A 57,671-nucleotide genomic window follows, 5' to 3' on the forward strand; every position below is an offset into this window, starting at 1 on the left:
TTAGCCCCGGCCATTTAGATGATGCCATTCTAACGTTGCCGGGGGCTCAGTCTGGTCACCCTTTATCGCCCTTTTTTAAAGCAGGATTTAGCGACTACGCCACACAAGCGGCTACTCCATTACTGCCAGGTAAAATTATACACCTACGCCAATGGTATCCGAAGGACGAAGGATAAACCGATGACGCCTGCTATTACCCTATTAAAGAAAAAGCGTATTGCCCATACTATTTTAAAATACCATCACGATAGCAATGCGCCCTCTTATGGATTAGAAGCAGCCGATAAACTAAACCTTAACCCTAGTTCGGTTTTTAAAACGCTAGTGGTAAGTGATGAAACCAATAAATTGGCGGTAGCGTTAGTGCCAGTAAACACCACGCTAAGCGAAAAAAAGCTGGCAAAGGTATTGGGCGTTAAAAAAATTACCATGGCACCTAGCGATACTGTGGTTGCTAGTACTGGCTATTTATTGGGAGGGGTAAGCCCATTAGGGCAGAAAAAGCGCCTAGCAACCGTGTTGCATGAAAGCGCGTTAGCACACGAGGTTATTTACGTAAGTGCAGGTAAACGGGGTTTAGAGCTAGAAATAACACCACAACACATTCTTAACTTAACGCAAGCTAAGGCAGCAGAGATTGCGGCCAGCTAACAAAGTCAGGCTTTAGCTTTCTTATAGCGCTTTTTTGGTTTCCGCTATGCCTTTTTTTTTGCTTATTTAGGCTGGTCGATACTTAGCGACAGCGAATCACCTTCAGCACGTGCTAACCAGCGTTGCTTCGCTTCATTCAATGCCGCTTCACTTGGGGGTGTTGTACCTGATAGGGCTGACGCCATTTGAATAATGATGGCGTCACGCTTTTCAAGCAAGGCTTCAGTGCGATCGAATAAATCATACGCTTCAGGGTATTCTTCTTTTAAATTCCCCATGTCTTTAAGCGCATAGTAACGCGCCTCAAACGCTTCATTAAATAGCTGTCGTTTAGCGTTAAACACCACGTAATCGTGGGCCTGCTGCGAGCCTAAGTATTCAATATGAGTTTGCGCTAAATAACCAGCTTCAGCCACCACTTGTGCTTGTTCCATCCACGTATTAATGGCTTCTTCGTCGCCATTTCTAACGGCCTCTTTAACACCCGCTTGTAAATCACTAGCGTGAAGAATTTCCATTAAGGTGATAACAGGAACTTGCGCTGATGCTTGATCGCGCTGATTAGTATCTTCCGCTAAATAAACAAACCAACCTGCAACAGCAAAAACAATACACATAAAAACGGCAGCAATAATGAGAAGCGCTTTAACCACACTTTCCTCCAGACATAGTGAAAAGAAACGCAGCAACAAGGTTACTGGTTTTTAAAAAGGCAATACAAAAAAGAGCGAGTTGCCCCGCTCTTTCATAAGTATTGTAACGACCGGTAGATTACTGGTCGATAGGTGAAGAGTTTTCTACGCGACTCTTCAATTTCTGACCCGGGCGGAAAGTTACCACCCGACGCGCTTTAATTGGAATGTCTTCACCGGTTTTAGGGTTCCGGCCCGGACGTTCATTTTTATCACGCAAGTCGAAGTTGCCAAAACCTGACAGTTTTACTTGCTCACCAGCTTCTAAAGCGCCTTTTATCTCTTCGAAAAAAAGCTCTACCAGATCTTTAGCATCACGTTTATTAATGCCCAACTTTTCGAATAGGTGTTCAGCCATCTCGGCTTTGGTCAATGCCATAGTTTACTCTCTTAACGCGGCCTCAAACTCAGATTCCAGACCTTTAACCACAGTATCTACAGCCTGCTGAATTTCAGCTTCTTCCAAGGTTTTTTCCGGATCTTGTAAGTGAAGTGACAATGCAAGGCTCTTGTAACCAGGTTCAATTCCCTTGCCTTTGTACACGTCAAACAAGTTTAAGCCAACTAGTTGATTTACGCCAATTTCTTCTATGTAAGAAAGAATATTTCCTACACTCACTTCATCTTTCACCGTAATAGCGATATCACGGCGGTTCGATGGGAAGCGCGATACAGGCGCGGCAGACGGTAATTTGCGTGCGATAACAGCTTCAACTTCAAGCTCGAACACAAACACTCGACCATTAACACCCAATAACTTTGTAAACTGAGGGTGTATAGCACCAATATAGCCAACTTCTTCATCATTAAGCAAAATTTTTGCAGTCATACCCGGATGCAACGCACTATGCTGGGCACTTACAAAACTAAACTCACCGGTTTTACCGGTTAGCGCTAGTAAAGCCTCTACATCTGCTTTTGCATCGAAGAAATCAACTGGGTTGTCGCCTAAATCCCAGTGCTCTTCGTTACGACGCCCTGCTACTACACCACCAATAACCTGCTGTTGCAATACACCATTAGACGTATCTTGTTGAGGAATAAAGCGTAATCCTGTTTCAAAAAGACGTACTCTGCCCTGTTGACGCTTTTGGTTGTAAGCAGTAGCCCCCAATAAACCAGGCCACAAGCTAACACGCATCACAGACATGTCTGATGAAATAGGATGCGGCAATACCATGCTCTTCGCATCAGGAAATAGCGCGTTTTGTATTTTAGGGTCGACAAACGAGTATGTTATCGCTTCATTATAGCCACGGCTTAATAATAACGACTTCATTGTGTTAATCGGCAACACCGCTTCTTGTGAAGGCAACATAGATAACGCAGCAGTTGGCGCAACATGTGGAATGTTGTTATAGCCATACACACGTGCTACTTCTTCTATCAAGTCTTCTTCAATAGCAATGTCGAAACGATAACTTGGCGCCTTCGCTTCCCAACCTTCATTGGTTTGGACAACGTTTAAGCCAAGACGTTCAAGAATTTCAAGCACTTGAGCGTCGTCTATGGTTATACCTAACACACGTGCTAAACGATCACGTCGTAGTAAAACACTGGCTTGTTTAGGCAGTTTGTCTTCTTCACACGCTTCAACAACCGGGCCTGCTTCACCACCGCATATCTCTAGAATAAGGGCAGTAGCACGCTCCATGGCGTTACGCTGAAGTTGTGAATCTACGCCACGCTCATAACGGTGCGACGCATCGGTATGTAAACCATACTGACGTGCGCGGCCCATAATGGCATCGCGGCTGAAAAAGGCACTTTCTAGCAAGATATCTTTGGTTTCTGCATTTACACCTGAATGTAAACCACCAAAAATACCCGCCATAGCAAGGGCTTTGTTGTCGTCAGCAATCACTAACGTATCGTCGTTAAGCTTAGCTTCTGTTTCATCAAGCAAGGTAAGGGTTTCACCCTTATTTGCCATACGCACGTTTACACTGCCTTCAATTGAAGCAAGGTTAAACGCGTGCATTGGCTGGCCAAGCTCTAACAAAATAAAGTTAGTAACATCAACAATAGGGTCGATGCTGCGAATACCACAGCGGCGAAGCTTTTCGCTTAACCATAACGGCGTAGCAGCAGTTACTTTCACATTACGCAGCACTCGGCCTACATAACGTGGGCACGCTTCAGGAGCGCTCAAGTTAATTGCAATGCTGTCGTCAATGGTAGCAGCCACAGGGCTAATGGCCGGTTCGCACACATCTAAGTTGTTCAACACACCCACTTCGCGGGCAATGCCACGAATACCCAAGCAGTCTGCTCGGTTCGGGGTTAAATCAACTTCAATAGAGGTATCGTCTAGGTCTAGGTAATCACGAATATTAGTGCCTACTGGGGCATCGGCTGGCAATTCAATAATACCATCGTGATCGTCGCTAATACCTAGCTCGGAAAAACTGCACAACATGCCCATAGAAGGCTCGCCGCGCAATTTCGCTTTTTTAATTTTAAAGTTACCCGGTAGCACCGCGCCTACAACAGCAACAGCAACTTTGATACCTTCACGGCAGTTAGGCGCTCCACAAACAATATCGCGAAGCTCGCCATCACCTACGTTTACTTTGGTAACACGTAATTTATCGGCATTCGGGTGCTGGCCACATTCAACCACTTCCCCAACCAATACGCCGCTGAATTCACCGGCAACAGGTTCAACACCATCAACTTCAAGGCCAGCCATGCTTAACTGTTCAGACAGTTCGTTAGCCGACAAAGCAGGGTTAACCCATTCTCTTAACCACTTTTCACTGAATTTCATGCTTACTCTCTGCCTTAGTTGAACTGTTTAAGGAAACGAAGATCGTTTTCAAAAAACGAACGCAAATCATTCACGCCGTAGCGCAACATGGTTAAACGCTCTACGCCCATACCAAAGGCAAAGCCAGTGTATTCTTCAGGGTCGATATTTACCGCTTTAAGCACATTAGGATGTACCATGCCGCAGCCTAGTACTTCTAACCACTGGCCGTTTTTACCCATAACATCTACTTCGGCAGATGGCTCGGTAAACGGGAAGTAAGACGGACGAAAACGCACTTCAAGCGACTCTTCAAAAAAGTGATTCAAAAAATCGTGCAAAATACCTTTAAGATCGGTAAAGCTTACGTTTTTGTCTACCATCAAACCTTCAACCTGATGGAACATAGGCGTATGGGTTTGGTCGTAATCGTTACGATAAACACGCCCAGGCGAGATGATACGCAGCGGCGGCTTTTCAGCTTCCATAGTACGAATTTGCACGCCCGAGGTTTGGGTACGCAGCATCATGTCTGGATTGAAATAGAAGGTGTCGTGGTCGGCACGGGCTGGGTGATTAGCCGGAATATTCAAAGCGTCGAAGTTATGAAAACCGTCTTCAATTTCAGGGCCGGTTTTAACTGCAAAACCAAGCTCTCCGAAGAAAGATTCAATACGCGCGATGGTGCGGCTAACCGGATGCAAGTTGCCCGGCGCTTCAGTGCGGCCCGGTAACGAAACATCAATGGCTTCTTCAGCAAGCTTCTTGTTTAGCTCTTCACTGCGCAGGGCTTCACCTTTCGCAGAAATAGCTTGCTGAATTTGCTGTTTGGCCACGTTAATTTTTTGACCAGCCGCTGGGCGTTCTTCGTTAGATAACTTGCCAAGCCCTTTAAGTAAGTCGGTAAGTTTACCTTTCTTACCCATGAATTCGACCCTAACTTGGTCTAGAGTGGCTGCATCTTGTGCAGCGTCAATCAGTTCTTTTGCCTGATTGATAATAGCGTCAAGCTCCATGTTTTCCTCAATTGACATGATGACTGGATAACCACGGTGCACTATGCATTGCTTTATAACATAGCCCTGTAAAAGGCTAACTATAGTGCGTGAATTTGTGGCTTGCCTGAATAAAGGCGACAGTTTACACGACTGATAGACATAACCGCTACCCTATATGGCTGATATTGGCAGATTTTTGTACCAAGCTAGGATAAAAGTTGTTGAATGAGGGGCCTGCTTAGGTGGCAAACAAGACTTTAGGTAGTTTTTAAATTGGTTAAATAAACAATAGAACAAATTTCAAACTGGGCTTATTATAAATTCTGCAGTTATCAAAAACCCTTCATTTTGCGTAAAAAGGAACTTTTATGCTTATTAAGATAGCAGCTGTACTCCTATTATTTATTTCCTACAACGCGCATTCTGCGTTCATGCAATTTAACTTCTCAAGTTTTTTCTTTCTCGAAGAGAAATTAAGGCATTTTCCGTGTTAAGATTTTCGGTTAGCGAGAGCTAGCTATATTAACTAATCCCGTGGGTGAGAAATTGGATTTTAGAAAAGATATTAATGGTTTGAGAGCGATCGCAGTTGTTGCGGTTGTTCTATTTCACTTTAACGATTCATGGATGCCCGGCGGTTTCGCAGGTGTCGATGTATTTTTCGTTATATCTGGTTTCTTGATGACAGGTATAATTTTTAAGAAACTAGAAAAACAAAACTTTTCATTACTTCAGTTTTATTTAGCTAGGGCAAATAGAATTATACCCGCCTTAGCTTTGCTGTGCTTTGTATTAATTCTTTTTGGCTGGTTTTGCCTACTACCCTACGAGTACGAAAAACTAGGTAAGCATGTAGCGGGTAGCATCGGTTTTATTTCCAACATCCTCTATTGGAGAGAATCGGGCTACTTCGATGCCGCTTCGCACGAAAAGTGGTTGCTTCACACATGGTCTTTATCTGTAGAGTGGCAATTTTATATTATTTACCCTGTTTTACTATTAACGCTCAGTAAATTTATAAGCTTAACCAACATAAAAAGAAGTTTATTATTATTAACCTTATTAGGTTTCGTTATATGTGTTGCTATCACTTATATCTCTCCCCGCGCTTCCTACTTCCTTTTACTTACACGAGCCTGGGAAATGATGTTTGGTGGGTTAGCCTTCCTATATCCAATTGCTTTAAATAAGAATCAAAGCAAAATATTGGAAATTTTCGGCATTGTTTTAGTAATGTGCGCCTATATCTTATTCTCTGAGCAAACACCTTGGCCCGGATATTATGCTTTAGTACCAGTAATAGGCACATACTTTGTTCTTCTATCTCAACGAAGCAATAGCATACTTACAAGCAATGTAATTTCTCAAAAGCTAGGAGCTTGGTCTTACTCAATTTATCTATGGCATTGGCCATTAGTTGTGGCTATTTATTATTTTTCACTAAGCGATAGGTTCGTGTATATTGGCTTGATCTTATCTGCAATATTAGGTTTCTTAAGCCATAAATACGTTGAACAGATAAACTTCACTCGCAATTTTAGTACTATTTTTTCTTACTTTAGGGCTAAGCCGCTCTGGATGGCGATAATTTTAAGCTTATTGGGCTCTGTTATATTTTATCAAGAAGGCTTCTTACATTTGGCGCCTGAAGATTATAGGTATGCATCAGCAAATGCCAAACCGAGTCCCTACCGTGATAAATGCCACATACATGAATATCAGTCACCAGAAACCGCATGTGAATACTTTAATACACAAAATGTCGAATGGGCGACTTTAGCTGACAGTCATTCTACAGAAATCGCGTATGCACTAGCTAAACGTTTGCAGAAAGAAAGCATTGGGCTTAAGCACTTTAGTTTTTCGGGTTGTGTACCATCTTACACCGAAGAAGAAGATTTCAGTCCCTGTGCAAAATGGTACAACGAGACAGTAGAATACATTTTAAACGACGCTAAAATACAGAATGTTGTTGTAGTACACAGGTACACTAGCCAACTTGTAGGCGGCGATAATCTGAGCTACCCAGAGAAAAGTAATACTAAAATAACTGACAACACATTAAGGCTAACAAACAATATTGATTCTTTAATTCAGACTCTTGCTGCTAACAAAATTAATGTTTATGTTTTTTATCCTATTCCAGAGTTACCACAGAATATAAACAAGCTCTTAGGACACAACTATCGTAACAACCTATCTTTCCAGACTATTTCAGGGACGACTAGAGATTGGTTTGAAACAAGAAATGAGTACATTAATAAACACTTTAATAACGCTAAATACCCTGCAAATGTAAAACTAATAAAACCTCATGAAGTGTTCTGTGACGCAGCAACGTGCTTCGCAGTTAAAGATGGTACACCTATGTATTTTGATGACGACCACCCATCAGTATTGGCCGCAGAAGAGTTGGTGAGGCTTATATTCAATCAAAGTAGCTATTCTATTGAGTAATTACCATTAGAATTTACTTATATTGTAAACACTATGAGAATTGTATTCTCCTTATATCGTTAAAGTGAATTATTTTTATAATTAGTCTTCTGATATAGACCAATTTTCATCCAAAGCTTATTATGGTTCTTCAGTTACCAATTTACTTCAATTTGTGTAAAAAGGAACTTTCATGCTTACCAAGATATTCGCTATATTTTTCTATTCATCTCTTACAACGCGCATTCTGCGTTCATGCAATTTAACTTCACTGGCTTTGTTTCCAGTGTAGAAAACAACGCTAATTCTGAGTTTGACGAAGCCAGTTTACTTAACCAGCCAATAAGCGGTTCGTTCACATTAGATTTATCAAGAGAAGTACGGGGCAGAATGATGTAGGCTTACCTGTACTGACTTCACAATTAAACCTGAATAGCAAAACATACAACCTTGCCAATCAAGGTATTTACAACGCCTTTGAAGATGATTATTTCCCTGAAGAATTTATTAAAATGTACAACGGTCCCGACTACAACGGCGGCCCAATTGGCAACGGTGAATCTTTCGGCGATTTTGCGAGAATCTCAGAAACAATCTCGGCAGACGAAACCATTTTAACTTACAACTTAAGCATTTATTTCTTTGACTTAATTAATGACTTTTTGGTGTTTAGTGAAGAAACCGAACTATTCGATAAGCAGCCCGACTTCTCGCAGCCCTTTTCGTGGACTGACGTAGACTTTACTGATGATAACCAGAAAGGTAGCGGCACCCTTCGCGTAAGAGAGAGTTTTTACCCTGCCACTGGCGGCTTCGAGCGTAATATTGATTCCACACTAAGTTTTACATTGGCCAGTGTTAATGCAGTTAGGGTGAGTTCGCCGAGTACATGGGTGATGATGATCATTTTTTTTGGATTATTTATAAGAAAACTATTAGTTTTTAGATAAATACAAGTCTGCTGCTTTCGCTAGAGTAAACTTTCGAGTTTCATAAGGGATTTTAATGACAACAAAGTGACTCTCTTATGGCTGGTAAACACCATTTATCGAAGGGCGCTGCTTTTTGGAAGTTTTTCAACTTACTAATTTAAACGAGGTGTTTGCCTCATCTAGTGACATTTCTTCATGATTGAAGATTTCCGTATTAGGTCAAATTATTATTCCTACGCTTAATCAATTACTCACCTATTGAGTGTAGTCAGAACTGAATAGAAATGAAAAATATCAAAATAGTTATATAAAAATGCAATTAGTAAGTTTTTTGTTCCGACTAATAGCTTGTGTAGTTTAAATCGTATTACTAGACTATAAGTCTCTTCCGTAAAAATACGCTTTTCAAGCCTAAACACCCGTATTTTATCTTTTCTGAATCAGCTAAAGGATTTTCGCATGAAATCCCACACTATGTTTTATAGTCAGTTTTTCTCTGTTTTTATTATTGCATTAATGATGACACTTGCGTCCTGTTCAGTGTCAAAGCGCCCCAAACAAGATAGCTCGGTTACCAATCAGCTAGGTGATGCAATTCAAACACATCTCGTTGCAAGTAAAGCCAGTAGTGAACTCGAAATAACTACTGCGCTCTCAAGAATGAAGGTATCGAAGTCGTCTAAAGTAATTATCTCAAAACATAAAGACAATATCATTCACTTGTATTCAACAGACACACTACTGCTAATTAAAAAAAATAAATATCGCGGTAATGAAATTTCCGAAAAACTAGTTAATTTTGATGATACGCCTTCAGCTATTTCAACTCTCATCACGTTGTTTCCAATTGATGCATATAGAATTCTGACTTATGCGGCTGAAAAGAATCTGATCGATAAAAGTAGCCTTTTAGCAATCGCTGTTGAGTACAATATAGACCCTACGATTGTATTAGATGCCTCTGCCACAGGAATGGAAAATAGTGTCACTCCACTTATACACTCAGCGGGAATTGTTATTTATGGGCAAGATGAGGACAACTCAAGCGAAGTAAAATACAGAAAAGTTGGCGATAATAAATGGCTTCCAGCATTAGAGCTTGCATGGGAGCCAATATACGGTGCACTTTCAGGAAGCATTGTACATTTAGAGCCCGATACCCAATATGAGGTTGAAATCGTAGTAACTGATTACCTTGAAACTAAAAATCAGTACTTTTTCGATTTTAAAACGCGCCCTAACTCCCCCCCAATAGATCCAGAGAAAATTTATTACCTTTCTGAAATATACAATGGAGGTCAATTAGATTTAGAAGCACTAAATATATACGGCGATGAAAACGGTTACGCAAAAATTATTGGTGACGGCACGCTTATAGAAGCGGGAGAAGAGTACTTGTCTGCCGTTAACATCGGGTCACAGGCATATGTAATGCTCGAAAATTTAAAAATAAAGGGCGGCCGTAGGTACGGTATTTATGCAAAAAACACACACAACATATGGGTAAATAAGTGCGATATTTCCGGTTTTGGGAGAATTGCAACTTTTTACAAAAATAACATAGGATACGAATCAACTGATAGCAATTCCCCTATAAATTATGATTCAGGAATCTACCTTGAAAAAACGGGGAATTCAGTAGTTGAAAATTGTGAAATCCATAGCCCCATCCCAAAAGCTAATCATTGGGGTTATGGGCATCCCAATGGACCAAATGCATTACAAATACACGCGAACCACCCTCAAAAGGAGTTTCAAGGCCAAATTATCGTTCGTTACAACAGATTTTATGGAACAAACGAACATCGTTTCAACGATATTATCGAAGGGCGGAAGAACGCAGAAAGTACCGGTGGGTTTGTTAGGGATTCAGCGATTCATGACAACTACTTAGCATTCGCTAATGATGATCTCATTGAGATAGATGGGGGGCAGAGAAACGTCACAGTTTACAATAACGAAATGACTGCTGGATATGTAGGGATAAGTATCACACCAAATATGCTAGGGCCAAGCTATATTTTTCACAACTATATACATGATTTGGGTGATGAACGAGGGAAAGAGTGGGCAGCTATAAAAGCTGGGGGCCTTATGTCACTGCCCGGTGGTAAGTCATATATTATAGAAAACTATATTAACACCAATAGAAACGGTATTGCAGCATCAGCAATGAGAGGTGATTCGACATTTTGGTTAGAAGCTAGAAATAATATAATTATAAACAGATTGAAAAATAATAATGTTGGGCTCGGCGTTCTCGATAAAGAAAAGTATAGTGAGTCAAAATTTATTAATAATATAATCTTTAACACTAAGGTAATGCGACCATATTATGAGTTAAACATCGATAAGCTTTCAGAACATCCCGATTCTTATGTGTGGTCGCCATTATGGGATACAGAAACTAAATCGCTAGTCTTGCCAGTACTTCCCGCAAATGTCATTAATAACTTCAGTAGAAGCCAAGACATGAATGTTGAGAGTGAGAACCACAGTCAAAAAGTACTAATTGACGATAGAATGCTAACTCGCTTTCATAACCAAGCTACTAAGGGCACTGTTACTGTATTTGATGGAAATTCGGTTTTAATAACAGGGAACGGTTGGTATAAGGTACCTCTTGAATATAATTTTGACGCGGATGATATAATCAGCTTTGATCTAAGGGTAGAGGGATATTCAGAAGTGGTTGGGATTTCTTTTGAAACAGATAATATCTTAACCCAAAATAAAGTCCTTCAGTTTGCTGGGACTCAATCCATAGGACATGACCTAAGACAAAAGTTGGGCTCAACACTCTCGAAAAGAATCGAACTAAATTTATCTGAATATAACTTAGATTCTTCTAGTTACATTGTGTTCATACTGGATAATGACGACGCCAAATTGAGCAAAGGAAGCAAGGTTTATTTCGAGGATATAAAAATTGTTAAGGGTGGTTCGGAGAAGAAAAAAATTAATGAAACTGTTGGTATTTCTGTAGGCTTAACTTCTGAAATTTGAAGTTATAAGTCAATTATACATACCTCTAGATTTATAAGAAAAAGAGATATCTATATTAAAGCGCTTTAATAAGAAATATTGTTTTATTGAAAATTACTTCGGCTGCCAACCCCGCACCTACCCACTACATATTGGCATAAGAGATTGAAACCTGAAAAAATATAAACGGTGAAGCGCCATTGCCGTTATACTATCTCGTTTTCAATCAAGTTTGGTTACAGGTGTAGATGTTTTTTTTGTAATCTTCGGATACCTTATGAGCAGTATAAATTGCAAAGGAATTTATAAAGATAACTTTTCAATACGAAGTTTATGTATTGCGAGAGTTAACGGAGTTACTATTGCTTTGATTATATCGCAGAGACCACCGGCTCTTATTAATAAAAAACCCGAAAACTCATTAAAGTTTTCGGGTTAGTTTTTTAGTATTTTAACCAATTAGTTAAAGATACGGCGACCACCTGCCAGAAGCACTAGCGACATCGCTAAAATTATTCCAGGAGAAGGTGCATCTACACTTGTGGGTGCAGAAGGCGCGCTTGAGGTAGATAAACAAACATCACCAACAGAACAGATTTCTACGTTACTAAAAGTAGAAACAGTACCAGAAATATTATCTGCATCTAATATGAATACAAAATTGCTGAAAGTACCAGTAAAGAAAGAGCCAACATCAATTGCAAAGTCTACAACTCCATCACCAAATGTGTAAGTGGCGATTTGGTTTTGTCTTGAAGTTTCGCTACCACCAAGTTGAAAAAACGTATTAGGTGTAACGTTGTTTGAGTTGTTAAAACCCAAACCATATACTTCCGCTTCAGCGCCAAACGAATCCAAAGTAAAATAAAGCATAGTGCCTGTCTGGATTTCGAAGGTATCTGTAATGTAAACCCAGAGGTTTCCATCAAGTGTCAATTCTGAACCATCAGTGCTAGCGGTAGCATCACCTGAATGATGCTGATTTACAATGCTAGAAGTTGTGTAACTATTAAAATCAATAAAAGCTGCATTAGCGCTCACAGATAATAAAGTTACAAAAGCTATCATTGCACCCTTGAAAAATTTCATAATTACTTCCTCACTACAAAAAATATCGATTAGGCCTAAGGAAAAGCAAAAAACAAGCCAATAATTCAAGCTCATGATTTATAGAGCTTTATTTACTACCAACTTGGATAAGACTCGCAGATTGTAAAATATTTTGACATCAACATAGTCAAGCTCACTTACGACAGTTAGCTCATATTACTTATTTTAATAATAATATTTGCGTTTTAACTTCCGATATAAGAGCATCCCATTAGTAATGATTAAACCTTTTTACCGATAAGGTATTTAAGGCGGATTTAAAATCGGCAATCACTATTTTTTCATTCCCCACCTTCTCATAATAAACAAAGCAGGCCAATGGATAATCAAAGGAATATAAGCAAAAGTGCTGTCAGTGCCTTGAAATGGACGAGCGCACTACAAATAGCAACCCAAGCTTTCAATTTTACTGTAGGAATAGTACTCGCTAGACTTCTGACACCTGAAGATTTTGGACTTGTTGCAATGGTGCTCGTTTTTGTCGCCTTAGCTCAAGTGTTTAGTGATTTCGGGTTATCATCTGCAATTATTCAAAAAGAATCTGAGCCGTCAGATAAAGACTACAGCACAGCAATGAGCTTTAGTTTATTTCTTGGAGTAATTATCGCTCTAACTCTTTATGGTTTTTCTGATAACTTAGCGAGCTTTTATGGACAAGATAAAGTTACAAAAATAGCTCAGGTTTTATCCTTAGTTTTTGTACTAAACTCGTTAACTAGTGTTCCAAAGGCAAAACTTTCAAGGGAAATCAATCATAAATTAATCTCAATTGCAGAAATGATTTCATCAGTTTTAGCCATGGTATCTGCCATATTACTAGCAATCTTAGATTTTGGTTTTTGGAGCTTAGTTGCACAGCAATTAATTTTAGCATTTTTACGTCTAGTAATAATTTACAGGCAATCAAATTTGCCAATTAGGCTAGGGTTTTACCTATCCCATTTTAAGCCACTTTTCTCATTCTCTGTTTACGTTTTTTGCACACAGTGTTTGCGGCAAACGGCTGTACAAGCGGATAAATTAGTAGTAGGTAAGTTCCTTGATTCTGCCTCACTTGGGTTATACACCAGAGCTTACCAATTAATGCTTTTTCCTATTAATAATATATCACGTGTTTTAGCTAATGTGATGTTTCCAGTAATGAGTAAGATGCAAAATGATAGACAGAAAGTTGCTTCGGTTTATCTTAAGGTAGTTCGAAGCATATCATTTATAACATTCCCTTTAATGCTTGGTTTAATGGTAGTAGCTGAGGAATTTGTTGTATTAGTTTATGGAGAAGCATGGCGTGATATGGGGGTTTACTTAAGCTTTTTCTGCATTATCGGCCTAATCATGTCTATAGCAACTATAACTGGTTCTATCTATTTAGCGTTGGGCATGTCTAAGTTACAGTTTAAAATAAATATTATAAACCAACCTCTGCAAATAATAGGCTTTCTTATCGGAATTCAATATGGAATCCAAGGTCTATTCGTTGGATACTTCACTGCATACTTGTTGTCTGCAATTATTACATGGTGGAACGTATTTAAAATTTTGCAGATAACCTTTGCTAGGTTCTTACAATGTATCGCTTTTCCAATTGGTAGTAGTGCGGTAATGGTATTAACGTTATGCATTACTAAACTATATTTGGAAGCTTACCTTTCGAGTACCCAGTTACTTCTTACTCAGTGTGTTATTGGTGGGGTATATTACGGAGTATCCATTCTTTTGTTTCGGCCACAAGCCTATTTTGAATTAAAGGATACCTTTATGAAAAAGAAGAAGTAGTTACCTCTTCCTGATTTTGGAAATATATTTATTTCTAAATTTCCTCAATTTAAATTTTAAGAACTGATATAGACTTATATCATCAATATAAGAAACAAGTGACACTAAGCTTTCTCTATACAGTTCTAATTCGCTCGTACATAAGCTAGCTTTTTGATGTGTGTGGCCAGCAGATTCGGATAATTCGACCCAATCATTACTTAAGCTTGGGATATAGCTTTTAAGTTTTATATTGGACTGCAAAAATTCTTTTCTCAGATTGACTTTGAAATAGTGTAAGAAGTCATTTTTCTCACCTGGAATACCTTTAAAGCCTAACTTTTTAGAAAAACTCTGCCCACCCAGCTCGTACCAAAGTTCAGATCTAGTTTCGAACACTGCATCATTGACAACACATTGCTGAAAGCTTAAAGCTTCATTTACACTATTTTTCTTATCTGACTTTATGTTTTCTTCAATATCTAGACCTAACGTTTTCATAAAATCTAATGCAGAATTTTGAGCGTACAATTTTTCTCTATTAAATTCTTTAAATATAATATTGGATACTCCAAAAGCCGAAGACCACGCCTCTGCTTTTGCAAAATAATCCAGATACTTGTGATAATAGTCTTGCCAAAGCGGCGTTAATGGATTGGAAAAGGAGTAAAACATTCGCGCACTAGAATGGGGGTATCTAAAGCCTTGTTTATAGTGCGATATAAAATGCTCATCTTGGCGTCTGACATAACAAATAATTTTAATATCAGTAAAAATCTCATGCAAACGGGACTCCATGTTTTGAACTTGTTCAGGTGTTAGCCAACTTAATTCTTCACATGATGCAATTATATTTCCTGAAGTTTTTTCTAAAGCGCTATATAGCCCATCATCAACAGTAGCTAAAAAGTCATTACCTTTGCCAGTAAAATCAATCCATGTATTAATATTACCAACATTAGATATATCACCGTCTTTTCTAATGCGAAAAAAAGACCACCCTTGTACTTTGAGTTCATCTTCAATAGTAATCAAGTGCTTTTGAATTGCAGAAGTACCTGTTTTGTGTAACCCAATATGAAGAATTAATTTTCTCATTATTATGCCTAAAATTTACTTTGAAGTTGCGTACCAAATTTTTAACTTCTGGTACTTTCTTTTCCGAAGATAAGATGAATTACTTCTGATATTGAAACCCAGAAAATCATGAATAAAACTTTCGCAATAAGACCCCTTTGATACAAGGAATAATTTGCCGCTGTGAGGGTTTTATAGATCCGTTTCAGGAATAGCTTTGAAGAATTGACTAATATCTTCATTGCCTTAAATTTGCTGTTACTTTTATCCCAAGTACCGCCTATTACACGACGCCTCTTTCTAAGTAGTTCACTATTATTTCTTGCCGGGTGTAAAACTTTGGCAGTTTTGCAGTATTCAACTGTCAAACCACTTTCCACTATTTTTTTCGACATATCGTGATCACCGCCAGATTTTAGATCAGTTCTAAAGCCTGACTGTGCCAATATGATCTCTTTTCTAGAGCACCAATTAGCTGTAATACACAAGCCTTCACTTGCATATTTTTTTTGGTTCATCGAAAACATGGATTCAAATGCTAGTGCTTCTTTTTCAACGTTATCTTCAGGAGCTTTGAAAAACTCTATTTCGCCAGCAACGATTCCAATTTTTTCATTAGATAATAAGCAAGAAGTGATTTCTTCTAACCATCTAGAGTCTGGCATGCAATCAGAATCAGTAAAAGCTAGGATTTCTCCATTTGACTCATGTATAGCTTTATTTCTTGCAGCGTAAGAGCCTGGTTTAACCTCTCTAAGAAGTGTGATTCCTTTCACTTTTTCTAACACTTCATATGTATCGTCTAAAGAGCCATTGTCGACAACTAATATTTCATATAAATGACTATCGAGGGTTTGATTCTGTAGCGCTTCAATACACTTTAGAATTCTCTTACTATCGTTCCAAACTGGCACTATTACAGAAACTTGCAATTCTGAACTCATTATTAGATCCAAACTAAGCTCGTCTTAAAAGCTTATTTTTAAATTGATACAAAAAGAAGTTAAGTGTTGCTACTAAACCGGCCTTTTTAAGCGACAAGAGTAACCATTTGTGCTTCTTCGTTTTGTACTTTAACGAAAGTAAAATCTGATCCGCTACACGCTTTTTGTACCAGTAACTACCTAGAAACTCTTTATGCTTATTAGCCGACCCTAATCGCCTATCGATATCCTTTGGATTCATTTTACGAAGCTTTGTACCTATACCATCAAGATTCTGGTAACGATATAGAAAAATTGGATTCGGGATATTGCTAAATTTTACGTTCATTTGATATAAACGTACGAATATGTCCCAGTCTTGGCCGTTGTTTAAAGTTATATCAAAAGGGGTGTTAGCTAGTATCTCTCTTTTGCAGCTAAAACCACTCATTCCACAATACGTATTACCTTTTAATAAAGATGATTTAGAAACCTTACTATCTTCATTAACCCTAATCTCATTTTCGTTTCCTAAGTGCTTAAAGCCTGAAACAACAGCGTCAGCCCCCTCTTTGTACTCGTGTAAGTGCCAATCCAAATATTCAGGAAGCCAAACATCATCATCATCTAAAAAAGCTACTACTTCACCCACGGATTTCTCAACACCGAGGTTTCTGGCTACATTCGCTCCACCCGAAACTGATTGCTTTATATATTTAATGCGTTGATCGTTGAACTTATTCAACACCGAAGAATAATCCACGCTAGAATTATCATCGATAACAGTTATCTCTGAAACTTTAATTGTTTGACTTAAAACACTTTTAAGCGACAACTCTAAGAAGTCGGGCCGATTATAAGTGGTTATTACAACACTGAAATTCATGCCTATACTCCTTTAAGGGCTTGGTATAAGGATTTTGCAGGGCTATAGAAGAAACGAATATAATTTTCGTACAAAGTCCACTTTAAAGATTTATTGTGCTGCAAATCAGAGTTCGTGTACCCCATCTCTTTTGCAAGCTGAATTGTAGAAGCGGAAAACACATAGCCAAATGCGTCACTTTGTTTCGAAGATTTACTCTTTCTAACTTTTTCGCCACCTTCTAGTTTCGATTTAATGCCAATAGTGAAGCATATCTTAGCTATAACTGATTGGCGCTCTGTAACTAAATCTTCGTATCGAGTGAAGGTTTTACTAGCGCTTAATGAAGATTGATCGCGAAACCGCTCCCAGTTCATATAAGTAATAAGCCATTGGTTTTCCAAATGTTTTAAATTTACATTCCAACGCCTAAATTGTGAAAGGAATACATCTTTAGGGTTTCTAGCAATACACACATAATGGCAATTTACTTTGTCGACGTAACGCTTTTCAAACTCTAACATTAGTGCCAATGCATTCCACTGAAGTAGATGGTGCGGGGACTTTTCAATGAATACAGGGCCAAAATGTTTGATAAGTTCATACCAACCTCTGAACACTAAGTCTTCATCGTTTGTAAAAGTAATATCACGTGGCAAGTTGCTTGCTAAAAAGCTTTCTAATTCTTCTCTTGCTCGCTTCTTTTCATATGGAACGGCACTAGCTAGCATGCTCAATTGTGGTTTATCTAATAAAGATGCTGCTTTAGTCCAAAATAGTGTTTCTGACTCAAAATGTTTAGTAGTGGGGTAAGAAGTTATACCTAGTGCGTCATTTAAGCTTCTAAATAAAAAGCTAGAACCGGATGACTTTTCTGACAAAATATAAACAACATCAATTTTTTTAATACTTTCCATCAACCTTCACTCCTTACAACCGTGGAATAAGCATTCATAGTTTCAATAGCAATTGAGTTCCAATCGTACTTTGCTAAGAATGTTGCTTTATCGACAGATAAGTTAAGTGTTGGCAAATTAGTTATTTTACTTGCCAGAGAAGTGATATCACCAACAGAGAAGTAGCAGTCATCTTGCAGGTCTATATCTTTATTTGGCAATATATCAGAAAGTAAAACCCTACTCCCTGCGCTTATAGCTTCCAATGCAACGATAGGATGCCCTTCATGATAACTAGGCAATACAAACAGACCACAGTACTTATATAAACTAGAAAGTGCAGCGCCATTCCTTCGCCCAGCTATAATAATATTTTGATCGGCACTACTTTTAATTTTCTGAGAATATTCATCGCCATGATCAGCATCACCAACTATTACTAACTTAAGTGCAGTGTTACTTAATTTATAGGCTTCTATCAGGTCATGAATTCCTTTCTCGGGCACCAACCGTGCTACAGCCAAAATATAGTTTCCCGACACTAAGCCTAGATCATTTGGCAAATCGTCTGTAGTCACATTATCGGAAAAACCAACTAAGGTACCATTCGGAATAAATTGTATTTTTTCACTACTGTTAGGGAATTTAAGTTTTAGCTTATGTGTTAAAGAACGCCCTACAACAACAATTGAATTAGCAAACTTAATTCCCATTAATTCGCCAATTTTTAAAATTGTTTTTGCAAAACGATTCCACTTTTGTCTATCGTAGTCTGCGCCATGGTGAGTAACTACAACTTTCAAACCCAATAACCGAGCCAAAGGGGTGAATAGTGCGGGCCCGATAGCATGAATATGTAAAACATCTGGTCTAAGCACTATACCTGCATAGATTATCGCTACAAATGTGTGTAAAAAGGTTTCAAGAAACTTATTTTTAAATGTCCAAATGCCTTTGACTTTAACACCCTCATATTCATATTCAGGCTCGTGGAGATAAGGCGTACGCCCTAAAATAGTAATGTCATACCCTTGTTTCGCCATTCTGGGGTACAAGTTTTGACAATGGGATTCAATGCCCCCCATTATGTTGGGTATACCTCTTAATCCAACAACTACTATTTTCATTTGCTTGTATCCCTGTATTGCATTGGACCTATTTGGCTGATAATTTTTGCTGGCACACCCGCTATGGTTAAATTACTACCAAAACTCTTATTTACTACCGCATTCGCCCCTATACCAACATTGTTACCTATTTCAATATCGCCATAAGCTTTAACTCCGGGCCCTATGTAACAATCGTTGCCAATGCGAGGAGCTTTTGAACCGTCATTAATATCTGCACCAATGTTTACGCAAACATGTATTCGGCAATTACTACCAATAATTGCGTTAGAATTCACAACTATAGTCCCTGCATGAGCTATAGATAAACCCGGCCCAAATACATTCGGGGGAATTGAAAAGCCTAACTTTCTGCCACGTGATCGCAACTTTAGGCGCATAAATATAGTGTATATTTTAGCTAAAGGAGAATGTTTGCAGTTAATGAAATACTCTAACTTTCTTAAACTTTTTTGAAACGCCCAAATGTCGTGAGTAAGTTTGTTTCTTAGGTTTGGGGCAATATTTAAAGCTTTTAAATCTGCTTCTAAGAAGTTGTGGTAGTCTTGCTTACTGTTAATTTGCATTCAATATCACTCCCTGCTTTCTAGCTTCGTTAGTTCTTTTGCCGCTAGCCCCGAAAACAAGAGAACAAAAAATAGAAAAGAATATTAACCCTTCAATATTCCATAAGGGCATGGTAGCTAAATTCATGGTTAAAAAGCCTAAGAACGATAACACCAATATTTTAGCTAACTTCTTATCTTTCAAACCCATGGGCTGAAGGGTCATTAAGATGCAAACTAAAAGAAAACTCACTAAACCTAAAAAACCATACTCATACAAATAAGAAACGAAGGTATTGTGAGCGTACAAAGTAAAACGCTGTTTCCATGAATCTGGCCCAAACCCAAATATTTGATTTAATATGTCAGCATTAGCATATGCATCAATATATTGGCTCCATATATACACACGGGCAGACATAATATCTTGCTCTGCTTCACTGAAGTACCTTGGCGCTTTTACAATTAGGTCTAAATTACTAAGCATCACCCCTACGTCGGCAAATCTTTCTTGCATGGTGAAAGACAGCGCAAAAAACACCATAACGAACAACATAGTTACCACGGTAAGAATAGGCGCTTTTTGTGACGGTTTTAAGCGCTGCTCTACTAGTGTGAAGTAAAATACAGCTGCAATAGGTAATATGGTGAGTATCGCAGTTCGATAGTTTACCAACACCAACAAGAATACAGCCAAGGTAAACAAACTGGTTCTAAAACGAATTGTACCTCGCTCTATTAAGCCCACTACAAAAATGAAGCTAACAATAATCATAGAAAAGGCGGCTTCATGATTATAACCACCTATATAGCTAGTCGAACCATCCGACTCTGCCGCTTTGGCTTGCCCAAACAATATAGACAAAATTTGGAGCGACACAGGCATAGTAAATGCCACCAAAAGCTTCTTAAACGTTTCATTCTGCCCTTGGCTGCGAATAGACAAAAACAACGCACCCGCCAACACTAAGAAGTAACACCACTTAACTAATACATTTATAGTGCCGGGTATTTGCATGTTCACAAAGCCGCTAACGGCAATTGCGGTGAACAAAATATAAAAAGGAAATAATTTTTTCAGGGTAAAAACAGCGGTTGGAACTAGCAATAAGCCCAATCCGGCCACACCAATACTGCCTAAAGCATTAATTGAGAAGCCAGCCACCAAAGAAGGGTAAGTAATAGTGTGAAATGCAGATAGGAAGTATCGTAGCCATATTGCGCAAATGGCAAAGGCTAAATACTTATTGCAGTTACCGGTAATGGTTCTATAAACCATTATTAGGCTAACCACCCCTACCAGTAGTTTGATTGCTTCAAACATAATTAGTTAGTCATCTTTTTCTAGAATGGCACTTACGCGCTGGTAAAAAGCGGCGTAAGAAAACTGCTGCGCACATGCTTGGCTTTTCTCTACATATCGCGCTCTGTTAGCACTACCTTTAAATAGCACTAATGCATCGGCAACACCTTGGGCGTTATTTAACTCACACAGTATGCCATTCTTTTCTTCGCTGGCACCAGAAACTTGGTAAGGGTATTGTTCGGCAATTATTTCAGCCGGGCCCGACTCACAATTGGTCGCAATTACCGGCTTATCCAAACACATAGCTTCCACTATGGCATTAGGGAAGCCTTCAGCGTTACTTGTTGAAACAAAATATTCTGCTTTGGCCACATAAGGGTAAGGGTTCGGTTTAAAACCTAAGAAATGCACCCTATCTGCTATGCCCAGCGTTTTAGCTAGTGCTTTAAGCATGGCCTCTTCATCACCTACACCTAAAATAACCAAGTCTTCAACTATGTTGGCTTTCGCATAGGCATTTAATAATAACGAGAAGTTCTTGTTTTTAACTAACCGCCCTACTCCAATAATGTAAGGCGCTTTAGGAATGTCGGTTACTGGTTCGCTGGCAAGTTCGTGTAGCTGCGCAATATCGTAGGGGTTATATAACAAAGACACTTTAGGCTCTGGCACGGCATAATTTTCAATTAAATCGGCTTTTACCCCTTCAGATACTGCCACCACATTATTGGCCCGCTTATACAAAAGCTTCACTAAAAACCGGCTTATGCCATCTTTTAAGCCGCCTGATAAGTGGCTTGTAGTATTCACTCGCTCACTAATAATGGCGCGGTAACCTAACGATTTTGCTATAGCAATGTTTAAAAAATTGCTACGAGTTAAAAAGCTGAAACATATTTGCGGGTTTAAGGTTTTAAGCAATGGTTTTAGCTGTTGATAACCGGCTTTAAGGCTGCCATTACTAGTAAGCACCGTTTTAGTAACATATGGTGGGCACTGCTGGCTTTCTTCAAGGGTATCTAACAGTACAAGGTGAACAGGTACGTTTGCGCGGGAAAAGTAATCTTCCATAATTGCTAGCAACTTTGCCATTACCCTTTCAGCGCCGCCGCCTTCAAGGGAATTAATTATAAACACCACTGGGCGGTTACTTTTCAGCATGAAACGTCATTTTCCTTGTCATTAGACTAAATGCTAAAGGTAAGTTTAGCACAGCTCAATTTTAGTTTTGTAGTAAAATTACAACATTGCAGCTAACAGCACTTTTGCTCTATTGTGAATAACTGGTGCGAATATCTAATGCGAACACTAGCGGTTCGGGTTAAAGCCTATATTAATGTATACGGTTATTATAAATATTATTTACAACTTTATTATTCATGAAACATGCCAAGTATAAGTGCTAGCAATTATACCAACGATACTACGTTGAAAACACTTCCAACTTTTCTGTAAGTTTGACATTATCAATTTACTGCCACATTTTTAATATACTATGAAGTGGTTAACTTTTTTTTACAGTTCCTTTTTAGTGAATTCGTTTCACTAGGGTGCATTAAGGCTCAATTGGCATGGCAACTCGCAACGCGTGTAAAAATTACCGCCGAACCTGTATTTATGCCCTAACTGGGTTGTTTTTTGGTGCGGCATCGTATGTTGTTGCACAACAAAAAAATATATTCACCCCAGCGGTTTATAGCCGAGTTGAAGCGCTGTTTGGTAAAAATGCCTCTTCTGATGTAGCAAAGTGGCGACAATTGGTTGCCAACAGTCAGAACGAAGATATTGACGAAAAGCTCTATCAGGTAAACCGCTTTTTTAACCGCTTTGAATTTGTGGACGACCTGAAGCACTGGCGTCAACCTGATTACTGGGCCACGCCTATCGAATTTATTGCAACAGGTGCTGGCGATTGTGAAGATTATTCTATTGCTAAGTACTTTTCACTAATAGAACTTGGCATTCCTGAATCGCAACTTCGTCTTATGTACGTTACCGCGTTAGAATTGAACCAACCCCATATGGTGTTAGCCTATTATCCAAGCCCTACATCTATTCCTTTAGTGCTTGATAATATTAACCGCCGTATACTACCTGCTAATAAGCGACGTGATCTTGCACCCGTGTACAGTTTTAATGGTGAAGGTCTTTGGGCTGCAAAGTCTATGGGAACAGGCAGAAAATTAAGAGGCAGCGGCCCCATGAAAATGTGGGACGACATGATAGATCGTTTAAACAGCGTAATGCTCGGAGATACACAAGAACAATGAAATTATCTACCCAACTAAGCGTTAGCTTGCTCATTTTTTTATTGGCCGTGTTCGCAGGTTCTTTTTTTATTAACGTAAAAATGACTAAAGAATATGTGAATGAACAACTTGCCACCCACGCACAAGATACCGCCACCTCTTTAGGTTTAGCTATGGCGCCCTATCTGTCGCAAGAAAACGGCCAAGCAGTGGCTGAAACTATGGTAAATGCCATATTCGACAGAGGTTACTACCAAACAATTTCGTTAAAAGATGCCAATGGCGAAACGCTTATTATTAGGCAAAACCCGAATAAAATAGACACGGTACCGAATTGGTTTACAGAAGCGGTACATGTAACCCCTCCTGTAAAAGATACCGAGCTGAACGATGGCTGGACTATCGCAGGGCAGCTTTCTGTGCAAAGCCACCCAGGCCTTGCTAACGAAAAGCTTTGGGATAGCATCACGCAAAGTGCACTAATGTTTTTAATTGCTTTTGTAATTGCTTACTTAGTGCTGTTGGTTATTATTCGTCAAATTACTAAACCACTAGAAATAGTGACTGAAAAAATTGGCGATATTCAGAACCAAAAATTCTCAGAAATTGATTATCAACCTTTCACCAAAGAGTTTTCTTTTATTACGCTAGCCGTTAATAAGCTGTCTAGAGCAGTAGAAAGTATGTTTAAAGAACTTACTGCACGCGCCGAACAGTTTAAGGCCATTGCTTATGGCGACAGCCTAACAGGCCTTTCTAACAGAAATGCCTTCAATCGACACATGAACGCACTATTAAGTGGCACGGCGACGGTAGAAGAAGGTTATGTGGTATTAGTTAGGTTAACGCAGCTAGCACGGGTAAATAACCTGCTCGGCGGTGCCGAGGGTGATGAATATGTAAGTGCGGCTGCAAAAAAACTGAAACTGGCGGTAATGCAATTTCCAGATAAAGTGACGTTATTTAGAGTGTCGGGTTCTGATTTTGCCTTATTAATGGAAGCTGTATCGCAACAAGAATGCGAAAAAAGACTTAAAAGCCTTGCCGATGAAATTAACAAAATAGATTTTCTTAAAGATGGCGACAAAACTGCCTGGATTGGTGCCGCTAAGTATTCAAGTGAAAATAGCTTTTCCGAAGTGATGGAAAAAGCGGATAGCGCTCTGCTGGCGGCAACGAAGCTAGACAGAGGCTGGCAGTTTGCTTCAGAGCTTACGTACATACATAGCAATACTGAATGGCGCGAAAGGCTAAACAACATATTATTACAGCAGTATGCCGACATTTTAATTCAGCCAATTTTTAGTACCGAAAACAAAGCGCCTTGTTACTACGAAGGTTTCGCGCGCTTTAAAGATGTGTCAACCAACACCGATATTCCTATGTCGCAGCTAATACCTGCGTCAGAGCGGCTTCACTTAATACCCCAAGTAGATAGGCTTGTAACATCTTTAGTGGTTAGTAAATTAATGGCATCGCCACATACTGTGGCAGTGAATATTGCTACTGCATCAATTGCGAATGCCGACTTTTGCCAATGGCTAAGTAGTTACCTTATTGAAAACAAATCGTTATGCGATAGATTAGCCTTTGAAATTGAAGATTCAGCTATTATTTATTACCGTGAAGCAACCCTTAAATTCTGTGAAATGGTTAAACGTGCAGGTTGCACGATTACTATTGAACATTTTGGCGACAATCTTGCATCATTAAGTGGGTTAAGGGCTATTCAGCCCGACTTTGTAAAAATATCCGGCAAATTGACCAAGGATATTCATGAAGACAAAGACAATCAGCTATTTGTTAGCAGCCTAGTAAGTATTGCTAATGGGTTACAAATTAAGGTTATTGCAGAGCTGGTTGAAAGCGAACTTGAAAGTAATGCGCTTAATAAGCTGCAGGTTGTTTATCAGCAAGGCTATCACTTTGCCAAGCCTACAGCGTGGCGCTTGGGTAACTAACCTAAGCGACCACTTTAGGCAGCAAATAAAGCTAAGACAAGGGGCGTACATTTGGTATACAATACTTAATGTATGCAAACAGATTTTTTTGAAGTAGGAACTATTATGCGTAATAGAGTTATTTTTTCTTTAGTAATGAGTGTGCTTATTGCTATTTCGCCAGTGGCTATTGCGCAAGAAAGTGCAGGTAGCGTTCCAGGTTTGCAAATTAGAAACCAGTTATTAACCGTTATTGATAATGGTACTCCTGCTGAAGAAGCGTCGGTTACCGTTAGTAACGATGTGCTTGCGAATGGCAGTGTTGCTATTCCGGCTGAAAGCTTGCCTTTTTTACAGACTAACCAAGCTACGTTTGAAAGCATGGTAGGTTTATTGGTAGATAACGCAACTGGGTTTGAATTAGCCATTGCTGGTTTTGGTGCATTACCAGAACAGTCATCAGAAGTGGTTACCATTGCGATGATTATGTTTCCAGAAGATGCCAACGAAATTTATAACGTTGCATTGCAAACGGGCGTAATTAGTGCCGAAGACGCATTGTTAGCCGCAATTAATGCAGGCATCGATACCTCTACCCTTACTGCTACTGCGGCGGGTGCTGCTGGCAACGACGTATCACCACTAGGTGTGGGCACGGGTGCTGCTGGTGCGGGCGGTGGCGATACTACTGTTTCAGCGAACTAAATTATATTGTAATTAAACTCTGTGTTAGCGATCGTTAGTGGTAGTAATAAATGGCGATATTAAATGCTGAGTGTTAATAATAGAAAAACCGAAAAGCTTCTTTTCGGTTTTCTTTTATTTACCCTTTTTTGGCTGCCTATCCCTTTAGGGGCCAATCGACCATGGGCTTGGGCCCTTATGCAAATTTCTATTTTTTGTATAAGCGCATCATTAATGGCCTTTCACTTTCGCACCGTTACTGTTGTAGTTCGCCAATATCGTGTTTTCGTTCTGCTATGGGTTTTGTTTCTTGCTTGGCAGCTACTTAACTTAATTCCCCTACCCACTTCACTTGTTTCCAGCCTACGCCCAGAAAAGCTATTACCCGAATACGCAAATGTACCAACTGGTGCTAGTTGGCTGCCTCTTAGTTTCGATGTAGGTCAAAGCCAAATTGTTTTTTTGAAATCGCTTTGCTATTGCTTGTTGTTTTTCTGTGTATTGGCATTGGTACGCTCTACATCTCGGCTGAAATTTGTATTAATAACAATTAGTGCAAGCGGTATATTTCAGGCTATTTATGGGTCGCTTGAGGTGTTATCGGGTATTGAGTACAGCCTAGTGTTCAAACAATCTGTTACCCACATTGCTACCGGCAGTTTTATTTATAAAAACCATTTTGCTAACTACTTATTGCTTTCTTTAAGCGCGGCACTAGGCTATTTAATAGCAAGTTTAGGCGAAGACGATGGCTTGTCGAAAAGAGAAAGATTGCGGCGGTGGCTAAAGTTTTGGCTAGGTAATAAAGTGCTGTTTCGTATTGGTATTATTATCATGGTTATTGCATTAGTAATGTCGCGTTCAAGAATGGGGAATACGGCATTTTTTGTTAGCATGACTATAACCGCAGCCCTAGGTTTGTGGTATTTCAAGCCTAGACAAAAAAGCTATGTCGCCTTGTTTATAAGCATGCTAGTTATCGACATTATGATTGTAAGTAGTGTATTTGGTTTAAACGAAGTGAAGCAACGCCTTGAACAAACCGATTTAACCAATGAAAGCCGAGACGAAGTAGTTACCGACGTACTGCCCTTGTTATCGGAATACCCGCTAATTGGTACAGGTGGGGGAACCTTCTATACAGTTTACCCTCAACTTCAAAGTGAGAGTATTCAACACTTTTACGATCATGCTCATAATGAATATTTGCAGTTTAGTATTGAGTTTGGCGTTATTGGCGCACTACTTATGGGCGTATTTGTACTGTTTTGCGGCATAAATGCATTCAAAGCTTTTCAGCAGCGCCACCACCCTCTGCCACGCGGTGCGGCATTTGCGTGTTTTATGGCAATTATTGGTATGGCAATGCACAGTAGCGTAGACTTTCCCTTACAGGCTCCGGCTAACAGTGCGATATTTATTACGTTGCTGGCATTAGGGGCAATGAGTAATCGTATTCGGGTTCGCAAATCAACAACGCGCAAATGAACCTCATGTAATTAGGTGCTACAAAGCCCCTAATTAAGGTTTATGTATGCATTCACTTATGAAGAACATTATGGATAGTGCAACGTGGTTTTAAAAGTTAATCACCCCATTCAGGAAGAACCCAACGTTAAGCATATGCTAGAAAGGATGCCCAAGCATGTGGCCAACTCTTTTAGTGAAGAACAGCTTACCCATATTAATACCGCATTAGCAGGCAGGCGTTGGGGTAAACATAAATTAGATTTAAGGGGCACCCTGGGTATTGGCCACAGCCGTTTTTATTTTGTGCTTTTAGGTGGCAAAGATAAACGAGACCCTTCCCGCATAGAAAGCAAAATTGGCCAACTTACTTTGGCGTTTGGTTTCACCCTATTTATTTTATTTTCACTGCTTGTAGGTATGGTTTTGCTGTACATACTGAAATCGTGGCTGGGCATTAATTTGTTCGAAAACTTTTCGCTAGGATTGTGGGATTGGCTTAAAGCTACGTTTTAAGCAAAGGCATTATAAAAATAGTTTAAACATCGCTATGCAAAGCTAATGAAAATGCGAGTAACAGCATGCTTCTAACGGTAAGAGATTAACGTAAATACTGCTAGTTGTACGTGATGCAGTTGGGAATGCGTTTTCTTACTGGGTAAGAAGCCAAGCGCATCCATCTGCATGCGGGCTCTTCTGCGTTGTATTTAACTATACTTTGAACAATTGCTTCTCTGCTATGGGGGTTTGCCAACCCTAATTTCATATGATGTTTTAATGGTTGAATAACGTTAATGTACTCAGGCGATCGTGCCGAAAAATTGGCTAAGCCATACTCCACTATAAATTTGTGTACTACGGCGTCTTGTGGGCCTGTCTGAGCCGCTTTATTCATATATTGATAGAAAGTATCGTCTACTTCATTAAGCTTCCATTTAACCGACGCTAAGCCTATCCAACTAGCTGGCCAAAGTGGCCGTAGCGATAAACTCTGCTGGTAATTGGAAAAGGCCAGTTTCAAACTATTCGTTTTGTTACTGTCAGAAGCGCTTTGAGCCGCGCTTTGAGAAACAAAGGCTTGCCACTCATAAAGCTGCCCGCGCATTTGATAATACAATGCGTTATTTGGAAACATGGAAATGGCAGAATCTATTTTGGTGATAGCATCACTTACTTTGCTTTGTGTAACCAGTTCAGGTTTACTTTGCCATGCTTCTAACTGGTTGTTTACACGATAGTAATAGTTACCCGATACAAAAAACTGAGCACTCCATATTACCCCCCAGGCGGCGGTAATAAAAAACACGGTACGCACAACACGTTTTATCAATAATTGATTGTTGTTGTATACGTTAGATAAGGTCACTACTTGCCCCTACTATCTTACCCGGTGTAGTGACGAAAACTTGCTGGGCGTAGGCCGCGTCTAACGCCGATACCACTGCAAATGCTTCGCCCATATCGTTAGGTCTGCGAACAGTATCGTGGGTATCAGAAGCCACTACATGAAAACTTTTATTGGCAAGTAGCGTTAGCGCAAAGTTCTGCACTGGCTCACCGAATCGGCCTGTAAGTGCGCCAGCCGTTACTTGAAACCAGCACCCTATGCGCCGCAACCAGTCAAACTTATGTTGCTCGCGTAGCAATTCTCGATTTCGTTCTGGGTGTGCAATAAGCGGCTGTACGTTGTTTTTCAATAACCACTTAATTAGCGGTTCTAGCCCAGATGGTATATGACTATGAGGCATTTCAAGCAGCATCACCTTTTTACCATCAATATCACCTAAAAACGGAACGGCGTTTTGCTTTATCCAAATAGGAATGTGTTCTGACACGCGAAGCTCTGCCGCGTAAGACAATTTAAGAGGAATATGTTGGCGTTGAAGTTCAAGCACCAGTTCATTGTACGCGTTTTCAATAATAGCAGGGGTATTATCGAAAAACCCAGGGTGAATATGGGGGGTACAAACTAAGTGCGTAACACCGCACTCAAGCGTTTGTTTGGCCATGTCAATCGACATGGCCATGGTTCTGGCACCATCATCAATACCAGGTAATATATGACTGTGAAGGTCTATCAATTAATTTTTAGCTGTCCTTATGACTAGTATAATCATACTGATCATAAAACCCGCCGTACCTCTGTGCTACATCAGACTTTCGTAAGTCTACTTGATTTAGCACTACCCCATCAAGACGATGTCCAACTTGTAAGAAACGAGACAACCCAGTATTGATCACTTTCTCGCTAGTACTGTCGGCGCGAACCACGTAAATAATTGAGTCGCACGAGTTAGCAATAACCATTGAATCACTTACTGCTTGGGTAGGCGCAGTATCAACTACCACATATTTATATTGGGTCTTTAATACTTTAATAAGTTCATCGAAGCCTTTGTCGGCTAACAACTCTTGCGGGTTAGAAGGTATGGTACCGGCAGAAAGAATATCAATATTTGCTTGTTCATCACGAACCAAACATTCATCAAAACTGTGGGTTTTAAGAATAAGGTTAGCTACACCAGGCTGATAATTTGGAATATTAAACTGCTTACCAATACTTGGGCGGCGTAAATCAGCATCTATCAATATGGTCTTATCTAATTGCCCTAACGCGAACGCAAGGTTAATAGATACGGTAGTTTTACCTTCTTTAGGCACGCTAGAGGTAACCATAATAGCTTGGTTGTCTTTATCTAAATTCAATAACGACAAACTAGTACGTAAGGTTCTAACCGACTCGGCAAACTGATGTTTTTTACCGTCAAAATAAGTACGAATAGGTAAATTGGTTTTCTTCTTATGGGCCAGCCATGGAATTAATCCCAACATACGCTGGCCTAACTTACGCTCTACATCTTCTACCGAGCGGATACCGCTATTAAGCGTTTCCATGGTAATGGCTAAAAACACGCCAAAACCAATACTGAATACGAAAGCTGCACCAATCAGCAATTTTTTGTTTGGTTCAGAAGGCTGTGATGGCACCACGGCGCTATCTAAAACTCTGGCGTTAGCCGATTCAAAGCCGCCCAACTCATCCGTTTCTTTCAATCGAGTAAAGAATGAATTATACAGTTGCTGGTTAATATCAACATCGCGCTGAAGCGCTTTGCGCTCATTATCTAACGCAGATAAGCCACGGAATTCTGCTTTCGCTATTTCTACCTCTTGTTGTAACTGCGCTACGCGCTGCTCTGAAACTTGGTATTGGGTAGTAATACTGGAAATAAGGTCGCGAGTTTGCGTATTTAAAGTTTCACGAATTGATGAAAGCTCGGCATTTGCCGCAATCATTTTCGGGTGTTTAGGGCCGTACACTTTGCTAAGTTCAGACACGCGAGTCATGGCTTTAGCTTCGTCGCGGCGCACCCCTTGAATGGTAGGATGATTCAGTACTTCTGGCAATCTTGCAATATCATCAAGGGTAACGTTATTGCGTGTTTGTCTGTATATAACCGCATTTAATTTTAGTGCAGTTTGTGCATCAAGCAGTTGTGAACTCAAACGCTCTAGTTCGTCAGCAGCAAGGCCTACTACACCGTCGATGTTTACCACTTGGTTGCGTTCATAAAACTGCGACAAATTCTTTTCAGCAATATCGAGTTTATCTTTCAAACCTTCTAAGCTTTCAGTAAGAAACGACGTTGCTTTAGCAGTCATATCAAGCTTTGCTTGAAGGTAGTTTTCAATGTAAACATCGGCAATAGTATCGGCAATTTCCGCCGACAACGAAGCAGATTCAGTGGTTACTGAAATCTTCATTACCTGCGTGTTGTCTACCATACTAACTTCTACGGCGCGCATTAACCTGAACACGGCCGAACGTTTTTTTGCCGCGATAATTTGTGCTTCGGTACGCTCAACCACTTCTTCTTGAGGAAGAAATGGCAGCATATCTTTAGCGCTATCTAAAAGCGAATCTACAATACCAGGGCCTTCTTCAGGCGGCATGAATTTATCGTTTAAGTGTAAGTTCATGCCCTCTACGGTACGCTCTGCTATTTGGCGCGAGCGTAGTATTTCGTATTGGGTTTGCATGTAATCTTTACGCTTAGTATCTAAGCCATACACTTCTTCAATTGACACCACATTTGCATTTTCTGAATCTACCAATATGGTGGTAGACGACGTGTAAAGTGGCGTCATACGCATTACCAGCAAAGCCACTAAAATGGTAAACGCAATAGCTAATGAAACAATACGGAAAGCGTAGCGTTTCAGAATTCCAAGGTAGTGTGCAATATCGATAGTTTCGCTATCTAGCACACCATGATTCACATCATCCCTATTAATTACTGCCATGTTGTTTTTATATCCTGAAATTCTGTTAATTAGAAAAAGCGTTGATTTACGGTAATGATGTCACCGGGCTGAATCATGTCGCTTACCGTAACGGTAAAGCTGCGTGATGTGCCATCTTTTTCTCGAACTATAGTTATTTTGTCTCTTGCTGCTCGTTCGGTATAACCGCCAGCTAACGCAGCGGCTTTGTTTACCGACAAACCAGGCTGGTAAGGGTAACCACCTGGGCGTTTAACTTCACCGTCTATAAAGAAGGGGCGGTAGTCTATAATAGTCACCGATACCGACGGGTTTACTAAGTAATCCCCTTTTAAGCCTTCATAAATAAGCTGTTCTACTTCGCCTAAGGTTAACCCTACTAATTTTACTTCACCCATAAACGGGTAGTTAATAGTGCCAACATCGGGCAAACGCACTTCCATCGACAAATCGTCTTGGCCAAATACGTTAATACTTACTCTGTCACCTGAGCCCAATTGATAGCGGCTCATACTCAAATTACCTTCTTGTGCTATAGCATTGAACGACATCACTACAACAAAAAGGAATGCGAAAATACTGTTTACACATTGCTTCACAGGCTAACCTCAGCAGATAAACCAATTACACTTCTGTCGTAACCAATAGTATCTCGGTTACTGTCTCTGTCATTTAGTGTGTAATACAAAGAAAAGCTTAAGTAACGACGTGCTTGATAATTTAATGCAGCGGTATAACGCATTAAATCATCTTCACGATTGGCAATGCCTTCGTCATCTAGCACATATTCATCTGTTAACTTGCTAATGCTTGTGGATGTACTTAAGCGCTGTAGCCATTCATGTTCCCAAGAGGCGGTATAATCGCGGCCTCGAATGAAGTTACCTTCACCGTTAGTTTCACGAGTATCTGCACTGGTTGCAAATCGAAACGTTGAATAGGTAACAGGTTGCCATTCAACACCCGCTTCCCAATCTACGCCATAGAAAGTACTACGAGTTGCAGACTCAAAATCTTTTTCTGTGTAACCCACTTTCGCAAAACCCGTAGTGGCTGCCGTACTTTCCCACGTAATACCACCTAATACACGTAACGTGTCGCTATCAAGACTAGAAGCTGCCGATAATTGACGGTCGTAACGAGTATATGTATTGGTAACGTCAATCACTAACGCGGTAGAAGGCGCTATTTTGTAGGCGAATTCAGCGCCTACTTTGTTTTTAGCGCGGTCGCGAAGTAGGTAAGCTTGCTCTTCTCGGTCGTAATCTAATGTTTCTCGGTTTGCCTTAAGGGTTAGCATGCCGTTTGACGTTAACGCACCGTAACTGTACTCAGCACCAGCGTATATACTCTTAAAAGTATCAGGCGAAGTAATATCATCGCCAGCCCCAAGTGAAAAACCGGTACCGCGATCTTCATGTCCATCTTCATATTGCGCAGTTCCACTTAGGCGATGACGACTATTTAGTTCGTATTCACCGGTAGCTTCAACAAAATGGTCAGTGTAGTCATCTGCGCTGCTTGAAAAGTACACACCGCGTTCTAAGCGGTATCCAAATTGGACGGGGTTACCATCAATTTCGGTTGCCGCAATAATTTCTGGCGAAAGCGTTGCGCGCCAGCTGTAAATTTTAGGTTCACCATCACGAGCATAAGCTACGTTATCAACATAGCTCATAGATGAATTAAACGTGGGGATAATGTCGAATTGGCCTGCTTCAATACGGCCAGCCTCTTGTGCATTCGATATGGCGCTAATTACCGACAGTGCAACAAGGCTTGTTGTCCTTTTAAACATACTCGCTCCTAAAATTTTTTTGGTCTTCTATGGGTAAACGTTGGGATAAAACAGTGCAACATCAGCTTGCTTGCTCAAAAAAACAACACCGACCACATTTATTTAACCGATTTAAGTGTGAAATTCATAATCTTTGCACTATATGCCATCTGGCATGCTAATACCGTGCCATGCGCTGTAATGAGAAATTAAATGAAAAATAATTGAAAATTTTCGTTACTTTCTATCAGCATCAATCAACACGTACGTATCTACTAAACAATCACCGTATATATTTCAAAACCTACCCATCACCACTACTAGCATAGCGAATGAATATTGCAGCAATGTGTCTAGATTAAGGGCTTACCTGTAAGTTGAGGCAACTTTTCAACCCCGTTAGAACAAAATTTTCAGGTTGAAAGTTAATAGATTTATGGCACGCAGTATAAAGATAATTAACCATCTTACAATATCATTTAAATAATTGCTTTCAATAGTTTTGTAATAAAATTACAACTTGCTTATACTACTATAGTTAAGCTGAAAGAGTGGTAATATCGCTTAGTTAGCTTTTTGTAAGCTTGGCGTGGTTAACCTCCTCTTCCTGTTTTCAATTTTATTTTTCAAGAGCTTTCCGGTACACATTTTGCTTTAGCTTTAATACCAGCTTAAAAAGTAATTTAAGCTAAAGCTTATAATAAACGCAGTGGTCTTTTGCTTTATTGACAATTGAAGTCGGCGTGAACTTTTATTTCTTAGAGATACTTACATGGATAATAAAGTAGCACCTAACCAAGTCCTCAAATCTCACGAGGTTGAACCCAATGCTTCTGGCGGGCTTATCGTTAGGAACCAAAGTGGTTTCTCAACCATATATAGGCTTATTGATTTATGCTTAGTGACCTTACTTTATTACGCTTCAGCGTTTTATTACCATAGCCCAGTAACCGCTGGCAGCCTTCTATTTCTTTTTGTCTTTGTTATTAGTTTCCAACTATCTGGTGAATTTGTAGAGCTCTACCGTTCTTGGCGTGGCCACAGAACGAATGAAATGCTTCGTGCAGCTGCTATAGCGTGGGCCCTTAGCATGTTGTCTACCACCGCTTTCGGGTTCTTTTTCTTTGGCGATCTAAGAATTACGCCTCCTGGCGTTTTATTATGGGCTGCATCTTCATTCGTTGTTGTACTTGCTTGGCGCTACGTAATGCGAAAATTTCTTTTTCGCCTTCGCCGCAGCGGATTAAACTCAAGAAAATCGATTGTCATTGGTGCAAGTCAATTGGGTTACAATATGGCCAATCAAATCGTTTCAAATGAACATTTAGGCATTCGCTTTTTAGGAATGTTTGACGATAGAAGTGAAGACAGATTGCCTCATGAGTTTAGAAACCAAGTATTAGGCAATATTGAGTCGGCCATTGAAATGGCTAAGCGCAATGAAGTGGATTACATATATATAGCTCTGCCAATGAGTGCAGAGAGCCGTATTCGCCACATTCTTGAAAAATGCAGCGACACAACGGCTAACGTTTATATTATTCCTAATTTCTTTATGTACAACCTGCTAAATGCCCGCTGGCAGTCGATTGGTTCTGTACAAGCGTTAAGTGTGTACGACACCCCATTCCAAGGTGCTAGCGACATTTTAAAACGCTTTGAAGACATTGTATTAAGTATTCTAATTTTAATCATGCTGGCTATCCCAATGTTGGGCATTGCTGCAGCGGTAAAGCTTACCTCTAAGGGCCCTGTCATTTTCAAACAAAAGCGTTACGGGTTAGATGGAAAGCAGATTACCGTTTACAAATTTCGCTCTATGACTACGCAAGATAACGGTGCTGTGGTTAAACAAGCCACTAAGAATGATGCTCGCTTAACTAAAATTGGTGGTTTTTTGCGACGCTCTTCTATTGATGAACTGCCACAGTTTATTAATGTGCTACAAGGCAGAATGTCGATTGTAGGCCCCCGCCCCCATGCCGTAGCGCACAACGAAGAATACCGTAAGCTTATTACTGGTTATATGCTTCGCCATAAGGTAAAGCCTGGTATTACCGGTTGGGCGCAAGTTAATGGCTTACGTGGCGAAACAGAGACAGTGAATAAAATGGTACAACGGGTAGAGTACGATTTAGATTATATTCACCGCTGGTCCGTTTGGTTCGATATTAAAATTGTCTTTATGACGGTATTTGGTGGGTTAGCGAATAAGAACGCTTACTAACACTATCAGTTAAAATTTGGTGAGTTCCAAGTTTATCAGTTCAAGGTTGTAAAATTTTGATACACCTAATCTAAGCCTCAACACCACGTGTTGAGGCTTTTTTGTTTCTGTTAACGATATATTTAAATGCATGAGGCACTTGCCAGTTCATTCTTAAACGTACTATTGGAGGCCATTTTAATTGTAGTTTTCGGCTCCTTGAGTGTATAAATAAGTGACACCCATTACATTTTAAGGCACTTAATGAAGTACCTATTACTGGTTAGTACGTCATTTTTACTCACTGCTTGTTACTTATTACCTACACAAACTCCATCACCTTGGTTAGTAATTGATACGTTTAATAAGGAATCGCTAAATGGTTGGCAATTAGCCGACACGCAAAATGACACTAAACCTTATGTAGAGAACGCCCAAGTAACTGAAATTAAATTTCACGAGCCTAGGGCAGATTCAGGCGCAACCTTAGGCAAAGGTACCGATACAAACACTTCCCCTACTCTACCCAAGGCTAACAATGGCTATTTAATTAAAAAGCCTGCAGCTGACGGCATTGTGGGAAATAGAAAAGCCCTAAGCTTCAAAGCACTGCCTGTACCTGTAAACGTGGGCGACACCTATACGTTTTATACCAAAATTCGAGTTGAGCGATTTCCTAACAACCATGCCTTTGGCATTAGCAACATGCACCCTACTGACATAATTAAACATGGTTACGACGCGTTTGAACCTACCCTAAGAGTTACCGATAAGTACGAATCGAACGGGTATAAGAACGACGGTAGCTTAATGGTAAAAATAGACAGTACAGATAAATACCGCCAATACGCCAGTGTAAAAAATGCTGACAACAAAATATCACAGCCTCTTACGGTGGGCGAATGGTACGAAATTTGGTATGTGGTTAATAACGCCACGGTCGAAAATGGTGGGCAAGTTTATAGTGTGTACGTGAAAGGCGGCGAGTTCAGCCAGCAAACCTTAGCGTATGAAAATGCTAATTTTAGAATGAAACGAGAGTTGCCACTTATTTACTTTTTGGCTAACAGCAATACAGGGCCAATTAATAAACCATACGGTAATGGCGGCTTGGCTTATGATGATATTTATATGAGTGAGGGTGTGAATTTGTCTACACCCTATTAAGTGCGTGTGAGAGCCGTAAGCTAAGCGCTATTTAAAACAGCCTGGCTCTTTTCTGTTTTGTGGTTTCCGTTTTTTGGTTTTCCGTTTTGGGGGCCGCGCTGTGTACGAATAGTGCAGTTAACAAAAAACTAAACGCTAGAAACGAAAAAAGGCGAGCATCCTGCTCGCCTTTTTCCGAAAGAACTTAAACTTAATTAGTTAATAATTAAGCTAATGCGCCTTTAGCCGCATCGACTAGTGCGCTGAAAGCTGCTTTGTCATGTACAGCGATGTCGGCAAGGATCTTACGATCGATTTCAACAGACGCTTTTTTCAAACCGTTAATGAAACGGCTGTATGACATACCATTTTGACGTGCAGCAGCATTAATACGTGCAATCCACAATTGACGGAATTGACGCTTGCGCTGACGACGGTCACGGTAAGCATATTGACCAGCTTTAGTTACGGCTTGTACCGCTACGCGATAAACGCGTGAACGAGCACCGTAATAACCTTTTGCCTGCTTGAGGACTTTTTTGTGACGTGCACGTGCTACCGTGCCGCGTTTTACTCTAGCCATTAATCAGTCTCCTAAGTCTATACGTACGGCAACATGCGCTGAACCAATTTGGTATCAGAATCATGAACCAGTTTCTTGCCACGAAGGTGACGTTTACGCTTAGAGCTCTTCTTAGTCAGAATGTGACGTAAGTGAGACTGTTTGCTTTTAAAGCGGCCAGAACCCGTTTTCTTAAAACGTTTGGCGGCACCGCTTACAGTTTTCATTTTAGGCATTGCTAAAACTCCGCATTGTTAGTATCGACGCTGGGTATGCAGTTACCGGTTGTCGGTTAATGTTTAGCCGCAGGGTGTTTTGAGATTGCAGTACCTCAAAAACTTTTAGACCACTACGACTTCTTAGTTGGGGCTAGCACCATGATCATTTGGCGGCCTTCCACACGACGTGGGAAAGACTCGCACACAGCAATCTCTTCCAAATCCGCTTTAACACGGTTAAGAAGTTCAATACCGATCTCTTGGTGCGCCATTTCACGTCCGCGGAAACGGATCGTAACTTTGGCTTTATCACCACCTTCAAGAAAGCGACGCAGGTTGCGCAGTTTTACCTGGTAATCGCCTTCATCAGTGCCAGGGCGGAACTTAATCTCCTTGACCTGAATTTGCTTCTGTTTTTTCTTCTGCTCTTTTTGAGCTTTACTTTTTTCAAAGAGGAATTTGCCATAGTCCATAACTTTACAGACTGGCGGCTCAGCATTCGGACTGATTTCTACTAGATCAAGACTGGCTTCTTCAGCAAGTTTCGTCGCTTCTGCTAACGTCACAATGCCGGCTTGCTCACCGTCTTTGCCAATTAAGCGTACTTCTTTGGCTTTAATTTCATCGTTTATGCGGGCTTTGTCGCCCTGAGCCTTGTTATTAGCGCCTTTAATGTGCATTCCTCCAAACATTTAATTCTTCTGTTTGCTCATCATCTGTCTTTAATTCAGTACTGATAAGCAAACACCGTCGTGTAGTATACACGAAAACCCTCAAACTATTTAATGGTCTTTTCTGCCACTTCCTGATTTGCCATGGCAATAAAAGCTTCCAGGCTCATTTTGCCTAGGTCGTCACCGCGTCGTGAGCGTACTGCTACTTCGCCAGCTTCCATTTCTTTATCGCCTACAACTAGCATATAAGGAACACGCTTGAGAGTGTGCTCGCGGATTTTAAAGCCAATCTTCTCATTTCTCAAGTCCGACTTTGCTCTAAATCCACTTTTTTGCAGTTTTTTTGCACATTCTTGTGCATATTCACCCTGACTATCGGTAATATTTAGAATTACCACCTGCTGAGGCGCTAACCAAAGCGGGAAAAGTCCGGCGAACTCTTCAGTAAGAATACCGATAAATCTTTCTAGTGAACCTAAAATAGCTCTGTGGATCATTACTGGCACTTTACGTTCGCCGTCTTCAGCTACGTAAGTAGACCCTAAACGACCCGGCATAGAGAAATCTAGCTGAACCGTTCCACACTGCCATGCTCTGTCTAAGCAATCATGAAGGGTAAATTCAATTTTAGGTCCGTAGAACGCGCCTTCACCTGGCAAATAACTAAACTCAATATTTTTCTTATTAAGTGCTTCTGCCAATGCCGCTTCAGATTTATCCCAAATTTCATCACTGCCTACTCGGCTTTCTGGGCGAGTAGAAAGTTTTACCACGATTTTTTCAAAACCAAAGGTATTGTACGCATCGTAGACCATGTCGATACAGCTACCTACTTCATCGAGTATCTGTTCTTCGGTACAAAATACGTGTGCATCGTCTTGGGTAAACCCACGTACGCGCATTAACCCATGTAAGCCACCTGATGGTTCATTACGGTGACAACAACCAAACTCAGCCATACGCAACGGAAGGTCGCGGTAAGACTTTAAGCCTTGGTTAAATATTTGAACGTGACCTGGGCAGTTCATTGGTTTAATCGCGTATTCACGTTTTTCAGATTCAGTGGTAAACATGGCATCGCCAAATTTGTCCCAGTGACCTGATTTTTCCCACAACGAACGGTCCATCATTAGTGGGCCTTTTACTTCGCCGTAGTCATACTCACGCAATTTACCGCGGATAAACTTTTCTAATTCTGTGTAGATAGACCAACCATCGTTGTGCCAAAACACCATGCCCGGCGCTTCATCTTGGAAGTGGAACAAGTCTAGTGTTTTACCAATTTTACGGTGATCACGTTTTTCAGCTTCTTCTAAGCGCTGCAAATAAGCTTTAAGTTGCTTTTTATCAGCCCATGCTGTGCCGTAAATACGCTGCAACATTTTATTGTCGCTGTCGCCACGCCAGTAAGCACCGGCTACTTTCATAAGTTTGAAGTTTTGGCAGAATTTCATGTTAGGCACGTGAGGGCCTCGGCACATGTCTACGTATTCTTCATGGTGGTATAACCCTGGACGGTCATCATGACTGATGTTCTCGTCTAGAATTTCCATTTTATAAGTTTCACCGCGTGCTTCGAATGCATCACGGGCTTCTTGCCAGCTAACTTTATTTTTAACAACGTTATAGTTAGTTTTAGCTAGTTGAAGCATACGCTTTTCAAGCTTTTGAATATCTTCCTGGGTTAGGCTTTCTTCCATATCAACATCGTAGTAAAAACCGTTGTCGATAGTAGGCCCAATTGCCATTTTGGTGTTTGGCCAAAGTTGCTTAATAGCATGGCCTAACAAATGCGCGCAGCTGTGGCGAAGAATTTCTAAACCAGCTTCGTCTTTTGCGGTAATGATTTGTAGCTGAGCGTCTGACTCAATAAGGTCTACTGCGTCTACCAATTCGCCATTTACTTTACCGGCAATGGTAGCTTTCGCTAAGCCTGGGCCAATATCGTTGGCAACATCTAATACAGAAACTGATTGGTCGAAAGCGCGCTGGCTTCCATCAGGAAGGGTAATTACTGGCATGATATGTCCTTTACAGTGGTGACGCCTACTCTGCGCCACTTGCAACTTTAAATTTAAAAACACCTATTGGGTGTTAAAGCGATGTCGTTATGTTCATTGTTTGCGCAGTATTCGCGCTACTCGCATTATGAACAATATAACTTTGATGACCGTTTACTCTTTGCCGACTTCCATACTTGGGCCGGCCGTATAAACGATAATCGATGGGCGATTATAACGACTGAAAACGCACTTGCAATGGGTAAGGGTATTTTCAATGCCTTGCTAGCCACATTTCGTGCATTTGAGTAAAAACATTTTGTGAATTTCACCTGTTTTTACCTGAAACCTTACTTATTCTTATCTTTAAATTATTGGAAATGCTGTCAAACTTATACCAACACGCTTGTGCAAGTAGACCCATACAAAAACTAACACTGTGAAAAAAATTAACACCGTGCAAAATTTGATACCGAATAAAAACACCGAACAACGGAGTAGTGCCTGCCAATGCCTAACGAACAAAAACGTGCCAACAACCACACTATGAATGAAGAAGCCGCTAATGCAGACACTGCTACCGACTTAGCGTTTCAGGAAAGCCCACCGGTTGCACTGATAACTGGTGCAGCGAAACGCATTGGTGCCACTATGGCAAAAACCCTTCACAGTGCTGGTTATCGCGTAATTGTGCACTACGGCCATTCAGCACAAGACGCTAACGCATTGGTGAATTCGTTAAATAACATAAGGCCTAATAGTGCTATTTGTTTGCAGGCAGACTTGTGTAAATTAGAGGATATTACTCGCTTAGCTGAACAAGCCACTGCGCCAGATGCTTTTTCATTGGGTAGTAGCACAGTGCATGCACTAGGTTCAGATTCGGATTCAAGCGTGCAGCCTGCAAATCGTATAGACGTATTAATTAATAATGCCTCTAGCTTTTACCCTACCCCCCTTGGCGACATTTCTGCCAATGACTGGCAAAGCTTAGTGGGCAGCAACGTACAAGGCCCCTTGTTTTTATCGCAAGCGTTGTGGCCTGCCTTAAAAGCGAGTCATGGCTGTATTATTAATATGGTTGATATGCACATAGACCGCCCACTGCCACATCATACGGTATACGGCCTTGCTAAAACTGCATTGGCATCTATTACACGTTCACTGGCGGTTGAAATGGCACCAGAGGTGCGGGTAAACGGCATTGCTCCCGGCGCCATTTTGTGGCCTGAAAGAGAATTAGAGCACGATCAAAAACAGCGGTTATTAGACAGTATTCCACTAGGCGGACTTGGCTCCCCTGAAGATATTGCAAACACGGCAACATTTCTAATTTCAGCTAAGTATATTACTGGGCAAATTATTTATGTGGATGGTGGCCGAAGCCTACACACGAATGCGTCGGCATAGGTATATTAATGTGGTGAACACCATGCGACTAGCAGGCATTGTGATAGCAGTTGGCTTTTTACAAGGGTGTTTTGGTGCGCCTAGCATTGATGACACCATGGATGAATACACCACCCGCTTGTCTAGAGTGTTAGATAAGCCGTTGTCACAGAACGAGCCATCTTTAACTGCGAGACGCAATCTTGCCCTGCCTTCTCAAACCTACCCAACACTTTCTGCACTTGGCAACAACGTCACCACCTTGAATATTAATATACGAGAGTTCTACGCCATACAAGATTGTGAACTTGGCCGAATAGTGGCTGAAAGAAACACGGCATTGGGTAAAACTCAATTACCTTCACAGCGGTTACAGTACGAGCATCGCGTATTGAACGCATTGGTAAATTGCGAAGCAAGATTAGATGCTGCTGATAACCCTATTGCAAGTACCATGGCTGAATGGCGTAAACAAAAGCAGGCTCAATATCAGAGCGTATGGGCAAACGTAGTTCAAACCAGTACCGAAATGAAACTAGGGTTGAGTATGGCGGGCGCGCCATTGCAAGCAAGTGAAAATAAAGATGCCAAGCCATCGGTTAATGCGCTTCACTTTATTAATGGTTTAGCAGAAACATTAAAGCATGAAAGTGTTGTTGAAGTTAGCGCTAGCGACAGCGGCGAGCTTGAACAACAATTACAGATTATTGCGTCTTCTCGGCTGCCGGCAAAGCTATGGCAAACACAAGCTATCTTGCACAACCGTTTGGCGTCACTGAACCACGTATTAGCGCCTGCGCTAAACAACGTACAGTGCAAAAACGGGATAACAAGCGACAAGGCCACTATTCTTCGAAATGTGTTTTACTTGTACTTTATAGAAGAAATTCAGCCCATTGCGAGTACGCTGAATAGTTACCACTATCAGCTACAACCCTTATGGAAAGAATGGTTAGAAAATACCGCGTTGAGCGCCCCCTTTAAAGCGCACATACGCACCCACGCTAATGATAACTTTGCACAATACAGTGCCACTATGAAAGCCCATGTTACCTTATGGCAAGACTTTCTAGGTCGCTGCAATTTATCACCAACCGCGAACTAGTTTTACGTATTACATGTGTAACCTGTCATAGTTTAACTGTGTCGTGGCTTAACGTGGCATAGCTTATCTTGGCAGTGCTTCGTGTGGCATAGGTTATCGTGAGGCTGCTTCGTGTGGCACAGCTTAATGCAGCATCGCTTCATGTGGCGAAGATCAACGTGGCATTATTTAATGTACATAGCTTAACCAAAACGGCTAAATATTGAGAACGTTCAACACACCGTTGCTAACAGCATTTTGGGCAAACTATAGAATATTTTCACCGCTTTCAGGATCGCGGGCTTTCTTCGCTTGCTCTCTAATATCTTCGGCCTCGCTACTAACGTCTTCGTTTTCATTTTCGTTTTCAAGCGCTGAACTAGCACTGTTATCTAATGTACTCGTCTGCGATTTAGAACCTGTAAAATTCGATGAATACGGAGTGTTTTCTGCTGGCTTACCTGCCAATGCTAAGGCTGGCTTTTTGTTGCCTGATAATTCGGTATTTTTACTTTCACAAAAAGGCTTATTAAGCGACGTGAAACCGCTGGTTTCATCAGCTGAATCTTCTTTACTAACCGATTGATTAGACACTATGGCTAACCCATCAGGGAAAACACGTTCGCGGGCATCGTCAGGCATACTAATATTTTCTTCAGTGAAACGACCTACAATTTGGCGCATAAGCAGCGACGACATTTTAAGCACGCTGGTGTCTTCAACATTCACCCAAAAATACACTTTTAAATTGTAGGTAGATGCCCCCAAATTATCTATTAACACTTGAGGTTCAGGATCTTTAAGTACCTTGGCGTGGCTAGATATTATCTCAACTGCCAAATTCTGTGCGTTACGAACATCGGCATCGTAGCCGACTCCCACTATAAAATGACCGCGCATAAGTGGGTTGGCGGTTAGGTTTTTAATCACCCCTTTGTAAATTGTCGCGTTGGGAATTTGAATATGATTTCCGTCGAAATCGACCATGGTAGTGGCGCGCGACGTTACTTTTTGAATAATGCCCGTAAACTCGTTTATTTCAACAATATCGCCTATTCGAAACGGCCTTTGAATGGTAAGCAATAAACTGGAAATAAAGTTTTCGGCAATATCACGAAAGGCAAAACCAAGAATTAACCCTACTACGCCAGTTCCACTAATAACCGCAACAGCAAAGCCCGTTAAGCCCGCCATAAACAGGAACAAATACACTCCAAGTAATATAATAACCAAGCTAATAGAACGTTGCGCTACCGACTTAATTAACGGGGTAAGTGAAGAGAAAGAAAACGGCTTAAGCAGCAATCGAGATAACGGGCCTGCAGCAATAATAAACAGCGCCATAATTAACAAGCCTACACCAAGACCGGGTAAGCGATATAAGAACCCATGCCATAAATCTAATAGCACCGACTGGGCTTCGGTAAAGTTTTCTACTCCTGAGGAAGGTGCAACTGTATCTGCTGCCAATAAAGCTAGGGGCATTACGTTTGCTAGCGCGAAATGTGATATGTCTACAATGAAAAACGCTGTTAGGGAATCGATGATGCTCACCTTCGCTCCTTGAAATGAGGTTACTTACCACGGGTGAAGCCAAACAATATAACCCTCACCACATTAACTTCTAACTAATACTACTTACCATATTTATTGATACGATACGCACACGCTCATGTACTGGTTTACACTTTCATGTACTGACTTTACATTTTCATGCACTAATTTACGCTAAGGCCCAGCTACCACTAAATATGAGCCTAACCCGATGGTGAACAGAAAGCTTCCCCAAATAGCATGCTCTATTACCACTATGGGTGTTGAATTTGTTTGCATGTAGCGATAGCCAAATATAGCCCCACCACACCAAGATATAATAATTGCCACCCAGTTCCCGTAAATCAGATGCGCCAATCCGAACACAAAGGTACTTAAAATCCAGCGTGCATTACGTGAAGGTAAAATGCGTTTATATCGATGGAAAAAGAAAGTTCTAAAAATAATTTCTTGGGGAATAACCGACACCACGGGATACACCAATAAGGTCACTACCCACATCCATGGCTCGTTGATTGGCCAATGTAAAAAAAGCTCAGGTTTAATAAGATAAACACATAGCGCAAGCAAACTTGCCCATGGTAGAAAAAGCTTAAGGGTACTTTTTAAATGACGGCCGTAATCTTCCCAATGCCATAAACGAATACGTTGAAATTGTTTGTCGGCCAATAGCACACATAAACAAAACAAGCACACGATGGCCAAAATAGGCATAAGCCAGTCGGCGACGTGATTAATCCAGTAAAGAACGGCAATGGGCAGTGCAACGAACAAGATGATCAATTCAGACCATAGCTTTACCACGAAGAACCCCTACTTAATTGCAAATTGATGACAGAAATATGAACTTAAAAAGATAATGAAATTATAGTGCCAATTCGCGTAGAAGTCTTAGGTTGCGGCGTTATACATTAGGCGTAAATGAGTAAGTCACCAAAGATTAACGGTTTTTTGAATTTCTGGCAGTGGAATAAAGTGTGAGAATAGAACATGATGATGTGTAGCAAGGGTACGGCGGTTGCGGTTTGTTTATTCATAGGCAATAAGCGGTCACTTCGTGTGTATAAATAACACACAAATAAGCCCTGTTGCTGAAATATATTCCTTCACGATATTGTTGTTATTTGCTAAAAAGCATCAATATAGTGCAAACCAACAAAAACGCGACACGCACAACTGAGCAGTTGAAGATTATTCCCTATGGCTAAAAATTCAAACGATGTTATTAAGCAAATAGAGAAGCACTACGCGTCTTTATCGCCATCAGGCCAAACTATAGCTCAGTATTTACAGCGCAATCCTATTGCGGTTGTTACCCAATCAACCTCTCATATTGCTGAACAAACCAACACCTCAAAAGCCACGGTAAGCCGCTTTTTTCGTCAGCTTGGTTTTGAATCGCATCAAGAAGCAAAAAATACGTTGCTTACCTTACGCGAACAGGGCGTGCCTGTTAGCCCTAGTACCACAGCGGTTCTGCAGCACGAGCAAGAACTGAATAATATTTCGCAAACCTTCGACAATATTGATATTGCCACCCTTACTGCCATTGCTGAAAAGCTGGCGAACGCGCAACAAATTACGCTTATTGGGTTTAGAAACGCTTATCCATTAGCGCTACATTTTCGCCAACAACTTAAGCAAATTCGCACCTCGGTAAGGCTTCTGCCTCAACCTGGGCAAACCTTAGGGGAAGATTTAGTCGATTTGGGTAAAGATGATGTTGTGGTGTTGTTTGGATTTCGTAGGCGCACTCGCCAGTTTAAACACGTGTTACATACCCTATCTCATTGCCAAACCATTCTTATCACCGACCCTACGGGGCAAGTTTACCGAGATAACGTAAAGCATTTATTGGTGTGTCATTTAGGGAATCATTTGAGTTCACAGGTAGATAACTATGCACCATTCGACAGTTATGCTGCCCCAATGAGCTTGGTTTCAACCTTATGTAACTTTACGTATTCTGCGTTGGGCGACAGTGCATCAAAGCGTGTTGAGGCCATTACTAGCCTGTATGGCGACCTGGATGAATTAGAACCTTCTGAACGAAAGTAATGTGTAAAGTATAATTTAAAATAACATGTAAAGTAGCATTAACTTCTTTTGTTTGGTTGATTTTTAAGCAAGAATAGAAGATCGAATTATTAAATAAGCACGTATAACAATTCGTGTTGCCACACGAGATACAAAGAGACAACCGCGCTGTTCTCCCGTAAAAAGGCAACCAAGCATTTGATGTTGGAGTTGAAATGGATAAATCCCACCTTGTTATAGAAGAGTCTAGCAGAGTTTTAGAATTTTGGTTTAATGAAGTAACCCCTTCCCAGTGGTTTACTCAAGATTCTGCCCTTGATCGTACTATTGCATCGCAATTTTTAACCTTGCACCGCGCTGCATCACAAGGTGAACTATGGCCTTGGCGAGCTACGCCCTCAGGCCGATTAGCTGAAATTATTTTGCTTGACCAGTTTTCACGAAATATATACCGAGACACTCCCCACGCTTTCTCGCAAGATCCTATGGCGTTAGTGTTAGCTCAAGAGGCGGTGAGTGTTGAGGCCGACAAAACCCTTACGCCTCAGCAATGCATATTCTTGTACATGCCATTTATGCATAGCGAATCTTTGGCTATACACGATATTGCGCTTCAACTTTTTGCGGTTCCAGGGTTAGAGCAGCAATACGACTACGAGTTGAAACACCTGCGTATTATTGAGCAATTTGGCCGTTACCCTCACCGTAACTTAGTGCTAGGCAGGACCAGTACCAAAGAAGAGGAACTGTTCCTCAGTCAACCTGATAGCCGGTTTTAGTGCAGATATCTCATTGCATATAACTCATCGCATATATTTCATATAACACGTTGCATATAACACGCCAGTAACAAACGTTTCACTTGACAATAAAGAGAAACGATTGTTTCATGGGGGTATATTTTTCATTATTGCGAATGTGCCGTGTCTTCTCCTTTTGTTTCGATTCCTGCTGACCATAAAGTAAACGCTAAAAGCACTTCAGATTCTGGGCCAGATTCTGCGGTAGCCAATGTTTCACCAACAGCTGGCGAATTAACTGGCGATATCTTAGAAAGCGGTGCCTTAAAAAGCTACGCTTTAGCGGTAAAAGACTTATTTCACATTAATGGGCTACCCACCGCAGCCGGGAATCCCGATTGGTTGGCAACGCACCCTGTGCCAACGACCACTAATAGCACAGTGGAAAAATTACTAAATGCAGGCGCAATCTTTAAAGGTAAAACAATTACCGATGAACTCGCCTATAGCCTTCATGGTCAAAATAAACATTATCCGCAGCTGGTTAATCCTATTGCGCCTGCTCATATTCCTGGAGGCTCGTCTTCCGGCTCGGCCGTTGCTGTGTCGGCACATTTAGCCGATATTGGTTTGGGAACTGACACAGGTGGTTCTATTCGTGTGCCCTCTAGTTATCAGGGGTTATGGGGACTGCGTACTACCCATAATGCTATACCGTGTGACAACATGGTGGCGTTGGCACCGTCTTTCGACACCATAGGTTGGATGACTCGTGACATTGAAACGCTAGAAAAGGTTAGTCAGGTCTGTTTAGCTAATGCTGCGCAGGAAGAATTGGTTGCACCGGAAAGCGAAGCAGATACAAGCTTAGTACGAATTGGTGCCGTTCAACACTTGCTAAAAAGTGCAAAACATGGCGTTTTGGCCACAAGATGGTTAGAGGCGCTTAATGAAAAAGCGGATAGCGACAAAGCGGGTTTTACTATTAGCCCTATTACTGAACACGAACTAGATTTATCGGTACTAAATACGGCCGCGACATTTCGTGTGTTGCAGGGCGCAGAAATTTGGCAACAACATGGCCAGTGGATAACCGATACATCCCCTGACATTGCCCACGATATAATGCTTCGACTAAATTGGTGTGAAACGATTTCTGAACAAGAAATTGAAGAAGCCAAGAAGAAGCAAGTGGCGTTTCAAGAATACATCAACAGCTTATTTGAAACTGTTGACGTATTGTTGATACCCACTACCCCCGGTATTGCACCACGGTGCGATGCTGACGAAGAAACATTAGCGAACGATAGGAACGCCCTGCTGGCGCTTACCTCAATTGCAGGTTTAGCAGAGCTTCCACAAATTCATATGCCGCTATTTACCCTACAAAATGCCCCATGTGGTTTATCACTGGTAGGCAAAAAAGGCAGCGATCTTGCACTCATTAAGTTAGCAAAAATACTGACAGCCTAAGGCATAGGCCCACACTGACGTAGTCACTATGAAGTAGAATGACGTGATCAATGGGGGGCTTAGCGCAGATACAAGATCGCACTTGCCAAATAACAAATGGATAAAAAAAGACGATGAGTGAAAAGCATAACGTAGGCTTCACAGCCCCTCACTTTGCGGCATCGCAAGTGGGATTGAATATTTTAGAAAAAGGCGGCACCGCGATTGAAGCAATGGTGGCTGCAGCTGCGTCTATTGCCGTTGAATACCCTCACATGAATGGTATGGGTGGCGACGGATTTTGGCTAATAAGCGAGCCTGGCAAAGCCCCTATTGGTATTGATGCTTCAGGTGTTGCGGCATTAGGTGCAACACCTGAATTTTACAAAGACGAAAGCGCTATTCCTAGCCGTGGCGGAAAATCAGCCCTTACTATGGCCGGTGCAGTAGCAGGTTGGAATGAAGCATTAAAAATAAGCCACCAGTGGCAAGATGGCCTATCGCTTAATACGCTTTTTGATACTGCAATAAGTCAAGCGAATTGGGGTATAGAAGTTACGCAAAGCCTGGTAGACGCCAGTAATAAAACCTTTGACGATTTAGCCAGCGACCCAAACTTTGATCAGTTCTTAATTAAGGGTAACGCCTTGAAAAAAGGCAAAATCCTTAAACTGACGGCGCTGTCTAAAACACTTAGCCACTTAGCTAAAGCAGGGCTTGATGATTTTTATCATGGCGAACTGGCTAGCAAACTGGCTACCGATTTAGAAGCCGCTGGTTCACCTATTCGTATTGAAGATTTTAATCAATACAAAGCGCAAATTGTCGAGCCGCTTTCAGTTACCACCAGCAAAGGCACTTTGTATAACCTGCCTGCGCCTACTCAAGGTGTGGCGTCGTTAATTATTTTAGCACTTTACGACAAAGTGCAGCATTTAGGCTCTACCGATGCCGACATGGTTCACCTATTAATTGAATGCACAAAACAAGCGTTTATTGCGCGAAATGCAAACGTGACCGACCCATCACGCACGCCTGTTGATTTGTCTAGTTTATTAACTGATGAGTCGTTAGATGAAATGGTTAAACACATTTCGGTAGAAAAAGCACAGCCGTGGCCGCATGTAGCGAAACCAGGCGATACCATTTGGATGGGTGCGTGTGACAGCGAAGGCCGAATGGTAAGTTACATTCAATCGCTTTATTGGGAATTTGGTTCAGGCATTGTTAGCCCACAAACCGGCATTGTATGGAATAACCGAGGCACTTCATTCTCGTTAGATCCGACAAGCAACCAATACCTAACACCTGGGTTAAAGCCGTTTCATACGCTAAACCCTGCGTTTGCCGATTTAGCCGATGGTCGACGCATGAGTTACGGCACCATGGGCGGTGAAGGTCAGCCACAAACACAAGCTGCCTTATTTGCACGCCATATTTATCACAATCAACCGATTGATAAAGCCATTGCCCTTGGACGCTGGTTATTAGGCCGTACTTGGGGTGATGAAAGTAACAACTTAAAAGCCGAGCGTGACTTAGCCGAGTATGTAGGCGAAAGCCTTATTGCCCGCGGCCACGATATGGTGACTGTCGACCCTTGTAACGAACTGATGGGTCATGCAGGCGCGGTTATTCGCACGCCTACTGGCACAGTAAGCGCAGCAAGCGATCCACGAAGCGACGGTAAAGCTTTTACCGATAAGGTCTAACACAAAATTACTTCAAGCCGTTTTATCGGTGTGTTGCTTTTGGCTTATTTTTAAAGGACGTCCACCCCTTTTTAAGTAAGTCAGAGCAACCCACCATAATTTACGTTGGGCGTAAATTTATTAGTAAGCACACTTTCACAACGAGATTCTTAATTTATGCAGTTTTTACTCGATAACATGACGGTAATTTTATCGTTAATTGGTACAGGCGTGTTCGCCGGATTACTGGCTGGCCTGTTAGGTGTAGGCGGCGGTATTGTTATAGTGCCTGTCCTGTTTTTCTTATTTCAAGCGCTAGGTGTATCGGCAGAAAGTGCCATGGTGATTGCAACTGCAACGTCATTAGCCACTATTGTGCCTACGTCTATTAGCTCTATTCGCGCTCACCACAGTAAAGGCAATGTAGATTTTGCCCTACTAAAAGCATGGGCAGTGTTTATCTTAGTTGGTGTTTTAGCCGGAAGTTATTTAGTAACGGTACTAGACGCTAATTTCTTAACCTTGATGTTCGGTGTTATTGCCACTTTGTCTGCTATCAACATGTTAGTTGGCAAAAAAGATGCCTTGTTTAACGGCCTACCAGGGCGTGTTGGACAGTCTATTATGGCGGCGTGTATTGGCTTTTTCAGTTCAATGGTTGGCATTGGTGGCGGCACGCTTACCGTCCCGACCCTTACGTTTTGTAATTACCCTGCGCACAGAGCAGTAGGTACAGCAGCCGCTGTCGGCCTCATTATATCGCTGCCTGCTGCCATTACACTTTTATTTGTAGGTACTACGCCTGTTGATGCGCCGTTTGCTACCTACGGTTACGTTAATCTACTTGGTTTCGCGTGTATTGTTCCACTAACGGTTATTTTTGCGCCCATTGGTGCAGGCATTGCCAATAAGTTAGACGCGGGCCTACTTAAGAAAATTTTTGCTGTTGTTCTCATCATTACTGGCCTGCGCATGCTTGCGCAGGTGTTTATCTAGGAGCCTATTATGACTGGTTTTGCACCCTTAACACCTCCACCACGCCTTTTAATGGGCCCAGGCCCTATTAACTGCTATCCGCGTGTATTATCTGCCATGTCTACACAACTGGTTGGCCAATACGACCCAGTAATGACAGGCTACATGAACGAAACCATGGCGCTTTACCGCACATTATTTAACACCGACAACCAACAAACCATGTTAATTGATGGTACGTCGCGCGCGGGTATTGAAGCGGTGTTAGTGTCGGCTATCGAGCCGGGTGATAAGGTACTTGTGCCTATCTTCGGGCGTTTTGGTCACCTACTTGCTGAAATTGCAGAGCGCGCCGATGCAGAAGTTCACACTATTGAAGTGCCTTGGGGTGAAGTATTTAAGCCTGAGCAAATTGAAGCGGCCATTAAGAAAATTCAGCCTAAGCTATTAGCCATAGTACAAGGTGATACGTCTACCACCATGTTTCAACCGCTTGAAGACCTTGGTGCCATCTGTGAAGCCAACGACGTGCTGTTCTACTGCGATGCAACTGCATCGGTAGGTGGCAACCCGTTAGAAGTAGACAAATGGAAGCTAGATGCAGTTTCAGTAGGTTTGCAGAAATGTTTAGGCGGCCCTTCAGGCAGTGCGCCTATTACCATGAGCCAAAAGTTCGTAGATGTAGTGCGTACTCGTCATCATGTAGAAGCTGGTATTCGCGATGCACATCATGAAAGTGCCCGTGGTCCGAAAATTCGTTCTAACTACTTCGACCTGGGTATGATCATGGATTACTGGGGTGATGAACGCTTAAATCACCACACCGAAGCCGCAACCATGCTTTATTGCGCCCGCGAATGCGCCATTTTGCATCTTGAGGAAGGCCAACAAAACGTTATTGCTCGCCATAAGGTGGCAGGCGATGCCATGCTAGCAGGCGTGCAAGCTTTAGGGCTTACGCCATTTGGCGACCTTGCTAACAAAATGAGCAATGTAGTGGGTGTGGTTATTCCTGATGGCGTGCACGGCGAGCAAGTGCGTGAAGATTTACTGCTTCGTTTCAATATTGAAATTGGCACCAGCTTTGGCCCCCTTAAAGGCAAGATTTGGCGTATAGGCACTATGGGTTACAACGCGCGCCAAGATGCAGTGTTGCACACCCTTCAGTCGCTAGAAACCGTATTACGCAAGCAAGGTGTGTCGTTACCGGCTGGCGCTGGCGTAGACGCCGCACTTGCTGTGTACTCGGGAGCCATGAATGTCTGAGTTTTCTGATGCAGCCGCGCTAGTGATGGCGCGCTGTGAAGCACTAGGTTCGCTAAGCCAAAACCCTACCTGCTTAGACAGGCGCTATTTAACCGAACAACACAAACTGGCCAATCAACTTACCTCGGGTTGGATGATAGAAGCCGGAATGACCACATGGCAAGACAGCGTAGGTAATATTTGGGGGCGCTATACATCAGCCGTGCCTAACGCGCCTCGCTTAATTATTGGCAGTCATTTAGACACTGTACCAAATGGCGGAAAATACGACGGCATGCTAGGTGTGGTAGCACCTGTTACGCTAATGGCGATGTTCAGCGGCGAAGGGCGACAGTTTCCTTTTCATATCGATATTGTTGGCTTTTGTGATGAAGAAGGCACACGCTTTGGCACTACGCTATTAGGTAGCCGTGCGTTAACGGGCAAATGGCAAGACGAATGGCGCAGGCTAAAAGACGAAGATGGCATTTCGCTAGAAGATGCGATGAAGAACTTTGGGCTGGATTTTGATGCCATAAACAGCGCCACCATTGCACAAACCGACTTACTGGGTTACTTAGAACTGCATATTGAGCAAGGCCCAGTGTTGGAGCAAGAAAACTTACCAGTTGGTGTGGTAAATGCTATTGCCGGTGCGAAACGTTTTTCATTAACCGTTACCGGTATGGCAGGACACGCGGGCACAGTGCCTATGTCGATGCGCCACGATGCTTTGTGTGCCAGCGCCGAAATGATTTTAGCGGTAGAGTCTATTAGCCAGCAACGCCCTGGTGTAGTGGCTACCGTGGGTAAAATTGAGAACGCGCCCAATGGCGTTAATGTTATTTCAGGCCGATGCCAGTTCTCTTTAGATATTCGCAGCGAAGAAGACCCGTTGAGAGATGCCGCATTGGCAGAGATTTTGCAAAAAATCAACGACATTGCCGTACTACGCAATGTGGAATTGAAAATAGAGCAAACGCACAGTGCGCCAGCGGTTCACTGTGATAGTGCGCTCCAAAATACATTGCTTAAAGGTGTAACTGAAGCTGGGATAGTACCCAAAGTACTGGCCTCGGGTGCAGGGCATGATGCAATGGCAATGGCTGAAATATGCCCTGTTGCTATGCTATTCACACGCTGTAAGGGTGGTATTAGTCACCATCCGGCTGAGTCTATCACCACAGACGATGTTGCCGCTAGCTTAGCGGTAATGCACCACAGTCTTCGCACGTTAAAGTACTAACGGTTAGCTTCCTGCCCACGCAAGGTTCACGTTTAAGCATTATTCGTTAAATGATAAGAAACAGGTATTAGTAAGATGAAGATAGCAAGGATATATAACGATGATGAAGGCAAGAGCCACTTTGGTGAAATCGATATTCCACTGAAGGATGGCGGGCCTATAGGTCTGTTGTCAGAAAAGTTCGGGGCCGACAAAATCATCTTTAGAGAAACCCCCGCAGACTACGACTTTAAGTGGCACCCTGCGCCAGCACGCCAACTCTTGTTTATCTTAAAAGGTCGCGCAGAGTTTACGGTTTCTAACGGCGAACGCCATGTGTTTGGTTCTGGTGATGTTATCTTGCTAGAAGATACTGAAGGTGAAGGTCACTGCTCTAAGGCCATGTACAACGAAGTGCGTCATTCTATCTTTGTTACGCTAGATGAAGGTGTTGAATTTTAATCGCTTTCATCGCCTTGCTGTTAATTTGAGCGCGTCATATTGGCGCGCTTTTCGTTTTAAAGCACCATCTTGGTGCGAGTTACACTTAAACCTTTATTCTTCCCGCGTTTATTTTAACTAAAAATAGCGGCTAATCATTAAGTTACCCTTCTTATTGACCATAGACTAACTGGTCAGCTTCTTGCAGTCCACCCGCATTATAATTTTAATACTGCTGTAGTACTCATGCGTTTGCGACTTACCTTTTTACCTTTCTATCTTGTTGTATTTATTTCTCTTACCAGTTTTGCTTATAAAAGCGTTGCCGCATCAAGTGTGGTAACTGATTCTTCTACTTCTAATTCTTCATTTTCTATGCCGTTGTGGTTTGAAGATTTCAAAAAAACCGCCACGCCGCGCCAGATGTATCAATTTTTACAAGCTATGCCAAAAGGAGCTGATTTACATCACCACTTGTCGGGTTCAGGGTTTAGCGAATGGTGGTATGAACTCGGCGCAGATCCTACAAAAAATGGTGGTTATACCTATTATACCCAGGTGAGTAACAGTAACAGCTCATGCCATTCAGATAAGCTAAGCGCATTACGTTTTCATACCATTAGCAAAACAACCTGGGCTACGTTGCCCCAATGTATTCAGCAAAATTACATCGAATTAGGTTTACTTAATGAAAATCAAAAACGTGGTTTTATGGATAGCATTCGCCTGCATACGCCATCGGAAGGGCGAGAAGAATTCTTTTCCACACATTGGCAGCGCCTAAATGAGTTAACCGCTAACCCCACGTTAGTATCGAAAATACTGCTTCTTAACATGCAGGCCTATCAAGCAGAAAACCTGCAATACTTAGAAACCCAAGTAAATGTACGTTATGCAAAAAAACCGGATGGCAGCCCTTATACCCCTGATGAAGCACTGGCAATTTATACCCATGTACTCGGTAGCGAAGAAGCGATAGCAACCGGTGTAACCGTTCGTTTTCAGTATGCTTTAGTGCGCTTTTTACCCGACGCTGAAGCCCAATTGGAATGGATTTATGACTTTGTTGATAGCCACAGAGAAATATATGTGGGCATTAATTTGGTAGGCAGAGAAGATGACATGAGCGGGCAGCCAAAGCGTTTTGCATCAACCCTTCGCAAGCTTCGTGCTAAATACCCTAAAATTTTGTTGGCCTTTCACGCTGGTGAGTCAGAAACTGCCGATTCAAATGTGCGTGACACTCTATTGCTCGGCGCAGAACGAATTGGGCACGGGTTAAATACCATATTCGACCCAGATACCTTGCTGCTAATGAGAAACAGCCACTACCTTATAGAAATTAACCTGATTTCAAACCTACTACTGGAATACGTTCCTAGCTACGACACTCACCCCTTCCCAGAATATTTGCGAACGGGTATTCCTACCGCGCTATCTACTGATGACAGAGGCATGTTCGACTCCACATTAACCGATGAGTTTTATGTTGCGGTAACCGAATTCAATTTAAGTTGGGAAGAAGTACTCACCTTAGGCACCAACAGTTTGCAGTACAGCTTTTTACAACCGGATATAAAAACACAGCAACTTGCTTTATATCATCAACAGGTAGCTGAATTTGAAACCCAGGTTGCATCAGATACGGTGCCTACCCAAACCCCTGCATTTCGTGCATTCATCTGTAAGTTTGAACACGAACTGTGCAGCGGCGATAAGGATTAATCATGCAAGAAAAACATCAAGATTTACTCTATAGCCTGCACGATAAACCTAATGCGGTAGCGTGCCTAACCGCCGCGTTTCAGCATATGCTTGCTAGCTTTATTGGAGTTATAACACCAACGCTAATTATCTCAGCCACTTTAGGACTTACAGAGCATACGGCTTATCTTATTTGTATGGCGCTTTTTGTCAGTGGAGTCGGCACCTTTATTCAAACTAAGAAAATCGGGCCTGTAGGCAGTGGCTTGGTGGCCATTCAAGGCACCAGCTTTGCGTTTATTAGTGCGTTACTTTTGGCTGGCATGAAAGTAAAAAATGAAGGTGGCAGTAGCGAAGATATTTTATCTCTTCTTTTTGGCCTAACATTAGCGGGCGCCTTGGTTGAGGTGGTATTTAGTTTATTTGTTACTCAACTTAAGCGCATTATCACGCCTCTGACTACTGGCATCGTTATTACTGCCATTGGCTTATCACTGATTAACGTAGGAATGACAGATTTAGCCGGTGGGTTTAATGCTGAATCTTTTGCGAGCTTAGATAATTTAGGGCTAGGAGTAAGCGTTTTACTGATTATTGTATTTTTAAACGCGTCGAATAATCATTGGGTACGGCTATCGGCTATTTTTGTCGGTATGACTTTGGGCACCGCTTATGTGTGGATAACTAAGGGATTAGACTTTTCCCACTTAACTGCCCTACCCGCTATTGCGGTTCCACAGCCCTTTAAGTTTGGTATTAGCTTCGACATCACCTTGTTTTTACCTATCGCACTTATCTACTTATTTACCGCAATTGAAACCGCGGGCGATTTAACCGCGAACAGTCTGTTTTGCAAAGAGCCTGTGTCTGGCCCCGTTTACTTGTCTCGTATTAAAGGGGGCATTTTAGGCGATGGGCTTAATTCTATGATTGCTGGCGCCTTTAATACGTTTCCCAATACCACCTTTGGCCAAAATAATGGGGTTATTCAGCTTACCGGAATTGCGAGTAGAAAAGTGGGTTTCTTTGTGGCAGGCATGTTTGTTTTTGTTGGCCTATTCCCTGTGGTAGGCGGTGTGCTACAAGCTATCCCTAAGCCGGTGTTAGGTGGGGCAACATTGGTCATGTTTGCCATGGTGGCTGTCGGTGGCTTAAAGCTGCTTGCCAGCTACGCGTTAGATAGAAGAAGTAGCTTAATTACCGCGTGTGCTCTGGGTATGAGTATTGGTGTAATGATGGTGCCTAGTGCGTTGTCACAGCTTCCTACGTGGTTGGAAAACGTTTTACTTTCACCCGTTACCTCTGCGGGTCTTACCGCAATCATTTTAGATCTCACTCTTCCCCAAGCACCGCATAAAGCATCTGACAACACATCAGAACCGGCATCAAAGACGCAGGGTGAAGTGTAAAGGGCAAAATTGGTGCAACGTTCACGTTAAATATCACAATGCTGGTGCAGAGAACCACCAGCATTGTGCCACTTCACAATAAAATAACATTAGCTTTTTTCACCATTCCAAAAAAGTTCAATAAAATCATAAATTTAATTTTATTTAATTTCCTGACCAACTGGACAAGAAGCTGGCACTCATTGTGCTTTTACCCAGACAGAAAAATAAAAAGTATATAAAGCCTTATTAAAAGGCTACTAAAAAATAGAGGAAACCATGATTAACACTACATTCAAGCTAAACCCATTAGCCCGCGCGCTAGCATTCGGTCTGACGTTGTCAGTACCTTCAATTGCACTTGCACAAGAGGCTGAATCTGCGCCGAAAGACGCCGACGTTGAAAAAATTGAAGTAACAGGGTCGTTGGGCAGTTTGCCTGGTCAAGATGTTGAATCAGTTTTTGGTTTTGGGAAATCAATTCTTGAAACG

52 protein-coding genes (2 of these 52 only partly in view) are annotated in these 57,671 nt (G+C 41.5%); 28 read left to right on the plus strand and 24 right to left on the minus strand.

The features are described from left to right. Window positions 1–176, plus strand: partial view of a penicillin acylase family protein gene (locus tag AV939_RS07435; protein WP_061997449.1) — the final stretch only. 2,299 nt of this gene lie to the left of the window's left edge; 176 of the gene's 2,475 nt are visible here — the last part of the coding sequence; its start codon lies beyond the left edge, outside the window; it ends in the stop codon at window positions 174–176. Between the two features lie 4 nt (window positions 177–180). Beyond that, on the plus strand, window positions 181–651 hold the full coding sequence (gene ybaK, locus AV939_RS07440; RefSeq protein WP_061997450.1) for a Cys-tRNA(Pro) deacylase: 471 nt from the start codon (window positions 181–183) through the stop codon (window positions 649–651). 62 nt (window positions 652–713) lie between these two features. On the opposite strand, the gene AV939_RS07445 is transcribed toward ybaK, so the two are convergent. The 4 genes from AV939_RS07445 to pheS all read right to left on the minus strand — a co-directional run bounded on the left by AV939_RS07445 (window position 714) and on the right by pheS (window position 5,108). Continuing rightward, entirely contained in the window at window positions 714–1,304 is a 591-nt protein-coding gene (locus AV939_RS07445; RefSeq protein WP_057792514.1) for a hypothetical protein, read from the minus strand. A gap of 118 nt (window positions 1,305–1,422) precedes the next feature. Then, on the minus strand, window positions 1,423–1,722 hold the full coding sequence (ihfA, locus tag AV939_RS07450; protein WP_013784550.1) for an integration host factor subunit alpha: 300 nt from the start codon (window positions 1,720–1,722) through the stop codon (window positions 1,423–1,425). Window positions 1,723–1,725: 3 nt separating this feature from the next. Next, a complete protein-coding gene (gene pheT, locus AV939_RS07455; RefSeq protein WP_061997451.1) occupies window positions 1,726–4,113 on the minus strand; it encodes a phenylalanine--tRNA ligase subunit beta in 2,388 nt (795 codons plus the stop codon). Window positions 4,114–4,127: 14 nt separating this feature from the next. Then, window positions 4,128–5,108 carry a phenylalanine--tRNA ligase subunit alpha gene (gene pheS / locus AV939_RS07460; RefSeq protein ID WP_057792517.1) on the minus strand — a complete coding sequence of 327 codons (981 nt, stop codon included), beginning with the start codon at window positions 5,106–5,108 and terminating at the stop codon, window positions 4,128–4,130. Window positions 5,109–5,636: 528 nt separating this feature from the next. Between pheS and AV939_RS07465 the strand changes: the two genes are divergently transcribed. The 4 genes from AV939_RS07465 (at window position 5,637) to AV939_RS07475 (ending at window position 11,464) form a co-directional block, all read left to right on the plus strand. Further along, window positions 5,637–7,547 carry an acyltransferase family protein gene (locus AV939_RS07465; RefSeq protein WP_082746091.1) on the plus strand — a complete coding sequence of 637 codons (1,911 nt, stop codon included), beginning with the start codon at window positions 5,637–5,639 and terminating at the stop codon, window positions 7,545–7,547. A gap of 234 nt (window positions 7,548–7,781) precedes the next feature. Continuing rightward, entirely contained in the window at window positions 7,782–7,925 is a 144-nt protein-coding gene (locus tag AV939_RS20180) for a hypothetical protein (protein WP_156454633.1), read from the plus strand. A 113-nt stretch (window positions 7,926–8,038) separates the two neighbouring features. Beyond that, on the plus strand, window positions 8,039–8,476 hold the full coding sequence (locus AV939_RS07470) for a hypothetical protein (RefSeq protein WP_061997453.1): 438 nt from the start codon (window positions 8,039–8,041) through the stop codon (window positions 8,474–8,476). Between the two features lie 441 nt (window positions 8,477–8,917). After that, window positions 8,918–11,464 carry a right-handed parallel beta-helix repeat-containing protein gene (locus AV939_RS07475; protein WP_061997454.1) on the plus strand — a complete coding sequence of 849 codons (2,547 nt, stop codon included), beginning with the start codon at window positions 8,918–8,920 and terminating at the stop codon, window positions 11,462–11,464. Window positions 11,465–11,902: 438 nt separating this feature from the next. Here AV939_RS07475 and AV939_RS07480 read toward each other — a convergent pair whose 3' ends face one another. Continuing rightward, on the minus strand, window positions 11,903–12,532 hold the full coding sequence (locus tag AV939_RS07480) for a hypothetical protein (protein WP_061997455.1): 630 nt from the start codon (window positions 12,530–12,532) through the stop codon (window positions 11,903–11,905). 339 nt (window positions 12,533–12,871) lie between these two features. Here AV939_RS07480 and AV939_RS07485 point away from each other — a divergent pair, with 339 nt between their 5' ends. Next, window positions 12,872–14,329 carry a lipopolysaccharide biosynthesis protein gene (locus tag AV939_RS07485; RefSeq protein ID WP_061997456.1) on the plus strand — a complete coding sequence of 486 codons (1,458 nt, stop codon included), beginning with the start codon at window positions 12,872–12,874 and terminating at the stop codon, window positions 14,327–14,329. Here the strand turns inward: AV939_RS07485 and AV939_RS07490 are convergent, their stop codons facing one another. Genes AV939_RS07490 through AV939_RS07525 form a run of 8 tightly spaced genes read right to left on the minus strand, consistent with a single transcriptional unit; the run spans window position 14,330 to window position 22,208 of the window. Continuing rightward, on the minus strand, window positions 14,330–15,406 hold the full coding sequence (locus AV939_RS07490) for a hypothetical protein (protein ID WP_061997457.1): 1,077 nt from the start codon (window positions 15,404–15,406) through the stop codon (window positions 14,330–14,332). A 41-nt stretch (window positions 15,407–15,447) separates the two neighbouring features. Then, window positions 15,448–16,329 carry a glycosyltransferase gene (locus AV939_RS07495; RefSeq protein ID WP_061997458.1) on the minus strand — a complete coding sequence of 294 codons (882 nt, stop codon included), beginning with the start codon at window positions 16,327–16,329 and terminating at the stop codon, window positions 15,448–15,450. 13 nt (window positions 16,330–16,342) lie between these two features. Beyond that, entirely contained in the window at window positions 16,343–17,194 is an 852-nt protein-coding gene (locus tag AV939_RS07500) for a glycosyltransferase family 2 protein (protein WP_061997459.1), read from the minus strand. A gap of 2 nt (window positions 17,195–17,196) precedes the next feature. Continuing rightward, window positions 17,197–18,090, minus strand: coding sequence for a sulfotransferase (locus AV939_RS07505; protein WP_061997460.1), 894 nt, complete (start codon window positions 18,088–18,090; stop codon window positions 17,197–17,199). Further along, the gene (locus AV939_RS07510) at window positions 18,090–19,196 is read right to left on the minus strand and encodes a glycosyltransferase family 4 protein (protein WP_061997461.1); all 1,107 of its coding nucleotides are present in this window, start codon (window positions 19,194–19,196) and stop codon (window positions 18,090–18,092) included. Before AV939_RS07510 ends, AV939_RS07505 begins: the two co-directional genes overlap by 1 nt. Next, window positions 19,193–19,762, minus strand: a complete 570-nt coding sequence (locus tag AV939_RS07515) for a serine O-acetyltransferase (protein ID WP_061997462.1) — start codon at window positions 19,760–19,762, stop codon at window positions 19,193–19,195. The genes AV939_RS07510 and AV939_RS07515 overlap by 4 nt, the downstream gene beginning before the upstream one ends. Further along, complete coding sequence (locus AV939_RS07520; RefSeq protein WP_061997463.1) at window positions 19,752–21,065, minus strand: O-antigen ligase family protein; 1,314 nt, start codon at window positions 21,063–21,065, stop codon at window positions 19,752–19,754. The genes AV939_RS07515 and AV939_RS07520 overlap by 11 nt, the downstream gene beginning before the upstream one ends. A 6-nt stretch (window positions 21,066–21,071) precedes the next feature. After that, on the minus strand, window positions 21,072–22,208 hold the full coding sequence (locus tag AV939_RS07525) for a glycosyltransferase (RefSeq protein WP_061997464.1): 1,137 nt from the start codon (window positions 22,206–22,208) through the stop codon (window positions 21,072–21,074). Between the two features lie 410 nt (window positions 22,209–22,618). Here AV939_RS07525 and AV939_RS07530 point away from each other — a divergent pair, with 410 nt between their 5' ends. From AV939_RS07530 to AV939_RS07550, 5 genes are all read left to right on the plus strand, one after another. Continuing rightward, window positions 22,619–23,317 (plus strand): transglutaminase-like cysteine peptidase, encoded by a 699-nt coding sequence (locus AV939_RS07530; RefSeq protein ID WP_061997465.1) that lies wholly within the window; start codon window positions 22,619–22,621, stop codon window positions 23,315–23,317. After that, the gene (locus AV939_RS07535) at window positions 23,314–25,257 is read left to right on the plus strand and encodes a bifunctional diguanylate cyclase/phosphodiesterase (protein WP_057792541.1); all 1,944 of its coding nucleotides are present in this window, start codon (window positions 23,314–23,316) and stop codon (window positions 25,255–25,257) included. The genes AV939_RS07530 and AV939_RS07535 overlap by 4 nt, the downstream gene beginning before the upstream one ends. A gap of 105 nt (window positions 25,258–25,362) precedes the next feature. Continuing rightward, window positions 25,363–25,941, plus strand: a complete 579-nt coding sequence (locus AV939_RS07540) for a hypothetical protein (RefSeq protein WP_057796216.1) — start codon at window positions 25,363–25,365, stop codon at window positions 25,939–25,941. 177 nt (window positions 25,942–26,118) lie between these two features. Next, window positions 26,119–27,408, plus strand: coding sequence for an O-antigen ligase family protein (locus tag AV939_RS07545; RefSeq protein WP_231751178.1), 1,290 nt, complete (start codon window positions 26,119–26,121; stop codon window positions 27,406–27,408). 84 nt (window positions 27,409–27,492) lie between these two features. After that, window positions 27,493–27,903 (plus strand): hypothetical protein, encoded by a 411-nt coding sequence (locus AV939_RS07550; RefSeq protein ID WP_057792545.1) that lies wholly within the window; start codon window positions 27,493–27,495, stop codon window positions 27,901–27,903. A 100-nt stretch (window positions 27,904–28,003) separates the two neighbouring features. Here AV939_RS07550 and AV939_RS07555 read toward each other — a convergent pair whose 3' ends face one another. Genes AV939_RS07555 through AV939_RS07575 form a run of 5 tightly spaced genes read right to left on the minus strand, consistent with a single transcriptional unit; the run spans window position 28,004 to window position 33,469 of the window. Next, window positions 28,004–28,753 carry a VpsP family polysaccharide biosynthesis protein gene (locus AV939_RS07555; protein WP_057792547.1) on the minus strand — a complete coding sequence of 250 codons (750 nt, stop codon included), beginning with the start codon at window positions 28,751–28,753 and terminating at the stop codon, window positions 28,004–28,006. Then, the gene (locus AV939_RS07560) at window positions 28,740–29,468 is read right to left on the minus strand and encodes a tyrosine-protein phosphatase (RefSeq protein WP_057792549.1); all 729 of its coding nucleotides are present in this window, start codon (window positions 29,466–29,468) and stop codon (window positions 28,740–28,742) included. The genes AV939_RS07555 and AV939_RS07560 overlap by 14 nt, the downstream gene beginning before the upstream one ends. 7 nt (window positions 29,469–29,475) lie before the next feature. Further along, entirely contained in the window at window positions 29,476–31,692 is a 2,217-nt protein-coding gene (locus AV939_RS07565; RefSeq protein WP_057792551.1) for a GumC family protein, read from the minus strand. Window positions 31,693–31,721: 29 nt separating this feature from the next. After that, entirely contained in the window at window positions 31,722–32,222 is a 501-nt protein-coding gene (locus AV939_RS07570) for a polysaccharide biosynthesis/export family protein (protein ID WP_057796218.1), read from the minus strand. 44 nt (window positions 32,223–32,266) lie between these two features. Continuing rightward, window positions 32,267–33,469 (minus strand): outer membrane beta-barrel protein, encoded by a 1,203-nt coding sequence (locus AV939_RS07575; RefSeq protein WP_057792553.1) that lies wholly within the window; start codon window positions 33,467–33,469, stop codon window positions 32,267–32,269. A gap of 751 nt (window positions 33,470–34,220) precedes the next feature. Between AV939_RS07575 and AV939_RS07580 the strand changes: the two genes are divergently transcribed. Both AV939_RS07580 and AV939_RS07585 read left to right on the plus strand, forming a co-directional pair. Continuing rightward, complete coding sequence (locus AV939_RS07580) at window positions 34,221–35,675, plus strand: undecaprenyl-phosphate glucose phosphotransferase (RefSeq protein WP_057792555.1); 1,455 nt, start codon at window positions 34,221–34,223, stop codon at window positions 35,673–35,675. A 243-nt stretch (window positions 35,676–35,918) separates the two neighbouring features. Continuing rightward, window positions 35,919–36,821, plus strand: a complete 903-nt coding sequence (locus AV939_RS07585; RefSeq protein WP_061997466.1) for a hypothetical protein — start codon at window positions 35,919–35,921, stop codon at window positions 36,819–36,821. A 205-nt stretch (window positions 36,822–37,026) separates the two neighbouring features. Here AV939_RS07585 and rplT read toward each other — a convergent pair whose 3' ends face one another. From rplT to thrS, 4 genes are all read right to left on the minus strand, one after another. Further along, complete coding sequence (rplT, locus tag AV939_RS07590; RefSeq protein ID WP_013784592.1) at window positions 37,027–37,383, minus strand: 50S ribosomal protein L20; 357 nt, start codon at window positions 37,381–37,383, stop codon at window positions 37,027–37,029. A 17-nt stretch (window positions 37,384–37,400) separates the two neighbouring features. Then, window positions 37,401–37,598 (minus strand): 50S ribosomal protein L35, encoded by a 198-nt coding sequence (gene rpmI, locus AV939_RS07595; RefSeq protein WP_012518091.1) that lies wholly within the window; start codon window positions 37,596–37,598, stop codon window positions 37,401–37,403. A 113-nt stretch (window positions 37,599–37,711) separates the two neighbouring features. Beyond that, entirely contained in the window at window positions 37,712–38,260 is a 549-nt protein-coding gene (infC, locus tag AV939_RS07600; protein WP_126873690.1) for a translation initiation factor IF-3, read from the minus strand. A 98-nt stretch (window positions 38,261–38,358) separates the two neighbouring features. After that, window positions 38,359–40,275 (minus strand): threonine--tRNA ligase, encoded by a 1,917-nt coding sequence (gene thrS / locus AV939_RS07605; RefSeq protein WP_057792559.1) that lies wholly within the window; start codon window positions 40,273–40,275, stop codon window positions 38,359–38,361. A gap of 81 nt (window positions 40,276–40,356) precedes the next feature. On the opposite strand from thrS, the gene AV939_RS07610 reads away from it, so the two are divergent. From AV939_RS07610 to AV939_RS07620, 3 genes are all read left to right on the plus strand, one after another. Next, window positions 40,357–40,566 carry a hypothetical protein gene (locus tag AV939_RS07610; protein ID WP_057792561.1) on the plus strand — a complete coding sequence of 70 codons (210 nt, stop codon included), beginning with the start codon at window positions 40,357–40,359 and terminating at the stop codon, window positions 40,564–40,566. A gap of 234 nt (window positions 40,567–40,800) precedes the next feature. Beyond that, window positions 40,801–41,664, plus strand: a complete 864-nt coding sequence (locus tag AV939_RS07615; protein ID WP_082746092.1) for an SDR family oxidoreductase — start codon at window positions 40,801–40,803, stop codon at window positions 41,662–41,664. A 10-nt stretch (window positions 41,665–41,674) separates the two neighbouring features. Then, on the plus strand, window positions 41,675–42,748 hold the full coding sequence (locus AV939_RS07620; RefSeq protein ID WP_061997467.1) for a DUF3080 family protein: 1,074 nt from the start codon (window positions 41,675–41,677) through the stop codon (window positions 42,746–42,748). Between the two features lie 246 nt (window positions 42,749–42,994). On the opposite strand, the gene AV939_RS07625 is transcribed toward AV939_RS07620, so the two are convergent. Together AV939_RS07625 and AV939_RS07630 are read right to left on the minus strand one after the other, a co-directional pair. Next, window positions 42,995–44,281: a mechanosensitive ion channel family protein gene (locus tag AV939_RS07625; RefSeq protein WP_061997468.1), complete on the minus strand. Its 1,287-nt coding sequence runs from the start codon at window positions 44,279–44,281 to the stop codon at window positions 42,995–42,997. Window positions 44,282–44,455: 174 nt separating this feature from the next. Then, the gene (locus AV939_RS07630; protein WP_061997469.1) at window positions 44,456–45,085 is read right to left on the minus strand and encodes a CPBP family intramembrane glutamic endopeptidase; all 630 of its coding nucleotides are present in this window, start codon (window positions 45,083–45,085) and stop codon (window positions 44,456–44,458) included. 396 nt (window positions 45,086–45,481) lie between these two features. Here AV939_RS07630 and AV939_RS07635 point away from each other — a divergent pair, with 396 nt between their 5' ends. The 11 genes from AV939_RS07635 to AV939_RS07685 all read left to right on the plus strand — a co-directional run. Then, window positions 45,482–46,339 (plus strand): MurR/RpiR family transcriptional regulator, encoded by an 858-nt coding sequence (locus AV939_RS07635; RefSeq protein ID WP_061997470.1) that lies wholly within the window; start codon window positions 45,482–45,484, stop codon window positions 46,337–46,339. Between the two features lie 194 nt (window positions 46,340–46,533). After that, a complete protein-coding gene (locus tag AV939_RS07640; RefSeq protein WP_061997471.1) occupies window positions 46,534–47,097 on the plus strand; it encodes a DUF924 family protein in 564 nt (187 codons plus the stop codon). 144 nt (window positions 47,098–47,241) lie between these two features. Next, window positions 47,242–48,531: an amidase gene (locus tag AV939_RS07645; RefSeq protein ID WP_061997472.1), complete on the plus strand. Its 1,290-nt coding sequence runs from the start codon at window positions 47,242–47,244 to the stop codon at window positions 48,529–48,531. A gap of 113 nt (window positions 48,532–48,644) precedes the next feature. Then, window positions 48,645–50,222 (plus strand): gamma-glutamyltransferase family protein, encoded by a 1,578-nt coding sequence (locus tag AV939_RS07650; protein WP_061997473.1) that lies wholly within the window; start codon window positions 48,645–48,647, stop codon window positions 50,220–50,222. A gap of 156 nt (window positions 50,223–50,378) precedes the next feature. After that, window positions 50,379–51,197, plus strand: coding sequence for a sulfite exporter TauE/SafE family protein (locus AV939_RS07655; protein WP_061997474.1), 819 nt, complete (start codon window positions 50,379–50,381; stop codon window positions 51,195–51,197). Between the two features lie 9 nt (window positions 51,198–51,206). Further along, a complete protein-coding gene (locus tag AV939_RS07660; protein ID WP_061997475.1) occupies window positions 51,207–52,442 on the plus strand; it encodes a pyridoxal-phosphate-dependent aminotransferase family protein in 1,236 nt (411 codons plus the stop codon). Next, window positions 52,435–53,667, plus strand: coding sequence for an allantoate amidohydrolase (locus AV939_RS07665; RefSeq protein WP_061997476.1), 1,233 nt, complete (start codon window positions 52,435–52,437; stop codon window positions 53,665–53,667). The genes AV939_RS07660 and AV939_RS07665 overlap by 8 nt, the downstream gene beginning before the upstream one ends. A gap of 75 nt (window positions 53,668–53,742) precedes the next feature. Beyond that, complete coding sequence (locus AV939_RS07670; protein ID WP_013784606.1) at window positions 53,743–54,108, plus strand: AraC family ligand binding domain-containing protein; 366 nt, start codon at window positions 53,743–53,745, stop codon at window positions 54,106–54,108. Window positions 54,109–54,333: 225 nt separating this feature from the next. Continuing rightward, on the plus strand, window positions 54,334–55,812 hold the full coding sequence (locus tag AV939_RS07675; RefSeq protein ID WP_061997477.1) for an adenosine deaminase family protein: 1,479 nt from the start codon (window positions 54,334–54,336) through the stop codon (window positions 55,810–55,812). Window positions 55,813–55,814: 2 nt separating this feature from the next. Then, entirely contained in the window at window positions 55,815–57,200 is a 1,386-nt protein-coding gene (locus AV939_RS07680) for a uracil-xanthine permease family protein (protein ID WP_061997478.1), read from the plus strand. Window positions 57,201–57,458: 258 nt separating this feature from the next. Then, window positions 57,459–57,671: the start of a TonB-dependent siderophore receptor gene (locus tag AV939_RS07685; protein ID WP_061997479.1), read on the plus strand. The gene runs 2,217 nt beyond the window's last position; the window shows 213 of its 2,430 coding nt (coding positions 1–213); its start codon is at window positions 57,459–57,461; its stop codon lies off the right edge, out of view.

The organism is Alteromonas sp. Mac1 (assembly GCF_001562125.1).
Classification (GTDB): domain Bacteria; phylum Pseudomonadota; class Gammaproteobacteria; order Enterobacterales; family Alteromonadaceae; genus Alteromonas; species Alteromonas stellipolaris.

What these genes read in the sequence shown, in the direction of transcription:
- ybaK (WP_061997450.1), top strand. Translation starts at nt 181, where the DNA reads ATGACGCCTGCTATTACCCTATTAAAGAAAAAGCGTATTGCCCATACT.
- rpmI (WP_012518091.1), bottom strand. Translation starts at nt 37,598, where the DNA reads ATGCCTAAAATGAAAACTGTAAGCGGTGCCGCCAAACGTTTTAAGAAA.
- AV939_RS07520 (WP_061997463.1), bottom strand. Translation starts at nt 21,065, where the DNA reads ATGTTTGAAGCAATCAAACTACTGGTAGGGGTGGTTAGCCTAATAATG.
- AV939_RS07670 (WP_013784606.1), top strand. Translation starts at nt 53,743, where the DNA reads ATGAAGATAGCAAGGATATATAACGATGATGAAGGCAAGAGCCACTTT.
- AV939_RS07585 (WP_061997466.1), top strand. Translation starts at nt 35,919, where the DNA reads ATGAAGTACCTATTACTGGTTAGTACGTCATTTTTACTCACTGCTTGT.
- AV939_RS07615 (WP_082746092.1), top strand. Translation starts at nt 40,801, where the DNA reads ATGAATGAAGAAGCCGCTAATGCAGACACTGCTACCGACTTAGCGTTT.
- infC (WP_126873690.1), bottom strand. Translation starts at nt 38,260, where the DNA reads ATGCACATTAAAGGCGCTAATAACAAGGCTCAGGGCGACAAAGCCCGC.
- ihfA (WP_013784550.1), bottom strand. Translation starts at nt 1,722, where the DNA reads ATGGCATTGACCAAAGCCGAGATGGCTGAACACCTATTCGAAAAGTTG.
- AV939_RS20180 (WP_156454633.1), top strand. Translation starts at nt 7,782, where the DNA reads ATGCAATTTAACTTCACTGGCTTTGTTTCCAGTGTAGAAAACAACGCT.
- AV939_RS07515 (WP_061997462.1), bottom strand. Translation starts at nt 19,762, where the DNA reads ATGCAAATTAACAGTAAGCAAGACTACCACAACTTCTTAGAAGCAGAT.
- AV939_RS07680 (WP_061997478.1), top strand. Translation starts at nt 55,815, where the DNA reads ATGCAAGAAAAACATCAAGATTTACTCTATAGCCTGCACGATAAACCT.
- AV939_RS07505 (WP_061997460.1), bottom strand. Translation starts at nt 18,090, where the DNA reads ATGGAAAGTATTAAAAAAATTGATGTTGTTTATATTTTGTCAGAAAAG.
- AV939_RS07580 (WP_057792555.1), top strand. Translation starts at nt 34,221, where the DNA reads ATGGATAATAAAGTAGCACCTAACCAAGTCCTCAAATCTCACGAGGTT.
- rplT (WP_013784592.1), bottom strand. Translation starts at nt 37,383, where the DNA reads ATGGCTAGAGTAAAACGCGGCACGGTAGCACGTGCACGTCACAAAAAA.
- AV939_RS07660 (WP_061997475.1), top strand. Translation starts at nt 51,207, where the DNA reads ATGACTGGTTTTGCACCCTTAACACCTCCACCACGCCTTTTAATGGGC.
- AV939_RS07655 (WP_061997474.1), top strand. Translation starts at nt 50,379, where the DNA reads ATGCAGTTTTTACTCGATAACATGACGGTAATTTTATCGTTAATTGGT.
- pheS (WP_057792517.1), bottom strand. Translation starts at nt 5,108, where the DNA reads ATGGAGCTTGACGCTATTATCAATCAGGCAAAAGAACTGATTGACGCT.
- pheT (WP_061997451.1), bottom strand. Translation starts at nt 4,113, where the DNA reads ATGAAATTCAGTGAAAAGTGGTTAAGAGAATGGGTTAACCCTGCTTTG.
- AV939_RS07545 (WP_231751178.1), top strand. Translation starts at nt 26,119, where the DNA reads ATGCAAATTTCTATTTTTTGTATAAGCGCATCATTAATGGCCTTTCAC.
- AV939_RS07495 (WP_061997458.1), bottom strand. Translation starts at nt 16,329, where the DNA reads ATGAGTTCAGAATTGCAAGTTTCTGTAATAGTGCCAGTTTGGAACGAT.
- AV939_RS07470 (WP_061997453.1), top strand. Translation starts at nt 8,039, where the DNA reads ATGTACAACGGTCCCGACTACAACGGCGGCCCAATTGGCAACGGTGAA.
- AV939_RS07525 (WP_061997464.1), bottom strand. Translation starts at nt 22,208, where the DNA reads ATGCTGAAAAGTAACCGCCCAGTGGTGTTTATAATTAATTCCCTTGAA.
- AV939_RS07575 (WP_057792553.1), bottom strand. Translation starts at nt 33,469, where the DNA reads ATGTTTAAAAGGACAACAAGCCTTGTTGCACTGTCGGTAATTAGCGCC.
- AV939_RS07610 (WP_057792561.1), top strand. Translation starts at nt 40,357, where the DNA reads ATGTCGTTATGTTCATTGTTTGCGCAGTATTCGCGCTACTCGCATTAT.
- AV939_RS07635 (WP_061997470.1), top strand. Translation starts at nt 45,482, where the DNA reads ATGGCTAAAAATTCAAACGATGTTATTAAGCAAATAGAGAAGCACTAC.
- AV939_RS07650 (WP_061997473.1), top strand. Translation starts at nt 48,645, where the DNA reads ATGAGTGAAAAGCATAACGTAGGCTTCACAGCCCCTCACTTTGCGGCA.
- AV939_RS07535 (WP_057792541.1), top strand. Translation starts at nt 23,314, where the DNA reads ATGAAATTATCTACCCAACTAAGCGTTAGCTTGCTCATTTTTTTATTG.
- AV939_RS07565 (WP_057792551.1), bottom strand. Translation starts at nt 31,692, where the DNA reads ATGGCAGTAATTAATAGGGATGATGTGAATCATGGTGTGCTAGATAGC.
- AV939_RS07675 (WP_061997477.1), top strand. Translation starts at nt 54,334, where the DNA reads ATGCGTTTGCGACTTACCTTTTTACCTTTCTATCTTGTTGTATTTATT.
- AV939_RS07540 (WP_057796216.1), top strand. Translation starts at nt 25,363, where the DNA reads ATGCGTAATAGAGTTATTTTTTCTTTAGTAATGAGTGTGCTTATTGCT.
- thrS (WP_057792559.1), bottom strand. Translation starts at nt 40,275, where the DNA reads ATGCCAGTAATTACCCTTCCTGATGGAAGCCAGCGCGCTTTCGACCAA.
- AV939_RS07570 (WP_057796218.1), bottom strand. Translation starts at nt 32,222, where the DNA reads ATGTCGTTCAATGCTATAGCACAAGAAGGTAATTTGAGTATGAGCCGC.
- AV939_RS07490 (WP_061997457.1), bottom strand. Translation starts at nt 15,406, where the DNA reads ATGAGAAAATTAATTCTTCATATTGGGTTACACAAAACAGGTACTTCT.
- AV939_RS07665 (WP_061997476.1), top strand. Translation starts at nt 52,435, where the DNA reads ATGTCTGAGTTTTCTGATGCAGCCGCGCTAGTGATGGCGCGCTGTGAA.
- AV939_RS07640 (WP_061997471.1), top strand. Translation starts at nt 46,534, where the DNA reads ATGGATAAATCCCACCTTGTTATAGAAGAGTCTAGCAGAGTTTTAGAA.
- AV939_RS07475 (WP_061997454.1), top strand. Translation starts at nt 8,918, where the DNA reads ATGAAATCCCACACTATGTTTTATAGTCAGTTTTTCTCTGTTTTTATT.
- AV939_RS07530 (WP_061997465.1), top strand. Translation starts at nt 22,619, where the DNA reads ATGGCAACTCGCAACGCGTGTAAAAATTACCGCCGAACCTGTATTTAT.
- AV939_RS07480 (WP_061997455.1), bottom strand. Translation starts at nt 12,532, where the DNA reads ATGAAATTTTTCAAGGGTGCAATGATAGCTTTTGTAACTTTATTATCT.
- AV939_RS07485 (WP_061997456.1), top strand. Translation starts at nt 12,872, where the DNA reads ATGGATAATCAAAGGAATATAAGCAAAAGTGCTGTCAGTGCCTTGAAA.
- AV939_RS07500 (WP_061997459.1), bottom strand. Translation starts at nt 17,194, where the DNA reads ATGAATTTCAGTGTTGTAATAACCACTTATAATCGGCCCGACTTCTTA.
- AV939_RS07510 (WP_061997461.1), bottom strand. Translation starts at nt 19,196, where the DNA reads ATGAAAATAGTAGTTGTTGGATTAAGAGGTATACCCAACATAATGGGG.